This window comes from Micromonospora sp. NPDC047465, assembly GCF_040643125.1.
Taxonomy (GTDB): Bacteria; Actinomycetota; Actinomycetes; order Mycobacteriales; family Micromonosporaceae; genus Micromonospora.
On record NZ_JBEYTP010000012.1, the window covers coordinates 55,680 to 113,350 of the forward strand.

Below are 57,671 nucleotides of genomic sequence, written 5' to 3' on the forward strand. Positions count from 1 at the left end.
TCTGCCGACTGGACCACCGGGGAGCCCGTGGCGCGGAACCGAACACCGGCGACGGCGCGGGGATCATGATCCAGGTGCCGGACGCGTTCCTGCGCGCGGTGGTCGACTTCCCGCTGCCGCCCGCCGGAGAGTACGCCACCGGCCTGGTGTTCCTCCCCGACGACGACGCCGCGGAGGCCCGCGCCCGCCGCGTGGTGGAGAAGTACGCGCTGGTCGAGGGGGCCGACCTGCTCGGCTGGCGGGACGTGCCGGTCGACCCGAGCGGCCTCGGCGAGACCGCCCTCGCGGCGATGCCCCGGGTCCGGCAGCTGTTCCTCGCCGCGCACCGGCTCACCGACTCGCCCGCCGGGCCGGCCGGGTCGCCGCTGGGCGGCATCGAGCTGGAGCGGGTGGCGTTCTGCGTTCGCAAGCAGGCCGAGCGGGAGAGCGCCGAGCGGGGCGTGCCGGCGTACTTCCCGTCGCTGTCCGCGCGGACCATGGTCTGGAAGGGCATGCTCACCCCCGACCAGCTCCCCGCGTTCTACCCCGAGCTGACCGACGAGCGGGTGGAGAGCGCGATCGCGCTGGTGCACTCCCGGTTCTCCACCAACACGTTCCCGTCCTGGCCGCTGGCGCACCCGTACCGGCTCATCGCGCACAACGGCGAGATCAACACCATCCGGGGCAACCGGAACTGGATGCAGGCCCGCGAGGCGCTGCTGCGGACCCCGGAGCTGTCGGGCAACATCCGCCGGGTCTTCCCGGTCTGCACCCCCGCCGCCTCCGACTCGGCGAACTTCGACGAGGTCCTCGAACTGCTGCACCTGGCCGGGCGGAGCCTGCCGCACGCGGTGCTGATGATGATCCCCGAGGCGTGGGAGAACGACCCGGACATGGCCCCCGACAAGCGGGCCTTCTACCGCTTCCACGCGAGCCTCATGGAGCCGTGGGACGGGCCGGCCTCGGTCGCCTTCACCGACGGCGAGATCGTCGGCGCCGTGCTCGACCGCAACGGGCTGCGCCCGGGCCGCTGGTGGCGGACGGACGACGGCCTGGTGGTGCTCGGCAGCGAGGCCGGCGTGCTCGACCTCGACCCCGCCCGGGTGGTCGCCAAGGGCCGCCTCCAGCCGGGGAAGATGTTCCTGGTCGACACCGTCGCCGGGCGGATCGTGCACGACGACGAGATCAAGGCGGAGCTGGCCGCCGCGCAGCCGTACGCCGAGTGGCTGCACGCCGGCCTGATCGAGCTGACCGACCTGCCCCCGCGCGAGCACATCGTCTACACCCACGACTCGGTGCGCCGCCGGCAGCAGACCTTCGGCTACACCGAGGAGGAGCTGAAGATCCTGCTCGCGCCGATGGCGCGGACGGGCGCCGAGCCGCTCGGCTCGATGGGCACCGACACCCCGATCGCCCCGCTGTCCACCCGGCCGCGGCTGCTCTACGACTACTTCCACCAGCTTTTCGCGCAGGTCACCAACCCGCCGCTGGACGCCATCCGCGAGGAGCTGGTGACCAGCCTGACGTCGACGATCGGGCCGGAGGGCAACCTGCTCGACCCGGGCCCGGCGAGCTGCCGGCAGATCGTGCTGCCGTACCCGGTGATCGACAACGACGAGCTGGCCAAGATCCTCTCCATCGACGAGGACGGCGACCTGCCGGGCTTCAAGGCCGTCCGGGTCTCCGGGCTCTACCGGGTCCGGGAGGGCGGCGCCGGGATCAAGGCACGGCTGACCGAGATCTGCCGGCACGTCTCCGAGGCGATCGAGGACGGCGTACGGATCCTGGTGCTGTCGGACCGGGACTCCAACGCCGACCTCGCCCCGATCCCGTCGCTGCTGCTCACCGCCGCCGTGCACCAGCACCTGGTCCGCGAGCAGACCCGCACCCAGGTGGCGCTGGTCGTCGAGTCCGGCGACTGCCGCGAGGTGCACCACGCGGCCGTGCTGATCGGCTACGGCGCGGCGGCGGTCAACCCGTACCTGGCCTTCGAGTCGGTGGAGGACATGATCTCCACCGGCGCGCTCGTCGGCGTCGAGCCGGTGAAGGCGGTCCGCAACTACGTCAAGGGCCTCGGCAAGGGCGTCCTGAAGATCATGTCCAAGATGGGCATCTCGACGGTGTCGTCGTACTGCGGGGCGCAGGTCTTCGAGGCCGTCGGGCTGGACTCCCGGCTGGTCGAGCGCTACTTCCGCGGCACCCCGAGCAAGATCGGCGGGATCGGGCTGGACGGCATCCACGCCGAGGTGGCCGCCCGGCACGCCGTGGCCTGGCCGGAGCCGGGCGCCGAGTCCTCCGGGCGGCTGGCGGTGGGCGGCGAGTACCAGTGGCGCCGCGAGGGTGAGCTGCACCTGTTCAACCCGGAGACGGTCTTCCTGCTCCAGCACGCCACCCGTAGCCGCCAGTACGACGTCTTCCGCCGGTACACGGCGAAGGTCGACGAGCTGGCCGCGAAGGCCGGCTCGCTGCGCGGGCTGTTCACCCTGCGGACGGGAGTGCGGCCGGCGGTGCCGATCGAGGAGGTCGAGCCGGCCACCGAGATCGTCAAGCGGTTCGCCACCGGCGCCATGTCGTACGGGTCGATCTCGGCGGAGGCGCACGAGACCCTCGCGATCGCCATGAACCGCCTCGGCGGCAAGTCCAACACCGGCGAGGGCGGCGAGGACGTCGAGCGGCTGCACGACCCGGCCCGCCGCTCCGCCGTGAAGCAGATCGCCAGCGGCCGGTTCGGGGTGACCAGCGAATACCTGGTCAACGCCGACGACCTCCAGATCAAGATGGCCCAGGGCGCCAAGCCCGGCGAGGGCGGGCAGCTGCCCGGCAACAAGGTCTGGCCGTGGATCGCCCGCACCCGGCACGCCACGCCGGGCGTCGGCCTGATCTCCCCGCCGCCGCACCACGACATCTACTCCATCGAGGACCTCGCCCAGCTCGTCCACGACCTCAAGTGCGTCAACCCGTCCGCGCGGGTGCACGTCAAGCTCGTCAGCGAGGTCGGCGTCGGCACCGTGGCGGCGGGCGTGGCGAAGCTCAAGGCGGACGTCATCCTGATCTCCGGCCACGACGGCGGCACCGGCGCGTCCCCGCTGAACTCGCTCAAGCACGCCGGCACCCCGTGGGAGCTGGGGCTGGCCGAGGCGCAGCAGACGCTGCTGCTCAACAAGCTGCGCGACCGGGTCACCGTGCAGGTCGACGGCCAGCTCAAGACCGGCCGGGACGTGCTGGTCGCGGCGCTGCTCGGCGCCGAGGAGTTCGGCTTCGCCACCGCCCCGCTGATCGTCGAGGGCTGCGTGATGATGCGGGTGTGCCACCTGGACACCTGCCCGGTCGGCATCGCCACCCAGAACCCGGTGCTGCGGGAACGCTTCACCGGCCGGCCGGAGTTCGTGGAGAACTTCTTCCTCTTCCTCGCCGAGGAGGTCCGCGGCTACCTGGCCGAGCTGGGCTTCCGCTCGATCGAGGAGGCCATCGGGCACGCCGAGCTGCTCGACGTCGCCCCGGCGATCGCGCACTGGAAGGCCGGCGGGCTCGATCTGACGCCCGTGCTGCACCTGCCGGAGCTGCCGGCCGGCGCCGCCCGCCGGGGCGTCCGCGCCCAGGACCACGGCCTGGACCGGGCGCTGGACAACGAGCTGATCGCCCTCGCCGGGCCGGCGCTGCGCGACGGCACGCCCGTACGGGTCGAGGTGGCGGTGCGCAACGAGCACCGCAGCGTCGGCGCGATGCTGGGCGGCGAGGTGACCCGCCGCTTCGGCGGGGCCGGCCTGCCCGCCGACACGGTCGAGTTCACGCTGCGCGGCACCGCCGGGCAGTCGTTCGGCGCGTTCCTGCCGCGCGGGGTCACCCTGCGGCTGCACGGCGACGCCAACGACTACGTGGGCAAGGGCCTCTCCGGTGGGCGGCTCATCGTGCGGCCGGACGCCGCCGCCCCCTTCGTCGACGGCGACGCCGCACCGGGGGAGCGGGCCGAGGACCAGACCATCGCCGGCAACACCATCCTCTACGGCGCCACGGCGGGCGAACTCTTCCTGCGCGGGCGGGTGGGGGAGCGGTTCGCGGTGCGCAACTCCGGCGCCGTGGCCGTCGTCGAGGGCGTCGGCGACCACGGCTGCGAGTACATGACCGGCGGGACCGTGGTGGTGCTGGGGCCGACCGGCCGCAACTTCGCCGCCGGCATGTCCGGCGGGACCGCGTTCGTGTACCGGCTGGACCGCCGTCGGGTCAACGCGGAGCTGGTCGACCTGGCCCCGCTGTCCGACCAGGAGCAGGCCGTGCTGCACGAGCTGGTGCAGCGGCACTTCGCCGAGACCGACTCGGCGGTCGCCGAGGAGCTGCTCAAGCGCTGGCCGGAGGCGGTGGCGGAGTTCACCGCGGTGGTGCCCCGGGACTACCGCCGGGTGCTGGAGATCATGCGGGCCGCCGAAGCCGCCGGCCGCGACGTCGACGACGCGGTGATGAGCGCGCTCTCCGCGCCCGCCGCGAAGTCCATGCCGACCATGCCCGCCCCGCGGGCGGCGGTCCAGGAGGTGGCTCGTGCCTGACCCGAACGGTTTCCTGCGCTACGACCGGCGGCTGCCGGCGCGCCGCCCGGTGCCGGTGCGGATCAGCGACTGGCGGGAGGTCTACCCGCCGGCCGGCGAGGAGCTGATCCGCGAGCAGGCCACCCGCTGCATGGACTGCGGCATCCCGTTCTGCCACGACGGCTGCCCGCTGGGCAACCGCATCCCCGACTGGAACGACCTGGTCCGTACGGGCGGCTGGGACGCGGCGGTGGAGTCGCTGCACGCCACCAACAACTTCCCGGAGTTCACCGGCCGGCTCTGCCCGGCGCCCTGCGAGGCGGCCTGCGTGCTCGGCATCGGCGGCGGCCAGCCGGTCACCATCAAGCAGGTCGAGGTGGAGATCGCCGACGCGGCCGTCGCGCGGGGCGGCCTGCTGCCGCGCCCGGTGCCCGCGCCGACCGGCCGGTCGGTCGCCGTGGTCGGCTCCGGGCCCGCCGGCCTCGCCGCCGCGCAGCAGCTCGCCCGCGCCGGTCACGCCGTGACGGTGTACGAGCGCGACGACGCGATCGGCGGCCTGCTCCGGTACGGCATCCCCGACTTCAAGCTGGAGAAGGCCCACATCGACCGGCGGCTGGCCCAGCTCGCCGCCGAGGGCGTGCGCTTCCGCACCGGGGTGAACGTCGGCGTCGACGTCACCGCCGAGCAGGTGCGCGCCGAGCACGACGCGGTGCTGCTCGCCTGCGGCGCGTTGCAGGGCCGGGACACCCCGGAGACCCCGGGCCGGCACCTGCGCGGCGTGCACCAGGCGATGGAGCACCTCGTCGCGGCCAACCGGGTGGTCGCCGCGGCGGCCGGCGGCCGGCCCGACACCGCCGTGCTGCCCGACGGCACGCCCATCGACGCGGCCGGGAAGCACGTGGTGATCATCGGTGGCGGCGACACGGCGGCGGACTGCCTCGGCGTGGCGCACCGGCAGGGTACGGCCGGCGTACACCAGCTCGACCTCTACCCGCGGCCGCCGCAGGCCCGCGACGAGGCCCGGGACCCGTGGCCGACCTGGCCGTGGCTCCTGCGCAGCTACCCGGCGCACGAGGAGGGCGGCGAGCGGGTCTTCGCCGTCGCGGTGCAGGAGTTCGTCGACGACGGCACCGGGCAGGTGCGGGCGGTGCGGATCGCCGAGGTGAGCGTGGAGAAGCGGGACGGGCGGCGGATCGTCACCCCGCTGCCGGGCTCGGAGCGGGAGCTGCCGGCCGACCTGGTGCTGCTGGCCATCGGTTTCGAGGGCACCGAGGCGCAGCCGCTGCTCGACCAGTTCGGGGTCGTCCGCAACGCGCGCGGGGCGGTCGACGCCCGGCCGGACTGGCAGACCGACGCCGACGGCGTCTTCGTCGCCGGTGACATGCACCGGGGCGCCTCGCTGATCGTCTGGGCGATCGCCGAGGGGCGGGCGGCGGCCGCCGCGATCCACGCGTACCTCGGCGGGGTCGGAACGCTCCCGGCCCCGGTGGACCCGGCCCGGCAGCCGCTCGCGGCGCGCTGACCACCCGCTCGGACCCGACGTGGTCCCGGCCTGCGCCTGGCAGGCCGGGACCACGTCGCGTGAGCCGCCTCACGAAAGACGGCAAATAGGTTTAATTGCCGCCAGACTTGGCGGCTGCCGCGCACCGCCACCCGGGTTCGGCACCGTCATGTCGCCGTCCCACGGGGGAATCAGTCGTGTTCGCCGCGCTGCGTCACCGGAACTACCGGATCTGGGCCGCCGCCGGGTTCGTGTCCGTCGTCGGGACCTGGATGCAGGTCCTGGGCGTGAACTGGTACGTGCTCGCCGAGACCGGCTCGGCGACGTCGATGGGCTTCACCGTTCTGCTCCAGGCCCTGCCCACGCTGCTGCTCAGCGTCTGGGGCGGGGCGCTGGCCGACCGGTTGCGCGCGAAGCCGCTGCTGATCGTCGCCCAGGCGCTCCACGCGGCCCTGGCGGCCGGGCTGGCGCTGGTCGCCGTCACCGGCGTGGGCGGCCTCCCGGCGATCTACGCGATCTCGCTGGTGACCGGAGCGGTCTCGGCCATCGAGGGCCCGGTGATGGGGCGCTGGTGCTCGACCCTGGTGGACCGGGAGAGCCTCGGCAACGCCCTGGCGCTCGGCTCGCTGACCAACTCCGCCGGCCGCATCCTCGGCATGAGCGCCGGCGCCGTCCTGGTCGCCGCCGTCGGCCCCGCGCTGCTCTTCGCGGTCAACGCCGCCAGCTTCGTCGCGGTGGTGGTGGCCCTGTTCGCCGTACGCGAGCGGGAGCTGCACGCGGGGGAGCCGGCGCCGGCCGACGCGGAGCCGGCGGACCGCGGCATCGTCGCCGGGTTCCGCTATCTGCTGCGCCAGCCGGTGGTGCTCGTCGCGCTCGCCCTGTCGTTCGTGCTCGGCAGCCTCGGCCGCAACTACCAGGTGACCATGGCGGCCATGAGCGACGGACCGCTGGGCGGCGGTGCCTCCGGCTACGGGTTCCTCTCCACCGTCTTCGCGGTCGGCACGGTGCTCGGCGCCCTCGTCGCGGCCCGGCGGCGTGAGCTGGGCTACGGGATCCTGCTCGCGGCCGGCCTGCTGGCCAGCGTGCTGCAGATCGTCGCCGGGCTGGCCCCGGGCACCCTGAGCTTCGCCGCGGTGATCCTGCCGGTCGCCGCCGCGGCCGTGGTCATCGACACCACCGTCGGCGCCCGGGCCCAGCTCGACACCGACTACGCGATGCGGGGCCGGGTGCTGGCCGCGCTGGCGGTCACCGGCTCCGTCTCCGCCGCGGTCGGCGCGCCGCTGCTCGGCTGGCTCTCCGAACACGCGGGCCCCCGGGAGACCCTCGTGCTGGCCGGGACGGTGACGGCGATCGCCACCGTGGTGGCGGGGATCGGGCTCGACCGACTGCGTGGGCGCCCGCTGCGCCGGCGGGTCGCCCTGGCACTGGCCGTGCCGGCGGTGCGGCGTCCGGTGCGTCGGGTCGCCTCGACGGCGGCCCGCGTCGTCCGACCGGCGTCGAGCGCGGTGCGCTCCGTTCGGCCCGTCCGCGCCGTCGCACGGATCGTCCGACCGGCGGGAGGCGACGTCCCGGCCGGCCGTCCCGTGCTGCCCCGGCCGGCCACCGGTCGACCCCGGGCGGGCCGGGAGGCGCACGAATGCGCAGCCTGCGCGCCGCGCCGGGCCCGCCGCCGCTCCCGCCTGACCGGCACGGCACGCCCGCTCGACCAGCCGGCCGAATGCCCCCGCTCCGGTTGACCCCGCACGGGCGGGGCCCGGTCGGGTGCCCGCCCGGTGGCGCGGGCACCCCGTCCGGGTCGGTCAGCGCGCGAGCAGCTGGTGCGCCTCACGCAGCTTCGCCCAGGACCTCGGCTCGGCCGGTGGCGCCGCCTTCCGGGTGGCGCCGGCCGGCTCCGGCCGGCCGGGGGTGAGCAGCCAGGTGGTGAAGAAGTCGGCCAGGTCCAGGCCGGAGATCCGTTCGGCGAGGGCCTGGAACTGCGCGGTGGTGGCGTTGCCGTGCCGGTGCGCGGCGGTCCAGGCCGGCAGGATCTCGAAGAACGCGTCGTCGCCGACGGTCAGCCGGAGCTGGTGCAGCGTCATCGCCCCACGGTCGTAGACCGCGTCGTCGAAGATCCGGCCCGGGCCCGGCTCGCCCGGCGGCACCTGCCAGAACTCGTCGTCGGCCGGATAGTTCGCGTACGTGAAGTCGAACAGCTCCTGCGCGGTGCCCTCGCCCTGCTCCTCCGACCAGAGCCACTCCGCGTACGAGGCGAAGCCCTCGTTGAGCCAGATGTCGCTCCAGTCGGCCACCGAGACCGAGTCGCCGAACCACTGGTGGGCGTTCTCGTGGACCACCACGTAGGTGTTGGCGCCCCGCCGCCAGAAGCTCGGCCCGTACACCGGGCGGGTCTGCGTCTCCAGCGCGAAGCCGATGCCGTCGATGGGCCCGGCCACGCCGCCCTGCGCCTCGAAGGGGTACGGACCGAAGATCCCGCTGCCCCACTCGACGATCTCGGCGGTGCGCTCGATGCTGGCCCGCGCGGCCGGCCCGAGCTCGCCCAGCGTGGTGCTGTACGCGTTGACCACCGGCTGGCCGTTCGGCGCGGTGTCGGTCACGAGGTCGTACTGGCCGACGGCGAGGAAGGCCAGGTAGGTGGCGGTCGGTGAGGTGGTCCGCCAACTCCACCGGGTGCGGCCGCCCGCCTCGGGCAGCGGCGCGCGCGGCTGGACGCCGTTGCTGACCACCTCGACGCCGGTCGGGACCGAGACGGAGACGTCGTAGGTGGCCTTGTCCAGCGGGTGGTCGTTGCTGGGGAACCACCACCAGGCCGACTCCGGCTCGTTGACCGCCATCGCGCCGTCGGCGGTGCGGGTCCAGCCGGTGTAGCCGTCGACCAGGGTCTCCGACGGCACGCCCGAGTAGCGCACGACCACGGTGAGCTGCTGGCCGGCGGTGATCGCGCGGCGGGGCGTGACCGCCAGCTCGTGCACGCCCTCCCGGGTGGCCGTGGCCTGCCAGCCGTTGACCCGCACGGAGTCGACGTCGAGCAGGAAGTCGAGGTTGAACCGGGACAGGTCCTGGGTGGCCCGGGCCAGGATGGTGGTGGTGCCGGTGAGCCGGTCGGTGTCCGGGTCGTAGCGCAGCCGGACGTCGTAGTGGGCGACGTCGTAGCCGCCGTTGCCGTAGTCGGGGAAGTAGCTGTCGCCCAGTCCGGGGCCGCCGGGTTGCGGCGCGGCGGCGGGGACGGCGGGGCGCCCCCAGCCCGGTGGGGCGGCGTGGCCGGGGGTACCGGCGACCAGGCCGCCGGCGGTGGTGACGGTCAGGGCGGCGATGGCCGCCGTGAGAGCGCGTCGCACGGGGTGGACTCCCTCCGTCGGGGTGTACGCACCGGCCAACCTAATCGACACTTGTGAACCTGTTTGGTCCCGTCGGCGGGCGTGGACCGATTCCACCGATGCGAATGTTTCGACAGCATTACGTCTGGTCGCCGGGCCGGGCCGGATCGTCCGGCCGACGCGCCCGCCTCGCCACTGTCCGGGTGTCGCCCGTGTCCGTTAGGGTCCTTGAGGACCAGGCGGGCAACGGCGACGGGAGCAGAGGGTGGGCAGGCTCGCGTCGGCGTACGGGCAGGCGGTCGCGGCGCACCGCGCGGCCCGGTCCCACCTCGACACCGCCCGTCGGGCGCTCGCCGGGCACGCCGCCCCGGCCGTCCCGAACGGCGCGGGCGCGCTCGTCGCCCGGCTCGCCGAACTCGGCGGCGCGCTCGCCACCCCGACCCCCGGGGCCACCCCGGTCGCCGTCGCGCCCGTCCCGGTGCGCGTCGGCGAGGCGTCCACTCCCGACGGCGCCTTCCCCGTCCTCGTGCCGCTGGGCGGCGGACACCACCTCGCGGTCGACGCGGACGCCCGCGACCCCCGGGTGGCCGGCCTGCTGCGGGCGCTCGTGCTGCGGCTGCTCGCCACGGCGCCGCCCGGCGGGGTCCGGGTCGCCGGGATCGACACCGCCGCGCTGGGCGCCACCTTCGGGCCGCTGCGCCCGCTGGTCGACGCCGGCGTGCTCGACCCGCCCGCCACCGGCGAGGCCGAGGTGGCCGCCCTGCTCGACGCCGCCGAGCGGCACGCCCGCGCCGCCCGGCACGCCGACCGTCCCGACCAGGAGCTGCTGCTGGTCGTCGCCGCGTCGGCGCCGCCGCCCCGCGAGGCGGCCCGGCTCGCTGCGCTCACCCACGCCGGGCCGGCCGCCGCCGTCTGCGTCCTGGTCGCCGGCCAGCCGTCCGCCGCGTCCGCCGACCCGCCGCCGCAGCTCGGCGCCACCACCACGGTCCGGCTGACCGAGCGGTACGCCCACGTCGGCGACCCGCCCGGCGCCCCGTTCAGCGTCGACGGCACCGGCCTGGCGGCCCCCGTGCTGCTCGACGGCGACCCGCCGGCCGCGTCGGTGGCGGCCCTCGCCGCCCATCTCGGCGCCGCCGCCCGGCGCGGCGACGCGGTGGGCTTCGCCGAGCTGCTGCCCGAGCGGCGGTGGGCCGAGGCGGCGGGCAACGGGCTGCGCACCGTGGTCGGCCGCGCCGGCCGGGACCGGGTCACCATCGCCTTCGACGACGCCACCCCGCACTGGCTCGTCGGCGGGCGCACCGGCGCCGGCAAGACGGTCTTCCTGCTCGACGTCCTCTACGGGCTCGCCGCCCGCTACTCGCCCGCCGAGCTGCAGCTCTACCTGCTCGACTTCAAGGAGGGGGTGAGCTTCACCGAGTTCGTCCCCACCCCCCGCGACCCGTCCTGGCTGCCGCACGCCCGGGCCGTCGGCATCGAGTCCGACCGGGAGTACGGCGTCGCCGTCCTGCGGGAGCTGCGCCGCGAGCTGTCGCGGCGGGCCACCGCGCTCAAGCGGCACGGCGTCACCAAGCTCGCCGACCTGCCCCGCGACACGCCGGTGCCCCGGATCGTGGCGGTGGTCGACGAGTTCCACGTGCTGCTCGCCGGCAACGACGCGCTGGCCCGCGAGTCGGTCGACCTGCTCGAGGAGCTGGCCCGCAAGGGCCGCTCGTACGGCGTGCACCTGGTCCTGGCGAGCCAGAGCATGACCGGCGTCGAGGCGCTCTACGGGCGGGCCGAGGCGATCTTCGGTCAGTTCGCGCTCCGGGTGGCGCTGCCCGGCGGCGGCGGGGTCCTCGACCCGCTGAACGAGGCCGCCCACACCCTGCCCGTCGGTTCGGCCGTGCTCAACACCGCCGCCGGGGCGGTCGGCGCCGACACCGTCGTCCGCTTCCCCGACGCCCACGCCGCCGCGGCCGAGCTGGCCGCGCTGCGGCACGAGCTGTGGCAGGCGCGGCCGGCGGGCGCGCGCCCCCCGTCGGTGTTCAGGGGCTACGAGACCGCGCGCGTCGAGGACGACCCCACCTTCGCCGGGCTGCGCCCGGGCGGGCGTCGCCCGCTCGCCCTGGTCGGGCGGACGGTCGACGTGGACGGCACCTCCGCGCTGTTCATGCTGGACGCCACCCCGGGCCGGCACCTGGCCGTGGTGGGCACCTCGGCCACCGGCGCGGAGGTGCTGCGGGCGGCCACCCTGAGCCTCGCCCGCCAGCACGCCCCGGGCGACGCCCGGTTCCTCCTCGCCCCGCTGGTCGCCGCCGCCGAGCCCGCCGCCGACGACACCACCGCCACGCTGGTCGCCGCCGGTCACGCCGTCGACCGCCTCGACACCGCCGGCCTGCGCCGGCACGTCGCCACCCTCGCCGCCGGGCTGTCGGCCCCCACCACGCCGTCCGGCACGGCGCCCACCACGCAGTCCGGCACGGCCGCCCCGGGCCGGCCGGAGGGCGGTGCCGCGCCGGACACCGGCCGCACCTACCTCGTCGTGTTCGGGATGGACGCCGCCAGCGCGGCGCTCGCCGCCACCGACCCGGAGACGTTCCGCTCCGGCCACGACGACCTGGGGGCGCTGCTGCGCCAGGGCCCCGCGCGGGGCGTGCACCTGCTCGGCTGGTGGCGCGGGCTGCGCCGGCTCGCCGACGACCTCGGCGGCGCGCACAACCGCGACGACGTCGCCTGTCTGGTGGCGCTGAACGTGCCCGGCACCGACCTCGGGCTGCATCTCGGGGTGCACGACCTCGCGTACGCGCCCCGGCCCGACCGGGCGCTGCTGGTCGACCGGCACGACCAGCGCACCCGGCTCATCGTGCCGTTCGCCCGCGACGGGCACGGCCCGGACGGGGAGGACTGAGGCGGTGTCCGACTACTCCGAGTACGCGGCGCTGGCCCGCCAGCTCGCCGAGCGGCGTCGGGCCGGTGAGCGCGGCGCCGCCGCCGAGGCCGAGCGCCGGCGCAACCTGCACGCCGCCGCGGACTACCTCCAGCACCGGCTGACCGCCCAGGGGCAGCGCCTCGACCAGCTCGGCCAGGCCATCGGCGTCCCGGCCCCCGGCGTGCCCACCGGCCCCGCGCCCGCGCCGGCGACCGTACCCGCGGGCCCCGTCACCGGGCCGGCCGCCGTGCCCGGCGCCGGGTCGGTCGGTGACGGCGGTCCGGGCGGCGCGCCGGCCGGCGGGGCCGGACCGGGGGCGGGGGAGTCCGCCGGCGCAGCCGGCGCCCCGGGGCGGCCGGGGGTCGGGGCGTATCCCCAGGTCGGGGTGGGGGAGACGAAGCTCGCGCTGCCGCCGGGGGCGGGCGGGGTGCCGGGCCCGCGCCCGGCGGAGACCGACCCCACCACCGAGCTGGAGCTGGCCCGGCGCTACGCCGACGAGTCAGACCGGCACGGGCAGCAGGCCGAGTTGCTCGCGCAACGCCCCGCGCTGCTGCCGACCTGGTCGCCGGTGGCCCGGGCGCTCGCCGTCTACGCCGGCTGCGCGGCCGTGGCGGCGGTGCTGATGGTGGTCATGGTGCTCGCCTCCGGCGTCGGCCTGGTCGACGGTTTCACCCTCGGCGCCTGGATCTGCGCCGGCCTGCCCGCGCTCTCGTTCTTCGCCGGCTACCTGGTGCTCGGGCGCTGGGGGCGGCCGGCCATGGTCGCCGGCGCCCCGCCCCGCTACGTGCACCTTGGCTTCCTGATCTGCTTCGTCGCCGTGCCGGTCGCCTACGTGGCCTATCTGCTGCTGTTCCGCCTCCTCCGCTGATCGGCCGCCTCCTCCGCCGACCGGCCGTCGCCGGGGCGCCCGGCCTCCGCGACCGGTGGAACACCGTGGACGTCATCGGCGCCCGGAGACGGCCGCGTTGTTCCACCGGTGGTTCCGCTACCGCGCGACGTCGGTCGGCACCGGCTCGACCACGACGACGGGGATCTCCCGGCCGGTCCCCTGCTGGTAGCGGGCGTAGGTCGGGAAGACGCCGGTCATCACCTGCCACAACCGGGGCCGCTCCTCGGCGGTGGCGGTCCGCGCCCGGCCCCGGAACCGGTCGGCCCCGACCTGCACCTGCACCTCCGGGTCGGCGCACAGGTTGAGGTACCAGGCCGGGTGCCGCGCCGCACCGCCGTTCGACGCCACCAGCAGGTAGCTGTCGCCGTCCCGGCCGTAGATGAGCGCCGTCCGCCGCAGCTTGCCCGTCCGGCGCCCCCGGGTGGTGATCAGCAGGGCGTCGTACCCGTGGAACTTCCGGCCGTCGGCGCCGTCGGTGGCCAGGTAACGCTCCACGTGGCTGGCCACCCAGCCGACCGGACTGTCCTCAATGGTCTCCGCCATCGGAGCAGCGTAGCCGCCTCAGCGGTAGTCGTCGGCGCGTCGGACGGCGCCGAAGCGCGGGAAGATCCGCTCGACGGTGAACTCGTGCTCGTCGGCGGCGAAGCCGGACATCGCGTCGGCCACGAACTCCAGCTCGTAGCCGTGGTCGCTGGCCGCGCGGGCGGTCGACTCGACGCCCATCGTGGTCACCAGCCCGGCCAGCACCACGGTGTCGACCCCGCGCCGGCGCAACTGCTCGTGCAGGTCGGTGCCGTGGAACGCGCCGACGGTGCGCTTGACGACCACGACGTCCTCCGGCTCGACCAGCCCCTCGGCGAAGTCGCTGCCCGGCGGCTGCTCGGCCACCCCGGGTCGCTCGACCCGGACCTGGACCACCGGCCGGCCCCGGGCGCGGAACACGGCGGCGAGCCGGCGGCAGCGGTCGAGGACATCCTCGCCACGGTGCGGGGCCAACTCCAGCGCGATGATCCGCGGCATCAGGTCGATGAGCACGAGGGCCGTCGTCACGAAGATGATCATAGCTGGCGGGGCGTGGTTGGTGGCCTCGTCGCCGCCGTGCGGGAGGGCTCGATCGGCACGCCGCGCGAATTGCCGGTTCGTGCGTACGGCGCGACAAGAGGTTACCGCTCCGTAACATTCTATTGACGTCCGTGAATTGTTGCCCGCATCATCGTCCCACGATCGATCGGATCCCCCACCCGCCGTCCCGGCTTCCCGGGTACCGCCCGCCGGAGGTGCAGCCATGCTGCTCCGAAAGATCCTCGTCACCGCCACGGCGGTCGCCGCGCTCCTCGTCCCGGCCACCGCCGCGACGGCCGCCCCGGACCGTCCCGCCACCCCCACGGCCGCCACCGCCACCGCCAACCCGGTCATCGTCGTCGGCGGCCTGATCGGCCTGTCCATCGCGTACGAGCCGATCGCCGCCCGGCTGCGCGCCGACGGCTTCCGGGTCTTCGTCTACCAGTTGCCGGGCCTCGGCTTCGGCGACATCCGCGACTCCGCCCGCGCCTTCGCCGCGTACGTCGAGCAGGTCCGGTCCGTCACCGGGGCGTCCCGGGTGGACGTCGTCGGCCACTCCGAGGGCGGACTGGTCTCCCGCTGGTACGTGAAGTTCCTCGGCGGCGAGTCGGCCGTCGGCCGCTACGTCAGCCTCGGCAGCCCCCAGCAGGGCACGTACGTCGCGAACATCCTGCGGGTCGTCGGCCTCGGCAGCTGCGCCGGCGTCGTCGCCTGTCAGCAGATGTCGATCGGCTCCGACTTCCTCGCCGACCTCAACGGCGGCGACGACGCCCCCGGCGCGGTCCGCTGGACCACGGTCCGGACGTGGCAGGACGAGCTGGTCCGGCCGGTCGACAACGCCTCGCTCGCCGACGGCGCGACCAACGTGCTGATCCAGGCGGCGTGCCCGCTGCGGGTCGTCGGGCACCTCGGGCTCGTGCTCGACGGCACCACGTACACCGTGGTCCGGCAGGCGCTGCGCGACACCCCGCTCCACCCGGACTGCCTCGCCCCGTAGCGGACGTGGCCCTGGCGTGGACGGGGGCCGTGCGGGGGAAAGGGCGCAGCCGGGCGGCAACCGGGCGGGGCGGGGACGGAGTTGACCGGAGCGCCCGTGCGGACCGCCCGCGCGTGCGACGCTGGGCCCGTGCCGGTCGGCGTCGACCACGGGTCGCCGCGCAACGCGACGCGGGAGGGAGCGCCCATGACGGGAGTGCCGCAGGTCGACTTCGCGCTCGACACGTACGAGTGCATCGTGCTGTATCCCGGCGCGGCCGGGCGGGCGCTGCCGGCGGAGACGGTGCAGCGGTTGCAGGCCGAGCACCTCGCGCACATGCAGGCCCTCCAGCGGCGGGGGATCATCCTGGTCGCCGGCTCGGTGGACGGCCAGGCCCGCGAGCCGGACCCGCCGATCGGCTTCGGTCTGGCCCGGACCGGCTCCGTGGACGATGTGCGCGGCGTGATGGAGGCCGACCCGGCGGTGCAGGCCGGGCTCTACCGGGTGGACGTGATGACCTTCCTCTGCCCGGCGGGCTCGCTGGAGTTCCCACTGGTCAAGACGCAGACCTGAGCGGTTCCGCCGGACGCCCGGCGCACGGTGGCACGCGGCGCGGGCCGTTGTCCCGGCGTGCACCGCCGGCCCCGCGGCGGTCCGGCCCTGGCGCGCGAGCGACCCGGTCGGGCACCCGCGACCGGGGAACGGCATCGTCACCATCGCGCCGGCACCCTCCGGCGCCACCAGCGGAACCCGTCGGATCGGCCGGGGGAGCGGGTCGGGCGTGCGGGCCGGGCCGCCGCGGGTCGGGCGGGGCGGGTGTGCGTGGGTCGGGCCGGGCGGGCATCCGCGCGGCGGGTGTGCGGCCAGGGCGCGGCACGGCGTGGAGCAGCCATCGACGGCGGGCGTGCCGGCCGGGAGCACCCGGGTGCCCGGTGGCGCCGGGGGCGTACGATTCCGGCGCGCGGTCGCCGTTGCCCGCCGCCTCAACGTTCCGGCGTGGGTTCCGCCCGCCGGCTGCGCGCGTGACGCGCGTCGTTGGACAATTTTCCGCAGCCCGCGAGGGGTCGGCCCGCAGTCCGACCCGGAGGAGAGACTAGCCTGATGGGCGTGACACGCCGCGCGAAGATCGTCTGCACTCTTGGTCCTGCCACCTCGTCTCCGGAGCGGATCCGGGGGCTCGTCGAGGCCGGCATGAACGTGGCGAGACTCAACTTCAGCCACGGCAGCCACTCCGACCACGAGGCGGTGTACCGGCTGGTCCGCGAGGCCGCGGAGGCGGCCGGGCGCCCGGTGGCCGTGCTCGCCGACCTGCAGGGTCCGAAGATCCGGCTCGGCCGGTTCGCCGACGGCCCGCACGAGTGGCGCACCGGCGACTCGGTCGTGATCACCGGCGACGACGTTCTCGGCACCAAGGACCGGGTCTCCTGCACCTACCGGAAGCTTCCGCAGGAGGTCAAGCCCGGCGACCGGCTGCTGATCGACGACGGCCGGGTCGCCGTCGAGGTCACCGACGTCACCGGCAACGACATCCGCTGCCTCGTCACCGAGGGCGGCCCCGTCTCCAACAACAAGGGCGTCTCGCTGCCCAACGTGGCGGTCAGCGTCCCCGCGTTGTCCGAGAAGGACGCCGAGGACCTGCGCTTCGCCCTCGGCCTCGGCGTCGACCTGATCGCGCTCTCGTTCGTCCGCTCCGCCGACGACATCAAGCTGGTGCACGGCATCATGACCGAGGTCGGGGTGCACCGGCCGGTGCTGGCCAAGGTGGAGAAGCCCGAGGCGGTCGACTGCCTGGAGCAGATCGTGCTGGCCTTCGACGGGGTCATGGTCGCCCGCGGCGACCTCGGCGTGGAGCTGCCGCTCGACCAGGTCCCGCTGGTGCAGAAGCGCGCCGTGCAGCTCTGCCGGGAGAACGCCAAGCCGGTCATCGTGGCCACCCAGATGCTCGACTCGATGATCGAGAATTCGCGCCCGACCCGCGCCGAGGCCTCCGACGTGGCCAACGCCGTGCTCGACGGGGCCGACGCCGTGATGCTCTCCGGCGAGACCAGCGTCGGCAAGTACCCGGTGCTCACCGTCAGCACCATGGCGAAGATCGTCACCACCACCGAGTCCGGCTCGATCGGGGTGCCGCGCCTCCAGCACGACCCGCGTACGCACGGCGGCGCGCTCACCGTCGGCGCGTCCTCGATCGCCCGGGCCATCGGCGCGAAGGCCCTGGTGGCGTTCTCGCAGACCGGCGACACCGTGCGGCGGCTGTCCCGGCTGCACTGCGACCTGCCGCTGCTCGCGTTCACCCCGGTGCCCGAGGTGCGCAACCAGCTCGCCCTCTCCTGGGGCGTGGAGACCTTCCTGATGCCGTTCGTCGAGCACACCGACGACATGTTCCGCCAGGTCGACCAGGCGTTGCTCGGGCTCAACCGGGCCAACCCCGGCGACCACGTGGTGATCGTCGCCGGCAGCCCGCCCGGCACCCCCGGCTCGACCAACACGCTGCGCGTACACCAGCTCGGGTCGTTGGTCGACGCCGCGTCCGCGCGAGCGCTTCAGTGAGTGCCGGGGAGGTCGCGGTCGGCCAGGCCGCGGTCGACCAGCTCCTCGAGGTGCTCGACCTGGAGCACACCGGCGAGATGACCTTCCGGGGGATGAGCCCGCCGGTCGGCCCCCAGCGGGTGTACGGCGGCCAGGTCGCCGGCCAGGCCCTGGTGGCCGCCGGCCGGACGGTCGACCCGGCGCGCTTCGTGCACTCCCTGCACGGCTACTTCGTGCGCGCCGGCGACCCGAGCGAGCCGATCGCGTACGAGGTGGAGAACATCCGCGACGGCCGCTCTTTCTCGGTACGCCGCTCCGTGGCGCTCCAGCACGGCAAGCCGATCTTCTTCATGTCGGCGTCGTTCCACCGTCCCGAGGAGGGCCTGGACCACCACGCGCCCACGCCGCCCGACGTGCCGGGGCCGGACGAGGTCCCGACGATGACCGACCGGCTCTCCCGCTACCCGGAGCGGCTCGGCATCTGGGCGCAGATCCCGCGCCCGATCGACGTGCGCTACGTGGGCGAGCCCGGTTGGGTGCGCCCCGGCGACCGGCCGGCCGACCCGCACCAGCGGGTCTGGATGCGCATCGACGGCAAGCTGCCCGACGATCCGCTGCTGCACGCCTGCGCGCTGACGTACGCCTCCGACCTGACCCTGCTCGACTCGGTGCTGTCGGTGCACGGCGAGGTCTGGGGCCCCGGCGGGGTGGTGGGGGCCAGCCTCGACCACGCGCTGTGGTTCCACCGGCCGTTCCGCGCCGACGAGTGGTTCCTCTACGACTGCTGGAGCCCGTCCGCCTCCGGCGCGCGGGGGCTCGCCACGGGTCGCCTGTTCACCACGGACGGCCGGCACATCGCCAGTGCCGTGCAGGAGGGGCTGCTGCGCCGCGTCGGGGAGTGACGCCGAGCCGGGGCGGCACATCGCCGTCGGCCGATCGGCCGAGGGGTGATCGGCCGGCCGGGGTGACCAGCGCGTTAACCTTGCCGGCATGCGCCTCTCCGCCCGGGTCGACTACGCCCTCCGTGCGGTCGCCGAGCTCGCCTCGGTGACCGGCGGTGCCGGGGCCGGGCGTGGTCGGCCGGTGACCGCCGAGCAGATCGCCCGCGCCCAGGAGATCCCGCCGAAGTTCCTGGAGAGCATCCTGCTGCAACTGCGCCGGGGCGGCATCGTGCACGCCCAGCGCGGCCCCGAGGGCGGCTACTGGCTGGCGCGGCCGGGAGGGGAGATCTCGCTGGCCGAGGTGATCCGGGTGATCGACGGCCCGCTCGCGCACGTACGCGGGCAGCGGCCCGAGGAACTCGGCTACCACGGCGCCGCCCGCTCCCTCCAGGAGGTCTGGATCGCCCTGCGGGCCAGCGAACGCCAGATCCTGGAGCTGGTCACCGTCGCCGACGTGGCCGCCGGCACCCTGCCCGAGCGGGTCACGGAGCTGGCCGCCGACCCCCGCGCCTGGACCTGACCGGGCCGAACCGGCCGGCGTAGGGGCTCGCGGGCCGGCGGTCGACGCGTCGCCCCGCCGCCCGGACCGCCGTTCCCGCCGCCCGGACCGTCGTCACCGTCGTCCCTGTCGCCGGCCCGCGTCACTGTCGTCTCACTGACCGGTCGGAGTCTTGACCCCGGTACCCCGCGTGCCGCATTGTCGACCAAGTCGATAGGAGATGCCGAAAAGTCAGGGGGCGCTCGTGCGCAAGCTGCTGGTCCTCGCACTGGTCGGGCTCGCCGCGCAACTCGTCGACGGCGCGCTCGGCATGGCGTACGGGCTGACCTCCTCCACGCTGCTGCTGCTCGTGGGCGTCGCCCCGGCCGCCGCGTCGGCGTCGGTGCACCTGGCCGAGATCGGCACCACGCTCGCCGCCGGGGTGGCGCACTGGCGGTTCGGCAACGTCGACTGGCGGGTGGTGGCCCGGATCGCCGTCCCCGGCGCGGTCGGCGCGTTCGCCGGCGCGACCTTCCTCAGCGCGATCTCCACCGAGTCGGCGGCCCCGTGGATGGCCGGCATCCTGTTCACGCTCGGCGCGTACCTGTTGGTGCGCTTCTCCCGACCGCTGCGCACCGACCGGCGGGCCGGTCGGCTGCGGGGGCGCTTCCTCGGCCCGCTCGGCCTGGTCGCCGGCTTCGTCGACGCCACGGGCGGCGGCGGGTGGGGGCCGGTCGCCACGCCGGCCCTGCTGGTCAGCGGCCGGCTGGAGCCCCGCAGGGTGATCGGCTCGGTGGACACGGCCGAGTTCGTGGTCGCCGGCGCCGCCAGCATCGGCTTCCTCATCGGCCTCGGCGCGGAGGGCTTCCTGCTGCCCATGGTGGCCGCGCTGCTCGTCGGTGGCCTGATCGCCGCGCCGGTCGCCGCCTGGCTGGTCCGGATCGTCCCCGCCCAACTGCTCGGCGCGGCGATCGGCGGCGTGATCGTGTTGACCAACGCCCGCACGCTGATGCGCGCGGCCGACCTCGGCGGCCCCGCCCGACCGGCGGTCTACGCGCTGCTCGCCGCCGCCTGGGTCGCCGCCCTGGCGCTGGCCGTCCGGGCGCTGCTGCGGACCCGCCGGGCGCGGGCCGTCGCCGCGGCGGCCCTCGCCGCGACCCCGGTCCCGGCCCCGGCGGCCATCTCCGGCACGAGCACCCGGATCCCGGTGCCGACCGCCGGCACGGCCGACCCGCGCTAGCGGGGGAGTGGTGGGTCAGCGGGGCAGGAGGGCGGTCGCGGCGTCGCGGAGCAGCGACCACGCCTCGTCGACGTGGGCCTCGGTGGTCTGCGGCGAGCCGACGGCCAGGCGCAGCGTGTAGCGGCCGTTCACCCGGGTGTGCGTCAGGTGCACCCGACCCGTGGCGTTGACCCGGGCCAGCAGTTCCGCGTTGACCTCGTCGTCGGCGCGCAGCCGGAAGCAGACCAGCGAGTACGGGTGCGACCCCACCAGCGCGAACCGGTCGTCGGCGCGGACCCGCTCGGCGAACCGGGCGGCGAGCGCCACCCCGGACCGGATGTGCGCCCGCAGCCCCTCGGCGCCGTACCAGCGCAGCACGAACCAGAGCTTCAACGCCCGGAACCGGCGGCCCAGCGGCACCTGCCAGTCCCGGTAGTCGATCACCGCTCCGGATTCGGTGGCGGCGTTGCGCAGGTACTCCGGCAGCACGGTCAGCGCCTCGATCAACTCCGCGGTGTCGGCGACCCAGAACGCGTCGCAGTCGAAGCCGGTGAGCAGCCACTTGTGCGGGTCGAAACAGTACGAATCGGCGTACTCCAGGCCGGCGTGCCCGAACCGCAACTCCGGGCAGACCGCCGCCGCCCCCGCGTACGCGGCGTCGACGTGCAGGAAGACGCCGTACTCGGCGCAGATCGCGCCGATCTCCGGCAGCGGGTCGATCGCGGTCGTGGACGTGGTCCCGACGGTGGCCACCACGATGGCGGGTACCACGCCGGCGGCTCGGTCCGCCTCGATCGCCGCGCGCAGCGCCGCCGGGGACATCGCCTGCGTCTCGGGGGCCACCTCGATCGGTCGTACGCCGTCGGCGCCCAGCCCGGCGATCCGCGCGGCCTTCTCGATCGAGGAGTGGCCCTGGGTGGACGTGTAGGCGCGGTACCGGCGGTCGACGCCGGCCTCGCGCCACCGGCCGCCGCCGGCCCGGTGCAGCGCGACGAGGGTCGCCACCAGCGTCGCCGAGGACGCGGAATCCTGGATCACCCCGCCGCCGCCGGAGCCGGCGCGGAACCGCTTCGGCAGCTCCAGCAGGTCGGCGAGCCAGTCCAGCATCACCGTCTCCAGTTCGGTGCACGCGGGCCCGGTGGCCCAGAGCATGCCCTGCACGCCCAGTCCCGAGCTGACCAGGTCACCCAGCACGCTGGGCCCGGAGGTGTTGGCCGGGAAGTAGCCGAAGAACCCGGGGTGCTGCCAGTGGGTCAGGCGCGGGGTGATCAGCCTGTCCAGGTCGGCGAGGACGGCCGCCACGGGCTCGCCGTGCTCGGGCGGGCCGGCCGGCAGCCCGGCGGCCACCGCGCCGGGCGGGTCCTGCGACGTCACCGGGCGCTGCCCCACCGTCGCCCAGTAGTCGGCGATCCAGTCCACCACCGCGTGCCCGGCGCGTCGGAACTCGTCCGGGGTCATGTGCTCAGCCACGCCCTGAGTTGATCAATAATCCGGGCCGGCGGCAAGGAAACGGCGGATCGTATCGAGACGCGGCGCTGCCGGCGCCCGCCCGCCCGGCGTCGGGGCGGGAGCGGGACAGGTCGGGGGCGTGGCGGCGGGACAGGCCGGAGGCGTGGGTGAGTCCGGGGCGTGGGGCGGTCCGGGGCGTGGGGCGGTCCGGGGCGTGGGGTAGGCACCGGGCCGCAGCCGCGGAATCCGCACAGCCGCGGCCCGGTGCCCCACACCGCGGCATCCCCGACCCGTCCCGACCGGGGATGCCGTACCACCACCGGGGACAAACCTAGGCGGCCCGCGCGTCTCCCCGGTGACGGCGACGTGAAGATCGTGTTTCAGCCGTCCCGGCGCAGGCCACCGGCCACCTTCGCCGCGATCAGCTCGTACGAGCGCACCCGGTCGGCCACGTCGTACACCAGCGTGGTCAGCATCAGCTCGTCCGCGCCGGTACGCGCCAGCAGCTCGCCGAGCTGCCGCCGTACGGTCTCCGGCGAGCCCATCGCCTGGCCCTCCCGGCGCTGCCGCACGAACTCCCGCTCGACCTCGGTGTACGGGTACGCCGCCGCCTCGTCCGGCGTGGCCAGGGGCCCCGGTCGACCCGAGCGCAGCCGCAGCAGCGACAGCGCGCTCGGCCCCGCCAGCCACTCCGCCCGCTCATCCGTGTCCGCGCAGACCGCGTTGACCGCCACCATCGCGTACGGCTCGGCCAGCCACTTCGACGGCCGGAAGCTCTGCCGGTACAGCGCCAGGGCGGGCAGCGTGTGCTGCGAGCTGAAGTGGTGCGCGAACGAGAACGGCAGCCCCAGCATCCCCGCCAGCTGGGCGCTGAACCCGCTGGAGCCGAGCAGCCAGATCGCCGGCTGCTGCCCGCGACCCGGGGTGGCCGTGATCGGCCCCGGCCGCTCGCCGGTGAAGTAGTTCATCAGGTCCGCCAGCTCCCGGGGGAAGCCCTCCGCCGACAGCCCCTCCATGGTCCGGCGCAGCGCCAGCGCGGTCACCTGGTCGGTGCCCGGGGCGCGCCCGATGCCCAGGTCGATCCGGCCCGGGTGCAGCGCGTCGAGGGTGCCGAACTGCTCGGCCACCACCAGCGGCGCGTGGTTGGGCAGCATCACCCCGCCCGAGCCCAGCCGGATCGCCGACGTGTGCGCCGCCAGGTGCGCGAGCAGCACGGCCGGGGCGGAACTCGCGATCCCCGGCATGTTGTGGTGCTCGGCCACCCAGAACCGGTGGTATCCGAGCTCCTCGGTGCGGCGGGCCAGTTCGGTGGTGTGCCGCAGGGCCTCGCCGGCCGTGGCGCCGGCCGCGACCGGGGCAAGGTCAAGAACAGACAGCGGTACGTTGATCACACGGCTGGCCAACCCGCCCGGCCCCCGAATTGTTCCCTGGGGCAACCAAGCTCACGCGGTGCGTCGCGCCGGGTGCTCAGCCCAGGCCGCGGGCCTGTTCGAAGATCAGGCTCGTCTGGGTGTGCAGCACCGCCGGGTCCACCGCCAGGTGGTCCAGTACGAAGTCGCGCAGCGCGTCTGCCGAGGCGGCCCGCACGTGCAGCACGTAGTCCTCCGCGCCCGCCACGTGGAACACCGAGACCACGCCCGGCAGCCGCACCGACCGGGCCCGGAACGCGTCCACCGCCGCCCGCTCGTGCGCGGTCAACCGCACCGACACCAGCGCCTGCAGCGGCAGCCCCAGCGCCGCCGGATCCACCTCCGCGTGGAACCCGCGGATCGCACCGCACTCGCGCAGCGCGCGGGTGCGGGTCAGGCACGTCGAGGGGGCCACCCCGACCCGCTCGGCGAGGGCGTTGTTCGGCAGCCGGCCGTCCGCGGCCAGCTCGGACAGGATCGCCCGATCGGTGTCGTCCAGGGCCGCGAACCGCCGCACATCGTTCGTCGCAAGGGGCATGGAGACATCCTCCGTCGAATCACCGCGCCAATCAAAGGAATCTAGCCGAATCATCTTCGGAACTATTGCTCCCTGCTGGCTTGATGTTCGATCCTTCCGGCATGACGACCGTGGACACCCGAGCCGTGCACGCCGGCCGCGACGACCTCGCCGCCCTCGGCGTCCACGTGCCGCCCATCGACCTCTCCACCACCAACCCCCTGCCGTCCGTCGACGCCGGCGGCGACGCGTACGAGACCCTCGCCACCGGGGGCACGCTCCCCGCCGGCGGCAGCGCCGTCTACCAGCGCCTGTGGAACCCCACCGTCGCCCGCTTCGAGGCCGCCCTCGCCAACCTCGAAGGCACCGGCGACGCCGTCGCCTTCGCCAGCGGCATGGCCGCCCTTACCGCCACGCTGCTCGCCGCCACCCGGGACGGGAAGCGCCACCTCGTCGCCGTCCGCCCGCTCTACGGCGGCACCGACCACGTGCTCGCCACCGGCCTGCTCGGCACCACCGTCACCTGGGCCTGCGCGGGCGAGGTCGCCGCCGCCGTCCGCCCCGACACCGCCCTGGTGATCGCCGAGACCCCGGCCAACCCCACCCTCGACCTGGTCGACATCGCCGCCCTCGCGCAGGCCGCCGGCGACGTCCCGCTGCTCGTGGACAACACCGTCGCGACCCCCGTGCTCCAGCAGCCCACCCAGCACGGCGCCGCCCTCGTGCTGCACAGCGCCACCAAGAGCATCGGCGGACACGGCGACGTGCTCGCCGGAGTCGTCGCCTGCGACGCCGACTGGGCCGCCCGCCTGCGCCAGGTCCGCGCGCTCACCGGGGCGATCCTGCACCCCCTCGGCGCGTACCTGCTGCACCGCGGCCTGCAGACCCTGCCGGTGCGGGTCCGCGCCCAGCAGGCCGGCGCGGAGAAACTCGCCGCCTGGCTCGCCGCCCACCCCGCCGTCACCCGGGTTCACCACCCGTCGCTGCACGACCCGGCCGGGCTCGTCGGCCGGCAGATGGCCGGCCCCGGCAGCCTCCTCGCCTTCGAGGTACGCGGCGGCGCGCCCGCCGCGGCCGCCGTCGCCGGCGGCTGCCGGCTGATCACCCACGCCGTCTCGCTCGGTGGGGTCGACACGCTCATCCAGCACCCGGCCTCGCTGACCCACCGGCCCGTCGAGGAGGAGGCCAAGCCGGTCGGTGGGCTGCTGCGCGTCTCCGTCGGCCTGGAGGACCCGGAGGACCTGCGCGAGGACCTGGCGCGGGCGCTCGCCGAACTCGGCTGAGCCGGCACCTCCGCGCGCCGGACGACTGGGTGCCAGCCGCCGGGCCGGTGGGCGGCGGCGGTGTCGTCGGTCGCGGAGGACGATCGCCCGCTCGTGTTCACGCCCGGCCCGTGCTGCGGAACCAGCCTCGCCGTGGTCCGGGCTGTTCGTGGCGGTCCGGGTGGCGCGCTTCAGGCACGGTCGGATAGCCGACATCGGGCGAGCAGCGGGCGACGGTGCCGGTCACGATCGGTTCGGGCCGGTCGACGCACCAGCGCCAGACGGTGGTGCGGGGCCAGCGCGCGGGCAACCGACCGGATGTCTCCGCCTGCTGCACGACCGCGTGCTGGTGCGGATGGAGGGGAGCGTTGTCGCCTCGGGCGCGGAGGGCGCGGGCACGGGCCCGCATCTCGCGGTGCACCGCGCATCAGGGAACAGCGGTGTGACAGGAGTGCCGGGAGCGGGATTCGAACCCGCAAGCCCTTTCGGGCAGAAGTGTTTGAGACTTCCGTGTATGCCGTTCCACCATCCCGGCGAGTGCCGCTTACTGTACCCGACTACGCTCGTGCGGGAGCATGGGTGGTAGCCGTGCCGGGAACAATGGTGGGAGTGGCTCGTGGCCGAGACGCAGACGGACGTCGAGCGCAGGCGCGTTCTGATCGCCGAGGACGAGGCGCTCATTCGGCTGGACCTCGCCGAGATGCTGGTCGAAGAGGGCTACGAGGTGGTCGGGGAGGCCGGTGACGGCGAGACCGCCGTCCGGCTCGCCGAGGAGCTCAAGCCCGATCTGGTCATCCTCGACATCAAGATGCCGATCATGGACGGGCTGGCCGCCGCCGAGCGGATCGCCGGCGCCCGGATCGCCCCGGTGATCATCCTGACCGCGTTCAGCCAGCGCGACCTGGTGGAGCGGGCCCGGGCGGCCGGCGCGATGGCGTACCTCGTGAAGCCCTTCCAGAAGAGCGACCTGGTGCCGGCGGTGGAGATCGCCCTGTCCCGCTACTCGGAGATCGCCGCGCTGGAGTCGGAGGTCGCCGGGCTGACCGACCGGCTGGAGGTCCGCAAGACCGTGGAGCGCGCCAAGGGCGCGCTCATGACGACCTACGGGATGACCGAGCCGCAGGCGTTCAAGTGGATCCAGCGCACGGCGATGGACCACCGGATGACCATGAAGGAGGTCGCCGAGCGGATCCTCGCCGAGACCGCAGGCGGCGAGGTCGCGCAGCCCGCCTCCTGACCCGGGGCGCGACACGCCAGCCGCTCGGATCCCGCGCCGGGCCCTCCGTCGCGGTCGGCTGGGCGGGCACGGGAACGACGCCGCGGGGCGGCGCGACACGCCAGGCCCGTGCGACGGGCTCCCCGCCGGGCCGGCCGATCGATAACATCTGATCCCATGTGGTCCCGGCGGCTGGTGGCGGTGTTCGGTGTCGTCGCCGCGCTGCTGGCCGGCTGCGACCGGGCCCCGGCGGAGCCCGCCGCCGAGTCGCTGCGCCCGGCGTGGCAGCCGCTGACCCTGCCCGCGCCGCCGGGCGCGGCCGGCCGGCCGCTGTTGCGCGATGCCGTGGCCTGCGCCGGCCGCTGGTACGTGGTGGGCGGGCTGGCCGACGCGGCGGGTGAGACGCGGCCGGCGGCCTGGAGCAGCGCCGACGGCGGGGCGTGGTCGGCGCTGCCGGTGGCCGCGTCGAGCTTCTACGGCCGCCAGCACGTGCTGTACGCGGCCGCCTGCCGGGACGGGCGGCTGGCGGCGCTCGGGGCGAAGAACGGCGGCGTGCACGGCAATCCCCGCACGGGCACCTGGGCGCAGGCCCCGGACGGCGCGCTGCGGGAGGTGCCGGCCCCTTTCGAGCTGTACGCGGGGCCGCGGGCGGTGAGCGTGACGCGGTTGGCCGCCGGGCCGGCGGGTTGGCTGATCGCGGGGGCCCGGGTCGACGGCGCGGCGGTCTGGACGTCCCCCGACGGTGAGCGGTTCACCATCCGGGAGGGCGTGCCGGAGCTCGCCGGCGACGGGCGCGGCCGGACGGTGGCGTACGACGCGGTGGCCGTGCCGTCGGGCTGGTGGGTGGTGGGGGCGGTGCTGCCGCCGGGCGCGACCGCGCTGGCGCCCCTGGCGTGGGCCTCGGCTGACGGCCGTGCCTGGCGGCGGGTGGCGTTGCCGGCGGCGGACGGGCGCGGCCAGGCCCAGCGGGTGGCCTTGGTGGGCGTCGGCGGGCTGGTGGCGGTCGGGCCGGTGCGCGAGGGGTTCGCGGCCTGGCGGCTGGCCGGGGACGAGTGGCGGCGGGTCGGCGGGTTCGGCGTGCCGGGGCCGGGGGTGTCGTCGGTCGACGGTCTGGTGCCGGCCGGGCGTGCTCTGGTGGCGGTGACCGGGGACGGCGGCGGTCACGGACTGTGGCTCTCGGTCGATTCGGGGGATTCGTGGCGGACGATGGCGATGCCTGCCGTGGTGCCCGACGGCGGCAACGCGGCGGTGGCGGTGGCGGCGCAGGGAGATCGACTGGTGTTGGTCGCCGATGACGGCCAGGCGTCGCGTGCCTGGTGGGCGGGGCTGTCGGTCGTCGATCGGTAGGGAGTGGGCCCTGACCTGCCCGTTACCGATGAAACGAAGGCGAGGGGCATTCATGGCCGACGGTTCTTACAGCGATCGTTTCCAATCCGCCACGGCGTGTAACGGTTCGGTCAACCCGCTCCGCTGGGGCTTTCGTCACAGCTGAAAGGTGGGATAGCGTCCGGCCCCAGACCGGCGACGACGGTCTGGTTCGTCCGCCCCCGCAAGGGCCAATAGGCAGCGGGTGGTTCGGACCATGGGACGGAGGAGGGTTCGGGCCTTGAGGCAGAAGCTCGCGCGCGTTATCGGTGGGGTGGCCATGCTGGCGCTCGTCGCCGGCGGCACCGCATGCTCCAGTGGTGGCGACGACACGGCGTCCGGTGGGGAAGCCTGTGGCAACAAGATCGCGTTCTTCGGTGCGCTGACCGGCAGCTCGGCGGCGCTCGGCATCAACGAGAACAACGGCGTCAAGCTGGCCGTCGACAAGTACAACAAGGAAAACGCCGACTGCAAGGTCGAGCTGGTCTCTCTGGACTCGCAGGGCAGCCCGGACCAGGCCCCGGGTCTGGCCCAGAAGGCCATCGACGACGCGAAGATCCTCGGCATCGTCGGCCCGGCCTACTCGGGTGAGTCCGAGGCCGCCGGTCCGCTGTTCAACGAGGCCGGTCTGGTGACCATCACCCCCTCCGCGACCCGCCCGAGCCTCGCGGAGCAGGGTTGGAAGACCTTCTTCCGCGCGGTCGGCAACGACTTCAGCCAGGGCCCGGCGGCCGGCAACTACATCAAGAACGTCCTGAAGGCCGACAAGGTCTATGTCATCGACGACCAGTCCGCGTACGGCGCCGGCCTGGCCGACGAGGTCAAGAAGCTGCTCGGCCCGGCGGTCGTCGGCTCGGACAAGGTCCAGGGCGAGGGCAAGCAGACCGAGTTCTCCGCCGTCGTCACCAAGGCCAAGGCCGCGAACGTGAAGGCCATCTTCTACGGCGGCTACTACCAGGAGGCGGGCCTGATCCGCAAGCAGCTCAGCGCTGCCGGGGTCACCGCTCCGCTGATCGCCGGTGACGGCGTGAACGACGCCGCGTACATCACCTCCGCGGGTGCGGCGGCGGCCGAGGGCACCATCCTCACCTGCCCGTGCGCGCCGGCCGCCGAGGCTCGGGGCACCTTCGTCCAGGAGTACAAGGCCCTCAACGGCACCGACCCGGGCACCTACAGCGACACGGCCTACGACGCGGCGAACATCCTGCTCGCCGGCATCAAGGCGGGCAAGACCACCCGTGCGGGCCTGCTGGAGTTCGTGAAGGGCTACAGCGGCGAGGGCGTCGCGGCGAGCTACAAGTTCGTCGAGGGCGGCGAGCTCGACCCGGCGCAGGTCAAGGTCTGGGCCTTCAAGGTCGTCGGTGGCAAGGTCGTCCCGGATCAGGAGATCCCGAAGTCCTGACGCCGGTCGCTGCTACAGCGATTGAGTTGTGATCGCGGGTGCGGCCGGGAGCTCGCTCCCGGCCGCACCCCCTTTTTCTCTCCAGACCCTGATGGAGCGTCCCTCCCTTGAACTTCGACGGACTGTTCTCCAACTTCGGAGAACTCACCACGACCGGCCTGACGCAGGGTGCGATCTACGCCCTGGTCGCGCTGGGTTACACGCTGGTCTACGGCGTGCTGAGACTCATCAACTTCGCCCACTCCGAGGTCTTCATCGCCGGCGCGTTCGCGGCGATCTGGACCTGGAACGGATTCGGCCTCAACCAGGACTCGCAGGTCAGCGGGCTCGGCTCGATCATGTTCTACCTGCTCGTGGCGATGATCGTCGCGGCGATCGCCTCGGCGGGCACCGCGACGGTGATCGAGCGGGTGGCGTACCGGCCGCTGCGTAAGCGCAACGCGCCGCCGCTGGCCTTCCTGATCACCGCGATCGGCGCGTCCATCGCCATCTCCGAGGCGTTCGGCGTGTGGACCCGCCGCCGCCCGGAGGGCGCCCCGGCCCTGGTCAGCCCCAAGCCGCTGTTCGAGATCGCCGGCGTGCCGATCGACGCCGTTCAGCTGCTGACCCTCGGGTCCGCGCTGGTGATGATGATCGCGCTGGATCTGTTCATCAACCGCAGCCGGGTCGGTCGAGGCATCCGGGCGGTGGCGCAGGACGCCAACACCGCCGCGCTGATGGGCGTGAACAAGGACCGGATCATCCTGATGGTCTTCATCGCTGGCGGCAGCATGGCCGGCGTCGCCGGTCTGCTCTACGACGTGCGGATCCAGACCCTCACCTACAGCGTCGGCTTCCTGCTCGGTCTCAAGGCGTTCACCGCCGCGGTGCTGGGCGGCATCGGCAACCTGCGCGGGGCGCTCGTCGGCGGCCTGCTGCTGGGCGTGATCGAGAACTACGCCTCCGGCCTGTTCGGCACCCAGTGGAAGGACTTCGCCGCGTTCGCGGTGCTGGTGGTGCTGCTGATGTTCCGGCCGACCGGTCTGCTGGGTGAGTCGCTGGGGAGGGCGCGGGCATGACGACCGTCCTGGAGAAGGTGCGCTCCGGCCGCGAGGCGGCCGGGGAACGGTGGCGCGGCGCGCCGCGTTGGGTGCGCTGGGCGCTGCTCGCCGCGGTGATCGTGTTCTTCTACGCGCTGCCGAACAAGGAGTTCTACCAGTACCTGGGGCCGATCCCGACCCCCGGTGCGAACTTCACCCAGGTGATGTTCACCGTCTCGATCTACGTGCTGCTGGCCGTCGGCCTGAACATCGTGGTCGGCTTCGCCGGCCTGCTCGACCTCGGCTACTTCGGCTTCTTCGCTGTCGGCGCGTACACCGTGGCGGTGCTGACCTCGCCGAGCAGCGACATCAAGACGCTGTGGCCGTGGCTGCTGGCGGTGCCGGTGGCGATCGCCCTGACGATGGTGTCCGGCGTGATGCTCGGTACGCCGACCCTGCGGCTGCGCGGCGACTACCTGGCGCTGGTGACGCTCGGCTTCGCCGAGATGATCCGGATCGGCGCGGTCAGCTCGGAGTTCCTCAAGGGTCAGCGGGGCTTCAACCAGATCCCGCACCCGCCCGGCCAGTACGCCGACGGGAGGCCGGTCTTCGGCGTGCTCGACGCCCGGCCGTACTACTGGCTGGTGCTCACGGTGATCATCCTGGTGGTGATCGGGGTGCGGAACCTGACCCACAGCCGGGTCGGGCGGGCCTGGATCTCGATCCGCGAGGACGAGGACGCGGCGCAGCTGATGGGCGTGCCGACGTTCAAGTTCAAGCTGTGGGCGTTCGCGGCGGGTGCGGCGATCGCCGGGCTGGCCGGTGCGCTCTTCGCGGGCAAGCAGAACTTCGTCAACTCGCAGAACTTCGAGCTGCTGAACTCGATCATCATCCTGGCCGCGGTCATCTTCGGTGGCTCGGGCAACATCGTCGGCGCGATCGTCGGCGGCGGCCTGGTGGCGTACATGATCGAGCGGTTCCGCGGCATCGAGCTGTTCGGCGTCGAGCTGTACGAGTTCCGGTTCCTGTTCTTCGGCCTGGTGCTGGTGATCATGATGATCTTCCGGCCCGAGGGCCTGATCCCGAACCGACGACGTGCGGCGGAGTTCAAGGACCGCCGCAAGGAGGTGACCGTCGGTGAGTGACACCGAGCAGACGCCGGCCGTCCCGGCGCAGGCCGGCGCGCCGGCCGTGGAGGCGGTGCCCACCCGGGAGCCGCTGCTGGAGGTCGACAACGTCACGCTGCGCTTCGGCGGCGTGGTCGCGTTGAACGAGGTGGACTTCACCCTCTACAAGGGGGAGATCCTCGGTCTGATCGGGCCGAACGGCGCCGGCAAGACCACCTGCTTCAACGCGATGACCGGCATCTACCAGCCCACCGAGGGGCAGATCCGGTTCCGTGGCCAGAAGATCAGCGGCAAGAAGCGGCACCAGATCACCAAGATGGGCATGGCGCGGACGTTCCAGAACATCCGCCTCTTCCCCGAGATGACCGCGCTCGAGAACGTCCTGGTCGGCGCGGACGCGCACCACAAGACCAGCGTCATCTCCGCGCTGTTCCGCCTGCCGCGGTACTGGAAGGAGGAGCGCGAGGGCCGGGAGAAGGCCGAGCGCCTGCTGGAGTTCGTCGGCATCCGCAAGCGGATGCACGAGTTCGCCCGCAACCTCTCCTACGGCGAGCAGCGGCGGCTGGAGATCGCCCGCGCGCTGGCCACCGATCCGGTGCTGCTCTGCCTGGACGAGCCGGCCGCCGGTTTCAACCCGGCGGAGAAGGAGGAGCTGCTCCAGCTCATCCGGCAGATCCGGGACACCGGCGTGACCGTGCTGCTCATCGAGCACGACATGCGCCTGGTCATGGGGGTCACCGACCGGATCGTGGTGCTGGAGTTCGGAAAGAAGATCGCCGAGGGGCTGCCCGCCGAGGTGCGGGAGAACCCGAAGGTGATCGCGGCGTACCTGGGGGTGCCGGACGATGCTGCTTGAGATCGACGACGTGAGCCTGCTGTACGGGCGGATCCAGGCGCTGCACGGCATCAGCCTGACGGTGGACGAGGGCGAGATCGTGGCCCTGATCGGCGCCAACGGCGCCGGCAAGTCGACCACCATGCGGGCGATCTCCGGGATCCGGCCGGTCGCCAGCGGGAGCATCCGGTTCAACGGTGAGGACATCACCAAGCTCCGGGCCGACCTGCGGGTCAGGCGGGGGCTGTGCCAGGCGCCGGAGGGCCGGGGCATCTTCCCGGGCATGACGGTGCTGGAGAACCTGGACATGGGCGCCTACACCCGGCGGGACCGGGCGGGCATCGCCCAGGACCTCGACCGGGTGCTGAACCTGTTCCCGCGCCTGGCGGAGCGACGCAAGCAGGCCGGGGGTACCCTTTCCGGCGGCGAGCAGCAGATGCTGGCCGTCGGCCGGGCGCTGATGAGCCGACCGAAGCTGCTGCTGCTCGACGAGCCCTCGATGGGTCTGGCACCGATGCTGATCCAGCAGATCTTCGACATCATCACCGAGATCAACGAACAGGGCACCACCATCCTGCTGGTCGAGCAGAACGCCCAGCAGGCCCTGGCCCGGGCGCATCGGGCGTACGTGCTGGAGACCGGCCGGATCGTCAAGAGCGGGACCGGTGCGGACCTGCTGCACGACCCGGCGGTCAAAGAGGCCTACCTCGGCGTGGCCTGACCGGCCGCCACCCCTCATCGCAAGGAGAACGACATGTTCCACATCTCTGGTGGCCGCCGGGCCGTGCTCGGCGCCGCGGGTGCCGCGCTGCTCGCCCTCTCGCTCGCCGGTTGCGGCGAGAAGGAGAGCACCGAGCAGCCCGGCGCCGGACCCAGCGTCACCGCCGCCGCCGACTCGGCGCTGGCGGCGAAGGTGCCCGACGCCATCAAGGCCGACGGCGTGATCAAGGTCGGCACCGACTCGACGTACGCCCCGGCGGAGTTCCTCGACGCCGACGGCAAGACCGTCGTCGGCTTCGACGTCGAGCTGTTCAACGCCGTCGCGCAGAAGCTCGGCCTGAAGGCCGAGTACGAGTCGGCGCCGTTCGACTCGATCCTGCCCGGCGTGGACTCCGGCAAGTACGAGGTCGGCGTCTCCTCGTTCACCATCAACGCCGAGCGGATGAAGACCGTCAACATGGTCAGCTACTTCTCCGCCGGCACCCAGTGGGCGACGAAGGCCGGCAACCCGGCCAAGATCGACCCGAACGACGCCTGCGGCAAGAAGATCGCCGTGCAGGTCGGCACCGTGCAGCTCGACGACATCACCGCCCGGTCGAAGAAGTGCACCGACGCCGGCAAGCCGGCGATCACCATCGACCAGTACCAGGCGCAGAGCGACGCCACCGCCGCCGTGGTCAGCGGCAAGGACGACGCCATGCTGGCCGACTCGCCGGTCGGCGCGTACGCGGTGAAGCAGAGCAACGGCCAGCTGGAGCTGCTCGGCGACATCTACGAGTCCGCCCCGTACGGCTACGCGGTGAAGAAGGACCAGGCCGCGTTCGCCGAGGTGCTGAAGGAGGCCGTGCAGGCGGTCATCGCCGACGGCAGCTACGAGACCGCGCTGAAGAAGTGGGGCGTCGAGGGCGGCGCCATCACGACCCCGGCGCTGAACCCGACCAGCTGACCCATGTCGGTCCAAACAGACACACCCGAGCGGGCACGGCCGGAACCCATCCAGGCCGTGCCCGTGCGGCATCCCGGGCGGTGGGTCGCCGTCGCCGTGATCGGGGTGCTGGTGGCCATGTTCGTCCACCTGCTGGTGACGAACAAGGCATTCAACTGGTCGTTCATGGTCGACGAGATGTTCCGCCCGCCGATCATGGAGGGGGTGCGCGGCAGCATCGCGCTGCTCCTGACCGCCATGCTGATCGGCATCGTGCTGGGCATCGTCCTCGCCATCATGCGGCTGTCGGAGAACCCGATCCTGCGCGGCGTCGCCTGGGCGTACACCTGGTTCTTCCGGGCGGTGCCCCGGCTGGTGCTGGCGATCCTCTTCGGCAACCTGGGCATCCTCTGGGCGCGGATCGAGTTCGGGCTGCCCTTCGACCGGCAGATCGGCGCCCTGTTCGGGGTCGACGACTTCGAGGCGCGGCTGTTCGGCTTCTCCTCCGTGGACCTCCTCACCGGGTTCGTCGCCGGCATGCTGGCGCTCGGCCTGTCGGAGGCCGCCTACATGGCGGAGATCGTCCGGGCCGGCATCCAGTCGGTCGACGAGGGGCAGACGGAGGCCGCGCAGGCCCTCGGCATGCGGCGCGGGCAGATCCTGCGCCGCATCGTGCTGCCCCAGGCCATGCGGGTGATCGTCCCGCCGACCGGCAACGAGACCATCGCCATGCTCAAGGACACCTCCCTGGTGGCCTTCGTGCCCGTCTCGGCCGAGCTGTTCTTCCAGCTCAGGGCCGTCGGTAGCCGGACCTTCCAGGTCTTTCCGATGCTGGTCGCGGCGACCCTGTGGTACCTGCTGCTGACCAGCGTGCTGCTGGTCGGGCAGTACTACCTGGAGCGGCACTTCTCCAGGGGCGTCGGGCGCAGCGGGCGGGCGAAGACGAAGCTGCGCGGGATCGCCGCGGAGGCGGGCGGCGCGACCGGGAAGGTGGACGGCGTATGACCAAGGTGACGGCGCCGGCCCAGGCCGGCGCGCCCACGGCGGAGTCCGGGCCGATGGTCCGGGCCGAGCAGGTGCACAAGTCGTTCGGGTCGGTCGAGGTGCTCAAGGGCATCGACCTGGAGGTCCGCAGCGGCGAGGTCTGCTGCCTGCTGGGCCCCTCCGGCTCCGGCAAGTCGACGTTCCTGCGCTGCATCAACCACCTGGAGAAGATCAACGCCGGTCGGATCTGGGTGGACGGCGAGCTGATCGGCTACCGCGAGCGCGGCGGGAAGCTGCACGAGATGCGGGAGAAGGAGGTGGCCGCCCAGCGCCGCTCGATCGGCATGGTGTTCCAGCGGTTCAACCTCTTCCCGCACATGACCGCCCTGCAGAACGTCGCCGAGGCGCCGGTGCTGCTGGGCCGGGCGAAGAAGGCCGCCGCCCGCGACCGGGCCGCCGCCCTGCTGGAGCGGGTGGGGCTGGGCGACAAGCTCGGCAACTATCCCGGTCAGCTCTCCGGTGGCCAGCAGCAGCGGGTGGCGATCGCCCGGGCGCTGGCCATGCAGCCGAAGCTGATGCTCTTCGACGAGCCCACCAGCGCGCTCGACCCGGAGCTGGTCGGCGAGGTGCTCGACGTGATGAAGGACCTGGCCCGCGACGGCATGACGATGATCGTGGTGACCCACGAGATCGGCTTCGCCCGCGAGGTCGGCGACTCGCTGGTCTTCATGGACGGCGGCGTCGTGGTCGAGTCGGGCAACCCGCGCGAGGTGATCGCCAACCCCCGGCACGACCGGACGAAATCGTTCCTGGCCAAGGTGCTGTGACGGGGACGCCGGCGCGGCCGTACGGGCCGCGCCGGCGTCCGCGCCGGGCCGATGGCGGCCGTGCCGGTGTCCCGAACTGTCGGGGCGGGCGGCTAGAGTCGCTCGCGTGACAGCTACGACGCCGCGCCTGCTCCTCGTCGACGGACATTCCCTGGCATACCGGGCGTTCTTCGCCCTGCCGGTGGAAAACTTCTCCACCACCACGGGTCAGCCGACCAACGCGGTCTACGGCTTCACGTCCATGCTGATCAACGTGCTGCGCGACGAGCAGCCGACGCACATCGTCGTCGCCTTCGACGTCTCCCGCCGTTCCTTCCGCACCGAGAAGTACGCGGAGTACAAGGCCGGCCGCAGCGAGACCCCGACCGACTTCAAGGGCCAGGTGAGCCTGGTCAAGGAGGTCCTCGCGGCGCTGCGCATCCCGGTGGTGGAGAAGGAGGGCTACGAGGCCGACGACATCATCGCCACCCTCGCCTGCCAGGCCCGCGACCAGGGCATGTCGGTGCTGATCAGCACGGGCGACCGGGACGCCTTCCAGCTCGTCGGCGACCGGATCACCGTGCTCTACCCGCGCAAGGGCGTCTCCGACCTGGCCCGGATGGACCCGGCGGCGATCGAGGCGAAGTACGGCGTCGCCCCCGAGCGCTACCGCGACCTGGCCGCCCTGGTCGGCGAGACCAGCGACAACCTGCCCGGCATCCCCGGCGTCGGCCCGAAGACCGCCGCGAAGTGGATCAACACGTACGGCGGGGTCGACGGGGTCATCGCGCGGGCCGACGAGATCAAGGGCAAGGCCGGCGACAGCCTGCGCGAGCGGCTCGCCGACGTGATCCGCAACTACGAGATCAACTGCCTCGTCTCCGACCTGGAGCTGCCGCTGCGCCCCGAGGACGCCCGCTGGGAGGGATGGGACCGCGAGGCGGTCCACCAGGTCTTCGACACCCTGGAGTTCCGCATCCTGCGCGACCGGCTCTACCAGTACCTGGAGGCCGTGGAGCCGGAGGCCGAGTCCGGCTTCGACCTCACCGGCGAGGTGCTCACCGCGCCCGGGGCCGTGGCCGGGTGGCTGGAGACGCACGCGCCGACCGGCACCCCGGTGGGCGTGGCGGTGAAGCTCGACACCGGGCCCAACCGCCGGCACACCGCCTCCGTGACCGGCATGGCCCTGGCGACCGCCGGCGGCGCGGCGGCCTGGCTCGACCCCGCCACCCTGGACCCGGCCGACGAGGCGGCCGTGGCGGCCTGGCTGGCCGACGAGGCACGGCCCAAGGTGCTGCACGACAGCAAGCCGGCCGTGCTCGCGTCCGCCGCGCACGGCTGGCGCCTGGAGGGCATCCTCCGCGACACCCAGATCGCCGCCTACCTGGCCCGCCCCGACCAGCGCTCCTACGACCTGACCGACCTGGCCCTGCGCTACCTGCACCGCGAGCTGCGGGTCGACGCGCCGGAGACCGGCCAGCTCACCCTCGACGGCCTCGGCAACGACGGCGAGGCGGAGCAGAACCTCATGCTCCAGGCCCGGGCCACCCTCGACCTCGCCGACGCCATCGACGCCGAGCTCTCCCGCGACGGCGAGCAGTCCGCCCGGCTGATGGCCGGCGTGGAGCTGCCGCTGATGCGGGTGCTCGCCGGCATGGAGCGCACCGGCATCGCCGCCGACACGCACTACCTCTCCGAGCTGGAGGCGCACTTCGCCGCCGAGGTGAAGGCCGCCGCCCAGGGGGCGTACGCGGCGGTGGGGCGCGAGTTCAACCTCGGCTCGCCGAAGCAGTTGCAGGAGATCCTCTTCGGCGAGCTGGGCCTGCCCAAGACCAAGAAGATCAAGACCGGCTACACCACCGACGCCGACGCCCTGCAGTGGCTCCACGCGCAGAACCCGCACCCGGTGCTGGCCCACCTGCTGCGCCACCGGGACGTGGCCAAGCTCAAGACCACCGTCGACGGGCTGCTCAAGTCGGTCTCCGACGACGGGCGCATCCACACGACGTTCAACCAGACGGTGGCGGCCACCGGCCGGCTCTCCTCGACCGAGCCCAACCTGCAGAACATCCCGATCCGCACGGAGGAGGGCCGGCGGATCCGCCGCGCCTTCGTCGTCGGGGAGGGCTACGAGTGCCTGCTCACCGCCGACTACAGCCAGATCGAGATGCGCATCATGGCGCACCTGTCGTCGGACGACGCGCTCATCGAGGCGTTCAACTCCGGCGCCGACTTCCACGCCGCCACCGCCTCGTCGGTCTTCGGGGTGCCCCTCGACGAGGTCACCGCGGACCAGCGGCGCAAGATCAAGGCGATGAACTACGGCCTGGCGTACGGGCTGAGCGCGTTCGGCCTCTCCCAGCAGCTCGGCATCACCGCCGAGGAGGCGCGCGGGCTGATGGAGGACTACTTCGCCGGCTTCGGCGGGGTGCGCGACTACCTCCAGGAGATCGTCTCCCGGGCCCGGCACGACGGCTACACCTCGACGATCCTGGGTCGCCGGCGCTACCTGCCCGACCTGGTGAGCGACAACCGGCAGCGCCGGGAGATGGCCGAGCGGATGGCGCTCAACGCGCCGATCCAGGGTTCGGCCGCCGACATCATCAAGGTGGCCATGCTGCACGTCGACACCGCGCTGCGCGAGGCCGGCCTGCGCTCGCGGATGCTGCTCCAGGTGCACGACGAGCTGGTGTTCGAGGTCGCGCCGGGCGAGCGGGAGGCCCTCGAGGCGCTGGTGCGGCGGGAGATGGGCGGGGCGTACCCGCTGTCGGTGCCGCTGGAGGTGTCGGTCGGCGAGGGGCGGGACTGGAACAGCGCCGACCACTGAGCGTCTTCGTGGTGGGGTTCCGGGGCAGCCCGAGCCGCTGCCGGCGGTCAGGCTTGATCCCTGCGCGGGTCGGGCTGCCATGGAACCGTCGCGGTCGGCGTCGTCCCGAGACCCACATCGGCTCGTGGTCCTACGCGCTGGCCCGGTCCGGCGTACCACCCCTGCCGGGCGTCGTGGCCGGGTCCGGTTCAGCGTCCCGGCCCCCGGCGGGCCTTCGGAGGGGCGCCGTGCCGCTCCAGGGCCTTCCGGGACGGTCCGCCGGGCGGCGGAAGCGGGGCCTTGACGGGATCGTGACCCCAGTTCATCAGGGAGTACCGCCACCGGGTCTGGCGCACGTCGCCGCTGGGTCGCTGCGCCATGTGCCGCCGGACGTACCCGACGACCTTGCGCATGTGCCGGTAGTCGGCCTCCGAGAGCTGGTCACGCCTGCGCCGCAGCAGGTCGATGATCTTCCGGCCGGACTCGTGCCCGACGGACTCGCCGCCCTTGGTGCCCTTGCGCCACCCGACGTGCTTGGACTCCTCGGTCTCCAGCCACGTCGACAGCTCGCCCGGCTTCATGTTCACCGCCTCGGTGAACTCCCGGTAGACGTCCCGGCCCTCGTCACCCCCGCTCACGGCGCAGCACCTCCGGTCGGTGGGCGACGTCCCGGCCCGAGTCGTCGTTGCGGATCCGGTACTGCGGGTGCTCCGGGGACGCGTTCACGGCGTGCCCGCGCACGTGCGTCCGGTCGATCAGCTTCTCCTTGACCACGCCGTACGCCCGGCCGCTGTGACTGGCCCAGGAGACGTGGTCACCCTTGCGGAACTCGTTCTGCTCGGCCATGCCGGGTGGGTACCCGGCGTCGATGCCAGGAAACGGGGGGACCGGCTACGGGGTGATCTCGGCGATCGGCAGCTTGATCTCGAACGGCTCGCTGAGTTCGACCAGCTCGGCGCTGTCGGTGATCAGTTCGTACTGCCGCTCTCCGCCCGGCCCGAGCCGCTCGCCCCGGCGGTAGGCGTGCAGGTGCACGGGATCCTGTTCGATGCGCCAGTAGAACGGGATGCCCGCGGCGGCGTACTCACCCGGCTTGGCGAACCTGTCGGTACGCCGCGTACCCGGGGACACCACCTCCACGGCGAGGATGACGTCGTCAGGCACGAGCAGTGACCGGTCGGGGGTCACCTCGGCCCGGCGCAGGAGCACGTCCGGCTGTCGACTGGTGTTCGCGTTGAGGGCCACGCCGACGGCCTGAGCGGCGCGGAGGTGGGCGGGGGCGTGGGTCCGCAGCCACAGCCAGAGCAGGCTGGAGATGTCCTGGTGGCCCAGGGTGGGGGAGGGTGTCACCTGGATGACTCCGTCGACGAGTTCGACGCGCGGGGCGTCGTCCGGCAGGTTGAGCAGGTCCTCCAGCGTGTAGTCCGCACGCTGCTGCCGGATCGGGTCAGGACACCAGGGGCCAGGTGGTGTCGCGATCGGCTCGGCGCTCACCGGCTCAGCGTAACCCTGCCGGCGGCCCCGGACGTCGCACCGACTGTCCGGCTCATCAGGCGGGCTTCTCGGCGACGAAGATGGCAGTGCCGGGGAAGAGGCGGCCGCGCAGCGGGCTCCACTGCCCCCAGATCCCCTCGTGCCCCTCGGGCCACTCCGGCTCGACCAGGTCGACCAGGTCGAACCCGGCGCCCACGATCTCCCGGACCCGGTCGCCGAGCGTGCGGTGCTGCTCGACGTAGGTGGCCGCGCCGGTCTCGTCCTGCTCCACATAGGGGGAGCGGTCGAAGTACGAGTGCGTGGCGGTCAGCCCGCCCTCACCCGGGTCGTCGAGAAAGATCCACCGCATCGGGTGGGTCACCGAGAACACCCAGCGACCGCCGGGGCGCAGCACCCGGAACACCTCGCGCATCACCGCCGCCGAGTCGGCCACGAACGGGATCGCCCCGAACGCCGTGCAGGCGGTGTCGAACGCCGCGTCGGCGAAGGGCAGCGCCAGCGCGTCGGCCTGCACCAGCGGCACGCGTACGCCGGTGCGCGCGGCGGCCAGGGCGGCGTGCCGCAACATGCCGGCGGACAGGTCCATGGCGACCGGCCGGGCGCCCCGGGTGGCGAGCCACCGCGCGGCGGCCGCGGCGCCGCAGCCGACCTCCAGCACCCGCCGCCCGGTCAGGTCGCCCAGCAGCCGTACGTCCGCCTCGCGCACCCCCTCCGGGCACCAGACGAAGTCGAGGTCGCCGAGGAAGCCGCCGTGTTCGGCCTGGTAGTCGTCCGCGTCGGTGTCCCACCAGTGGCGGCTGGCGCGCCGGGCCTCGGCGTCGCCCACCCGGCGCCGGGTCACCCGGCTGCTGTCGTCGTCCACCCGCTCACGCTAGTGCCTCTCCTGTCGGGCGCGACGGGGCGGCGGGCCCCCGGGCGCGGCGGAACGGGAGTGGCGCTACGGTTTCCGGTGGTGCCCTTGTGACGGACGCGACAGGTGGGGCAGCTTCCTACCGAAATCTCCGCTTTCGCAGGTGGCGAGGCGGCGAGAGGGCGGGAGGCCTTGCACGCTGTGGTAATGCAGCGGGTAGGCTAGACGATGCGCTCGCGGATCGTGTGCCTCGGCAGGGAGCAGGTGCGCGGTCTCCGGGACCACTGGCGGAGTTACCTCCATGATCTCACTCGATCTTCGGTGTGCCCGGCGACGGATCCGCTGGCGCGAACAGGTCACCGCGACACCAGCCTGCTGTGACACACCATCCGACCGGAGCAACCGCCCACATGACGAGCAGCATCGAGGCCCCCTCGAGCGCCACCCGGGTCACCCACGACGATCTCGGTTCCGAGGAGGCTTTCCTCGCCGCGATCGACGAGACCATCAAGTACTTCAACGACGGCGACATTGTCGAAGGCACCGTCGTCAAGGTCGATCGGGACGAGGTCCTGCTCGACATCGGCTACAAGACCGAGGGCGTCATCCCCTCTCGGGAGTTGTCGATCAAGCACGACGTGGACCCGGCCGAGGTCGTTTCGGTTGGTGATCACATCGAGGCCCTGGTCCTCCAGAAGGAGGACAAGGAGGGGCGTCTGATCCTCTCCAAGAAGCGGGCGCAGTACGAGCGGGCCTGGGGCACCATCGAGAAGATCAAGGACGAGGACGGCGTCGTCCGCGGCTCGGTCATCGAGGTGGTCAAGGGCGGCCTCATCCTCGACATCGGGCTGCGCGGCTTCCTGCCCGCCTCCCTGGTCGAGATGCGTCGGGTGCGGGACCTGCAGCCGTACGTCGGCCGCGAGCTCGAGGCCAAGATCATCGAGCTGGACAAGAACCGCAACAACGTGGTCCTGTCCCGCCGGGCCTGGCTGGAGCAGACGCAGTCCGAGGTGCGCACCGAGTTCCTCAACAAGCTGCAGAAGGGCCAGGTCCGCAAGGGCGTCGTGTCCTCGATCGTCAACTTCGGCGCGTTCGTCGACCTGGGCGGCGTGGACGGCCTGGTGCACGTCTCCGAGCTGTCCTGGAAGCACATCGACCACCCGTCCGAGGTCGTCGAGGTGGGCCAGGAGGTCGAGGTCGAGGTCCTGGACGTCGACCTGGACCGCGAGCGGGTCTCGCTGTCGCTGAAGGCGACCCAGGAGGACCCGTGGCGGCAGTTCGCCCGCACCCACGCGATCCAGCAGATCGTGCCGGGTAAGGTCACCAAGCTGGTGCCGTTCGGCGCCTTCGTCCGGGTGGACGACGGCATCGAGGGCCTGGTCCACATCTCCGAGCTGGCCGAGCGCCACGTGGAGATCCCGGAGCAGGTCGTCCAGGTCGGCTCCGAGGTCATGGTCAAGGTCATCGACATCGACCTGGAGCGCCGCCGGATCTCGCTGTCGCTCAAGCAGGCCAACGAGGGCTTCGTCGAGGGCGAGGAGCACTTCGACCCGACCCTCTACGGCATGGCCGCGACCTACGACGCCGAGGGCAACTACATCTACCCGGAGGGCTTCGACCCGGAGACGGGCGAGTGGCTCGAGGGGTACGACAAGCAGCGCGAGACCTGGGAGAACCAGTACGCCGAGGCCCGTCAGCGCTGGGAGGCCCACACCAAGCAGGTGCAGACCTCCCGCGCCGCCGACGCCGAGGCCGCTGCCAACCCGGTTCCGGCCGTCACCGGTGGCACCACCACCTCGACCAGCGCGGCCCCGAGCCGGCAGGCCGAAGAGCCGGCCGGCACCCTGGCCACCGACGAGGCGCTCGCCGCTCTGCGGGAGAAGCTCGCCGGCGGCAAGTGACCCGCTGAACGACGGACGAGGGCCCCGTCCCCGCGATCGCGAGATCGCCGGGGGCGGGGCCCTCGCCGTTGCCCGCCCCTCCCGGCCCCCGCTCCGGCGGGCCGGCCGCTCGGCGCCGTTCCGGCGGCCCCAGGCACCGGCCGGTTCGTTCCGGTGGGGCCGGGCCCGTCCGTGTCGGTGGGGCCCGGAGGCCGGGCCCATCCACTCGGCGGCCAGCCAGACCGTGGCCCAGCCGGCCACCGTCCGGCGTGGTGGGCGTGCCGGGCGCGGGCACCGGCCCGGTTTGGCGGGGCGGGGAAGATCGGGTTGACTGGTCCGGTGCTGATGGTGGGGTTGACCGGGGGGATCGGATCCGGCAAGAGCGCGGTGGCGTCCCGGCTGGCCGAGCGGGGCGCGGTGGTCATCGACGCCGACCAGGTGGCCCGGGAGGTGGTGGCGCCGGGCACCGACGGACTGGCCGAGATCGTCGCGGCCTTCTCCGACCGGGTCCTCGACGCCGGCGGGGCCCTCGACCGGGCGGCGCTGGGCGCGGTGGTCTTCGCCGACGAGGCGGCCCGGCGCCGGCTGGAGGGGATCATCCATCCCCGCGTACGGGCCCGCACGGCCGAACTGGCCGCCGCGGCGGTGCCCGACGCGATCGTGGTCAACGACGTGCCGCTGCTGGTGGAGGTGGGGCTTGCGCCCACGTACCACCTGGTGGTCGTGGTGCAGACGGCGGTGGCCACCCGGTTGGCGCGGCTGGCCCGCGACCGCGGGATGGACCGGGCGGAGGCCGAGCGGCGGATCGCCGCGCAGGCCGACGACGCCCGACGCCGGGCCGCGGCGGACGTGGTGCTGACCAACGACGGCAGCCTCGCCGACCTGCACGCGGCGGTCGACGCGCTGTGGCAGGAGCGGCTGCTGCCCTACGAGGCGAACCTGCGCGAGCGGCGACCGGTGCGACCGCACCGCGTCGTGCTGACCGAGGCCGATCCGACCTGGCCGCAGCAGTACGCGCGGCTCGCCGCCCGGATCCGGCACGCGATCGCCCCCGCCGACCTGCGGATCGACCACATCGGTTCCACCGCGGTGCCCGGCCTCGCCGCCAAGGACGTGATCGACATCCAGCTCACCGTGCCGACCCTCGCCGACGCGGACGGCCCGCTGGCCGAGCGGCTCGCCGCCGCGGGCTTCCCGCGCCTGCCCGGCGACTGGTGGGACAACCCCCGACTGCCCGGCAGCGGCCGGTGGGAGAAGCGGCTGCACGGCAGCGCCGACCCGGGCCGCCCCGTGTACCTGCACGTCCGCGCCGTGGACTCGCCCGGCTGGCGGTACGCGCTGCTGATGCGCGACCACCTGCGTGCCGACCCGGACCAGCGGGCGGCCTACCTGCTGCTGAAGCGGGAACTGGCCGCCTCGGCCCCGGACAGCGCCACCTACACCACGGCGAAGGACCCATGGTTCGACGAGGAGCACCTGCGCGCCGAGGAATGGGCGGCGCAGACCGGCTGGCGCCCCTGACCGGTCCCCGGCCGCCGTCGTCGGCGCGTCGGGTCCTGATGTCGCCCCGGCGGCGACCCTGACCCCGGTCGGTCACCGCCCGGCGGCCGGCGCTTCCGGGCGCTGCGGCGCCGGCCGGGCGGCGGGCCACCGGGGCACCGCGCCGGGGGTCAGGTCGAGCTGGGCCCAGGCGCCCGACCGGGTACGCAGCTCCACCCGGCGCAGCACGCCGGACCGGTCGATCCAGTAGCGCAGCAGCGCCCCGGACGGGCGCAGCTCGACCACGTCCACGGTCCTGCCGGAGAGGCTGTCCCCGCGCACCCGGAGGGTGGCGCCCCGCGACGCGGTCGACCGGGCGGCCCGCAGCGCCGCGTCGAGCAGCAGGCCCAGGTCGTCGGCGCGCGTCGGGTCGGCCCGCCAGCCCCGGGCGGGCGGCGGCAGCGGGGGCGGGCCGGGTGCCTCCACCGTGCCGGGAACCGTCGTGGCGGGGACCTCCGCCCGGGTCACGTCCGTCCCGTCGACGCGCAGCAGCGCCCGTCGCTCCGGTGCGCCGAGGTCGGTGACGGCCACGTACGCGGCCCGGCCGGCCCAGCTCACCCAGCCGGCGCCGCGCAGGTTGGTGTCGGCGGCCAGGGGCGCGGTGAGGGTGACGGCGGCGCCGCCGGCGGCGCGGAGCCGGGCGGGCAACCGGTCCAGCCGGTTCCGCTCCCCGGCGGTCAGGGCGCGGGGCTGCCCGGGCCGGCCGCCGAGCGCGTCGACCGGCCGCAGCGTCGGCCGGTCGGTGCGGATGAGCTGCACGGTGACCGGACCGACGCCGGGCAGTCCGGTCTCCAGCCGGTGCAGGCGGGCGTCGCGGTCCAGCCAGTAGCGCGGGTGGTCGCCCGTCGCCGCGGACGCAGGTGGCGATGGCGTGCCCGGGGCCGACGGCGCCTGGAGGATGTCGACCGGCTCCGCCCCGACGGTGGCGCGGCCCACCCAGCGGGCGGCCTCCGAGGGCTGCTCGGGGCGGTCCGCGCCGAGCCGGAAGAGCAGGTCGAGCACGGCGGCGACCCCTCGCCCGCCGGACGGGTCGTGCAGCCGCCAGCGGTCCGCCGGCGGCACCAGCGGAGGCGGTGCGGCGGTGGGCACCGCCGACGGGTCGGGCCGCAGCACGGCCACGGTCGGCGTGGCCTGCAGCAGGCCGCGTTCGGCGCCCGCGCCGGGCCCGCCGACGTCCAGGTAGACCAGCGGCCGCGACCAGTCGACCCAGCCGACCAGTTCGGTGCGGTCGGACCCGGTGCCCGTCGTCACCCGCACCCCGGCCCGCAGGTCGCGGTGGTTGGTGACCCGCATCGCGGCCAGCCGCTCGCGCTCGTCACCGGTCAGCGCCCGGGACGGCTCCGACCGGTCGGGCGACCAGCTCAGCAGCCCCGCGACCAGCGCCGCCGCGGAGAGCACGGCCACGACCGCGAGCACCAGCAGGGTGGTGCGCCGGCGGCCGGTCAGCACCCGCGGGACGGCCTCGGTGTGGGCGTCGTCGTGCGGCGGGTGGTCCCGCGGCGGGGAGGTCTGGTCGGGACGGGCGGCCCGGGCGGCGGAGGTGTCCACGGATGGTTGAACGGGATTCACCGTCGCAGGGTGACGAGCAGGGGCGCTCGCGGCGGCCGGTCAGCGCCTCGGGCGCGACCACGTCGGGTGCGCACGCCGGGCGTGCCGGGTGCTGCGACCCCTGTGCCGGGGCGGGCCGGCCGCTGAGGGCCTGGCCGCCTGCCCGGTCGGCCGCCGCGAGCGGCCTACACCGAGAGCGTAGTCCCGTGAGATCGGCCACACAATGGCAATATCGAAGCCGATCAGGGACCGTCCGTAGTCGGCGCGGGGTGTCGGACCCCCGGCGTACCGTTGAGGTCATGGCGCTCGACATTCCCCGGCTCGACGGCCGCTTCCAGGTCGTCAGCGACTTCCAGCCGGCCGGCGACCAGCCGGCGGCCATCGACGACCTGGAGCGTCGGGTCCGACGCGGCGACCGCAACACGGTGCTGCTCGGCGCGACCGGCACCGGCAAGAGCGCCACCACGGCGTGGCTCGTCGAGCGGTTGCAGCGGCCGACGCTGGTGCTCGCGCCCAACAAGACGCTCTGCGCGCAGCTGGCCAAGGAGTTCAGCGAGCTGCTGCCGCACAACGCGGTGGAGTATTTCGTCTCCTACTACGACTACTACCAGCCCGAGGCCTACATCCCGCAGACCGACACCTACATCGAGAAGGACTCCTCGATCAACGAGGAGGTCGAGCGGCTGCGGCACTCGGCGACGATGTCGCTGCTCACCCGGCGCGACGTGGTGGTGGTGGCCACCGTCTCGGCGATCTACGGCCTGGGCACCCCGGAGGAATACCTCGACCGGGCCGTGCGCGTCGCCGTCGGGCAGGAGCTCGACCGCGACCAGCTGCTGCGCCGCCTGGTCGACATCCAGTACTCGCGCAACGACATGGCCTTCAACCGGGGCACCTTCCGGGTCCGGGGCGACACGCTGGAGATCATCCCGGCCTACGAGGAGCTGGCCGTCCGGATCGAGCTCTTCGGTGACGAGGTGGAGAAGCTCTACTACCTCAACCCGCTCACCGGCGACGTGGTCCGCGAGGTCGACCACCTGCTGATCTTCCCGGCCACCCACTACGCGGCCGGCCCGGAGCGGATGGAGCGGGCGATCCGCGACATCGAGGCCGAGCTGGGCGAGCGGTTGGCCGAGCTGGAGCGGCAGGGCAAGCTGCTGGAGGCCCAGCGGCTGCGGATGCGCACGACCTACGACATCGAGATGATGCGGCAGGTCGGTTTCTGCTCCGGCATCGAGAACTACTCGATGCACATCGACGGCCGGCTGCCGGGCAGCCCGCCGCACTGCCTGCTCGACTACTTCCCCGACGACTTCCTGACAGTCGTCGACGAGTCGCACGTGACCATCCCGCAGATCGGCGGCATGTACGAGGGCGACGCGTCACGCAAGCGGATGCTGATCGACCACGGCTTCCGGCTGCCCAGCGCGGCCGACAACCGGCCGCTGCGGTTCGACGAGTTCCTGGAGCGGGTGGGCCAGATGGTCTTCCTGTCCGCCACGCCCGGCCCCTGGGAGCTGGAGCAGGCCCAGGGCGAGTTCGTCGAGCAGGTGATCCGGCCGACCGGCCTGATCGACCCCGAGGTCGTCGTGAAGCCCACCAAGGGCCAGATCGACGACCTGATGCACGAGATCAAGCTGCGCACCGAGCGCGACGAGCGGGTGCTGGTCACCACGCTGACGAAGAAGATGGCCGAGGACCTGTCCGACTACCTCCTGGAGAACGGCATCCGGGTGCGTTACCTGCACTCCGAGGTCGACACCTTGCGCCGGGTGGAGCTGCTGCGCGAGCTGCGTAAGGGCGACTACGACGTGCTGGTCGGCATCAACCTGCTCCGGGAGGGCCTCGACCTGCCCGAGGTGTCGCTGGTCGCCATCCTCGACGCCGACAAGGAGGGCTTCCTGCGCAGTGGCCGGTCGCTGATCCAGACCATCGGCCGGGCGGCCCGCAACGTCTCCGGCCAGGTCCACATGTACGCGGACAAGATCACTCCGTCGATGGCGGACGCGATCGAGGAGACCAACCGGCGGCGGGCCAAGCAGATCGCGCACAACGAGGCGCACGGCATCAGCCCGGAGCCGCTGCGCAAGAAGATCCACGACATCCTCGACGACATCTACCGCGAGGCGGAGGACACGGAGAACAGTCGGGTCGGCGGGGCGGTGCGGCAGATGTCCCGGGGCAAGGCGCCGGTGAAGGAGACCCGCAGTCGCGGCCGGGCCGGCGGCGCCGGGCCCGCGCGGGAGGGGATGGCCCGGGCCGAGCTGGCCCAGCTCATCCAGGAGCTCAACGACCAGATGCTGGCCGCGGCCCGGGAGCTGCAGTTCGAGCTGGCCGCCCGGATCCGCGACGAGGTCGCCGACCTGAAGAAGGAGCTGCGCGGCATGGACGCCGCCGGCGTGAAGTGACCGCCCGGCGACGGGCTGGCGGCTCCGTCGGCTCCTCGCCGTGCGGTTCGGCCACGGGCCGGCCCGTCGCCGAAGACCACCGCGCGCTTCCACCGGGCGTAGGCGGTACCCGGGCGCCGGGCCCGGTCACGCCCGGGTACCGCACCGCCCGGGACCTGGCAGGCGACGTCTGCGCGTTCGGCGCGTACCGGCCCTGACGGGCGGCCGGCGGGGCCCGGCCGGCAACGGGGGCGACTAGCCTCGATTGCGGTACGCGAGCAAACTATTGCGCTGGGTGATCGTCGTGCGTACTCTCCCTCGGTGGGGAGGCGGGGATGCCGTTGCCAACGAGTCCGGTCATTCGACGCGCACGCTTGGGCGCCGAGCTGCGCCAGTTGCGCAGGCGGGAAGGGCTGACACTGGAGCAGGTCTGCGACCGGCTCGGCTGGGCGTCCACCTCCAAGCTGTCCCGCATCGAGCTGGGGCAGAGCCGGCCGGATCTCGCCGACGTCCTCGATCTGCTCGACGTCTACGAGGTGCCGCCGCCGCAGCGGGAAGCGCTCATCGTCATCGCCCGCGACGCCGCGACCAGCCGGGGCTGGTGGAAGGCGCTGGGGGAGATGGGGGAGCGGCAGCGCACCTACGCCGAGCTGGAGGCGGGAGCGGCGGCCATCGTGGACTGGCAGCCCGCCGTCGTGCCGGGGCTGCTCCAGACCCCGGCGTACGCCCGGTTGCGGATCGCCGCCGGCCGGCTGCTCGACCCGACCGTCGACGTGGAGGCCGACGTGCGCGCCCGCGCGATGCGGCACGAGGTGCTGCGGCGCACCGATCCGCCCCGCTACACGGCGGTGATCGCCGAGGCGGCCTGCGAAGCCGACGACATCCCGCCGCAGGTGCGGCAGGAGCAGCTGCGGTTCCTGGTCGACCTGGCCGGCCTGCCGCACGTGACGATCCGGCTGCTGCCCCGGGGTGTCGCCGCGCGGGGCGGGGCGCAGCCGCTCACGCCGTACTCCTGCTACTCGTTCCCCGACCCGGCCGACCCCCGCACCGTGATGCTGGAGGCGTTGACCACCGACGTGCGCCTGGCGACGACGGCCGACGTCGACCGTTACGACCAGCTCACCGGTTGGCTGCTGGACGCGGCGCTCAGCCCTGAGGAGACGAGCGCGGCGCTGAGCCGGCGTGCCGCCGGGTGATCCCTGCCGAGGCGGCGATGCCTGCCGACTGACCCGGCCGCGGGCGAGCAGCGCGGCCGAGGCGCCGCCCGCCGGATATCGCCGCGCGGCCACCGGGCCCGGCGCCCCCGAGCCCGTCGGGACCGGCAGCCGGCGCGTGCACCGCGCAGGGTAGGTCAGGGGTATGACAACCTCAGGCCGGCACGTCCACGAAGTGCTCGACCAGCGGCGGGTTGGCGAAGTACGGGCCGATCAGCGCCCGCCACTGCGTGAAGCGCTCGGTGCCCCGGAAGTTGTCGTTGTGCGCCTCGACCGAGTCCCACTCGACCAGCAGCACGAACCGGGACGGGGACTCCACGCCCCGGGTCATCCGCACCGACCGGCAGCCCGGCGTCCCGGCGAGCACCGGGTGCCCCTTGGCGTACGCGGCGGCGAACTCGTCCTCGTGTCCCGGCAGTACGTCGATGAGCGCGACCTCAAGCACCATGGCCGCAGCCTTTCACGTCGCCCCGGCGGCCCGCCGTCGCGGGGGCCTGTTCCCGGTGGTCGGGCGGATCTAGGGTGGGCGCGCGGAAAGGGGAGAGGCATGATCGACTGGCTCACCGGCACGGCGTTCACCGTGGCGGGCACCGGCACCACCCGCGCGGAGCTACTGGGCTTCGCTACCGGGGTGCTCAACGTCTGGCTGGTGGCCCGGCAGCGGATCGCCAACTGGCCGGTCGGCATCGCCAACGTGCTGCTGTTGATGCTGCTGTTCTGGACCGCCGGCCTGTACGCCGACGCCGGCCTCCAGGTCGTCTACGTCGTCCTGGGCCTGTACGGGTGGTGGGCGTGGCTCTACGGCGGCGAGCGGCGCAGCCGGCTGACGGTCCGCGGGACGAGCCGCCGGGAGTGGTGGGCGCTGGGGCTGGCCGGGGTGGCGCTGACCGGCGCGCTGTGGGCGCTGCTGGACCGGGCCACCGACTCGACGGTGCCGCTGCCGGACGCGCTGACCACCGCCCTGTCGCTGCTGGCCACGTACGGGCAGACCCGCAAGCGGGTGGAGAGCTGGTGGCTGTGGATCGCGGCGGACCTGATCTACATCCCGCTGTACGCCTACAAGGGCCTGTACCTCACGGCGGCGCTCTACCTGATCTTCCTCGGCCTCTGCGTGCTCGGGCTGCGCGAGTGGCGGGCGGACCTGCGGCGCGGCGCCGGCGCGACCCGGGCGCCGTCCGGTCCGGCCCCGGTGGCGGCGTGACGGGCCCGGCGCCGGCCGACGAACGCCCGGCGGCGGGCGGCGGCGCGGCCGGGCCGGCGGCGCCGGAGTTCCGGCACGGGCTGGTGGTGGGGAAGTTCTATCCGCCGCACGCCGGCCACCACGCGCTGATCGAGGCCGCCGCCGCCCGCTGCGCGGCCGTCACCGTGGTGGTGGCGCCGTCGCGCCGGGAGTCGATCCCGCTCGCGCTGCGGCTGGACTGGCTGCGCGAGGTGCACGCGGCCACCCCGTGGGTCCGCTTCGTCGGCCGGTACGACGACCACCCGGTGGACTACGCCGACCCGGCCGTGTGGGACCTGCACTGCGCGGTGTTCCGCGAGGCGCTGGGCGGGCGGCGGGTGGACGCCGTCTTCTCCTCCGAGACGTACGGCGAGGAACTGGCCCGGCGCTTCGACGCTGTCGGCGTGTGCGTGGACCAGGGGCGGCGGCGCGTGCCGGTCTCCGGGACGGCGGTGCGCGCGGACCCGGCAGGCCACTGGGACCGGCTCAGCGCGCCGGTGCGGGCGTGGTTCGTGCGGCGGGTGGTGGTGGTCGGCGCGGAGTCCACCGGCACCACCACGATGGCCGCCGCCCTCGCGGAGCACTACGGCACCCGGTGGGTTCCCGAGTACGGCCGGGAGCTGACCGAACGGAAGCTGGCCCGGCTGCGCGAGCGGGACCCGGCGGCCACGATCTTCGACGTGACCTGGGACCGCGACGACTTCGCCGAGGTGGTTCGGGAGCAGCAGGCGGCGGAGGACGCGGCGGCCCGGTCGTGCGGCCCGCTGCTGTTCTGCGACACCGACGCCCGGGCCACCGCGGTGTGGGAGGAGCGCTACCTCGGGTCGGCGTCGGCGGAGGTGGGCGCGGCGGCCCGGCGGCCCGCGCTGTACCTGCTGACCGACCACGTCGGGGTGCCCTTCGACGACGACGGGCTGCGCGACGGGGAGCACCTGCGGGCGTGGATGACCGGGCGGTTCCGGACGGAGTTGGCCGGGTGCGGGGCGCCGGTGGTCGAGCTGACCGGCCCGCATCCGGAGCGGCTGGCCCGCGCGGTGGCCGCCTGCGACGCGCTGCTCGCGGCCGGCTGGCCGCTGGCCGACCCGCTGGTGCCCGGCGGGTCGCCGGCGGAGCCGCGCGGCCCCGCCATCCAGGAGCACCTAGCCTCCTAGGACGCTCTACGCAGAGTGCGCTCAGCCTCACCGGGACGGTCGGCGGCTGCCGGTGGGCGAAGACACGGGCAGCCCGGGGTGCGGTCGCTGGGCGCGGTGGGCAAGAATGGCGGACGAGGAGGGGAGTATTCCCCCGTGACGGAGTCGTCAGCACGGTCGAGCATCGGTCCCCGGTGCGCGACCCGGCCCCGTCGGTCACCGCCCGCAGGACGGTGACGGAAGAGACCTCCGACAGTCACCAGAGTCAGCGTCGCCGGCACACCGCGCCCACCGAGGGCGTACGGTGTGCCCGTCGTTGCGTGTCTGCCGGAGGAATGAACCTTGGACGTGTCGGGACTGGTCTGGGCGGCGACCCTCGTCGTACTGACCGCGATCCTCCTCGTGGATCTGCTGATCATCGGTCGGCGCCCCCACGAGCCGAGCGTGCGTGAGTCGAGCCTGTGGGTCGGCTTCTACGTGGGCCTGGCCCTGATCTTCGGCGCCGGCGTCTGGCTGACCTCCGGGGCGAGCGCGGCCGGGCAGTTCTACACCGGCTGGCTGACCGAGTACAGCCTCTCGGTCGACAACCTCTTCGTCTTCGTGATCATCATGGCGCGGTTCGGGGTGCCCCGGCAGTACCAGCAGAAGGTGCTGCTCATCGGCATCGTGCTGGCGCTGATCATGCGGGGTGGGTTCATCGCCGCCGGCGCGGCCCTGATCACCCAGTTCTCCTGGGTGTTCTACATCTTCGGGGCGTTCCTGATCTACACCGCGATCAACCTGGCCCGAGAGGGCGAGCCGGACGAGGACGAGTTCAACGAGAACGTGCTGATCCGGTGGAGCCGCAGGGCGCTGCCGATCTCGAAGGACTACGACGGCGCCAAGCTGACCACCCACTCGCCGAAGGGCAAGCGGATGTTCACCCCGATGCTGATCGTCATGATCGCCATCGGCACCACCGACCTGATCTTCGCGCTCGACTCGATCCCGGCGATCTTCGGCATCACGCAGGAGCCGTACCTGGTCTTCACCGCCAACGTCTTCGCGCTGATGGGTCTGCGGCAGCTCTACTTCCTGCTCGGCGGCCTGCTGGACCGGCTCATCTACCTCACCTACGGCCTGGCCGTGGTGCTCGGCTTCATCGGCGTGAAACTGGTGCTGGAGGCGCTCGCCGACAACAACCTGCCGTTCGTCAACGGTGGGGAGCCCGTCTCCTGGGCCCCGCACATCCCGATCTGGCTCTCGCTGACGGTCATCCTCGGCACTCTCGCCGTGGCGACCGTGGCCAGCCTGGTCAAGTCCTCCCACGACCGGCGCCGCCTGCTGTCCGACGCCCGCCGCTGAGGCGTACCCGCGCGACGAGGGGGCGCTCCCGGTCCGGGAGCGCCCCCTCGTGCCGTACGCGGGTCAGACCCGGTGCGCGCCGACCAGGGTGGCGGTGCGTTCGGCCGGCAGCCGCTCCTCCAGCACCCGGCGCTGCAGGTAGCAGGCATGCAGCATCCGCCGGTCGTCGCCGGGACGCGGGTCGGCGGTGACGATGCCGATGTGGTGGATCTTCCGGCCGGGCCGGGCGAAGAAGTAGAGGTCGCCGGGGCGTTCCGTGCCCAACGGCACCGGCGTGGTCGCCGCGGCCTGGTCGTCGGCGTCGCGCGGCAGCAGCACGCCGAGCCGCCGCCAGGCCAGGTGGACCAGGCCGGAGCAGTCGATGCCGTACGCGGACACGCCGCCCCAGATGTAGACGACGTCGACCAGCCGCTGGGCGACGGCCAGCACCTCCCCGGCCGACGGGGGCGTGGTGGGCACCGGCACGGCGTGGGCGGCGGGCAGCCAGAGCGGGTCGGCGTGACCGGGCGCGTGCACGGGGCGCCAGCCGTCGACCGCCGGGCCGGCCGGGGCCAGCCGGGTGCCGAGGACCACCCCGGGTACGACCTCGGCGCCGCCCGGGGCGGTGCGCAGGGCGGTGACGGTGGCGTCGACCACGAGCGGCTCGGCGTCGGCGGGGCCCGCGCCCGGGGCGAGCTGCTCGGCGGGGAGCCAGCCGGGGTAGCCGCGCGGGTGCAGCCCGGGGGCCGGCTGCTCGACGGCCACCACCTGCGCCCAGCCGTCCGGGCGCACGTCGGTGACGAGCACCCGCTCGCCGAGCAGCAGTTGGCTCAGCACGCAGTCGCCGACCTGCTGGTCGGTGTCCATCCCGGAGATCCAGGCCGCGATGTCGGTGCGCGCGGCCAGGGCGGGACCGTCGACGGGTCGTACCGCCTCGGGGGCGGTCCAGAGGGTCGCGACGGCGACCCGGACCACGGCCTCCCGGCCCGGTTGCAGCTCCACGTCCACCCCCAGCTCGATCGTTCCCGCGACCCTATGAAAGTTTCCGCCAGTCATCAATCACGAGTCTGCATCTTTGCTTCAGTCACGGAGGTCACGCCGAGGCCCGGCGCGTCCGGCAGCACGACGGTCGCGCCGTCGTACCGGAGGCCGTCCCGCACCGGCGACCGGGCCAGCCACCACGCGGCGTCCAGGTCGGCGACGGCCGTGGTGCCGTAGGCGGCGACCAGGCTGGCGGCGGCGCCGATGCCCACCTGGCTCTCCATCATCGACCCGACGACGGTGCCGAGGCCGTGCGCGGCGGCCAGGTCGAGCAGGGTCCGGGCGGGGTGCAGGCCGCCGCACTTGGCGAGCTTGACGTTGACCATGTCGGCGGCCCGGCGGCGGATGACCTCGACCAGGTCGCGGACGCCGAAGACGGACTCGTCGGCGAGGACCGGCACGTCCACCCGGTCGCTGACCCAGGCCAGCCCGTCGAGGTCCCAGCGCGGGACCGGCTGCTCGACCAGCTCCACGTCCAGCCCCGCGTCCTCGACGCCGCGGATCACCCGGACCGCCTCGCGCGGGGTCCAGCCCTGGTTGGCGTCGAGCCGGATCCGCACGTCCGGGCCGACGGCCGCCCGCACGGCGCGGACCCGCTCCAGGTCGCCGGCCGCGTCGGTGCCCACCTTCATCTTGAGCACGCCGAAGCCCTCCGCCTGCCGCTGCCGGGCCGCCGCCGCGAGGTCTACCGCGTCGCCCGCGGCGAGCGTGACGTCCGTGGGGACCCGCAGGGCCGTGCCGCCGAGCAGCCGCACCAGCGGTACGCCGAGCCGCCGCGCCGCCAGGTCGTGCAGGGCGACGTCGACGGCCGCCTTCGCCGCCTCGTTGCCGGCGACCGCCCGTTGCACCTCGGTGCAGCGGGCCACCAGGTCGTCGGCGTCCCGCCCGGTGAGCGCCGGGCCGAGCAGGTCGCGGACGCACGCCTCGGAGCCGGCCACCGACGCCCCGGTCACCTGCCACACCTGTGGCGCCTCGCCGTAGCCGGAGCGGCCGTCGGTGTCGACGACCTCCACCACCAGGGTCTCCACGGTGGTGGTGCGGCGCAGCGCGGTGACGAACGGGGTGTGCAGGGGGGCGGAGAGCCGGTGGGTGCGCACCGCGGCGATCGTCATGTCCGGCACCCTATACGGACACGCACGGGCGAAGGGGAGGCCGGCATGAGCGAGCGTAGCGAGCGAATCATCGGGTGCGGTGCGGTGGTGCCTCATGGTGGCACGGAGCGGAGCGGAGTGCCGGCATGAGTGAGCGTAGCGAGCGGAACTGGGACCTGGTGGGCGCGCCGAACGCCCGGGACCTCGGCGGGCTGGTCGGCGTGGACGGCCGGCGGGTGCGGCCGGGCGTGCTGATCCGCACCCCGGCGCTGGGGCGGCTGGCCGACGAGGACTTGCCGGTGCTGGCGAAGCTCGGCCCGGCCTGCGTGGTCGACCTGCGGGACCGCTCGGAGATCGTGGTCGCCCCGCCGGACCGGCTGCCGGGTGAGCCGACCGTGGTGCACCTGCCGGTGCACGACGCCGAGCACCCCGTCTTCACGTACGTCTCGGCGGTGCTGCTCGGGCACGACCTGGGCGCGTACGCGGCCCTGGCCGAGCAGGGCACCCCGGCGGCGATGGCGGCGATCTACCGCTGGTTCGTCACGGGGGAGTCGGCGCGGGAGAGCTTCGGCGCGGCGGTCCGGCTGGCCGCGGAGGCGCGGAACCTGCCGCTGGTCTACCACTGTTCGGCCGGCAAGGACCGCACCGGCTGGTTGACGGTGCTGCTGCTCAGCGCGCTCGGCGTGGACGAGACCGCGATCCGAACGGACTACCTGGCGAACAACGCGCTGACCGAGAGCCTGCGGGAGGTCCTCCTGGAGGCGATGCGCCGCCGGCAGCCGGGGCTGGACGTCGCGGCGGTGCGCCCGGTGCTGGAGGTGCGCGAGGAATACCTCGACGCCGCGTACGGCGAGGTGCGCCGGGTGCACGGCTCGTTCGGGGCGTACCTGCGCGACGGGCTCGGGATCACCGACGACGTCGTGGCGGCGCTGCGGGCACACCTGCTGGAGTGACGGCTCACGGCAGCCCGTACGCGTCGGCGAGCGCGTCGATCTCGGCGCGGAGCAGGGTCGCCGGCGCGAAGCCCATCCCGGCGAAGTGGCCGACCGCCTCCAGTCCGATGACGCCGTGCAGGCGGGTCCAGACGGTGACGGCTGCGGCCAGTGCCGCCCCGGCGTCGGCCTCGGGCGCGTACGCCCGGACCCAGGCGGCCACCTCGGGCGTGTCGGCGGACCACCGGGTGAGCTGGTCGCGCAGGGCGGTGGCCCGGGGAGCGGGCCGGCCCTGGGCGAGGACGCCGAGGAACGGGCCGAGCACCGCCCGGGCCCGGTCGACGGTGTCGGGCGGGGCCTGGTAGGTGGGGCTCGGCGGGCCGGTGAGCAGCAGGTAGGTCTGCGGGTGGGCGACCGCCCAGGCGTGGAATGCCGCCGCGAGGGCGTGCAGCCGGTCGCGGGCGGGCTGCCCGGCCGATGCCTCGGCGGCCTCGGCGACGGCGGCGGCGACGTCGGCGTACCCGTCGAGGATCAGTTCGGTGAGCAGTTCGTCGCGGCTGCCGAAGTACTTGTAGAGGGCCGGACCGGAGACGCCGAGCCGTTTGGCGATGGCGTTGAGCGCGACGGCGGCCGCCCCGCCGGCGGCGACCTGGTCGAGGGCGGCGCGCTTGATCTCGGAGCGCACCTGGGCGCGGTACCTCCCGCGCGGGCCGTCGTCGGTCTTCGGCACGTCGTCTCTCCGTCCGGTCGGCCGCGTGACACGCGGCACTGTTGACAGATCATAACTCCGGTTAGAGGATCTAACCAACGCGATGACCTATAACAATTAGGAGTCGAGATGTCCGGAGAACTGCACGTCGTCCTGGGTGCCGGGCCGGCCGGCACCACCCTCGCCGCGCACCTGGCCGGCCAGGGCCGTCGGGTCCGCATCGTCAGCCGGCGCGGCGAGGCCGCCGTGCCGGGCGCCGAGCGCCTCGCCGCCGACCTCACCGACCCGGGGCAGGCCATCGCCGCGCTGGCCGGCGCCACGGTCGTCCACCACTGTGCGAACGTGCCCTACGCGCAGCAGGTCGAGGTGATGCCCCGCATGCAGCGCGCCGTGCTGGCCGCGACTGCGGCGGCGGGCGCGCGGTTGGTCGTGCTCGACACGCTCTACCCGTACGGGCCGACCGGCGGGTCGGTGATGACCGAGGAGACGCCGTGGCGGGCGGTGAGCCGCAAGGGCAGGATGCGGGCCGACCTGGACGCGGCGTACCTCGACGCGCACCGGCGGGGTCAGGTGTCCGTCGTGATGGGCCGCTCGGCGGACTTCTTCGGGCCCGGCGTGTTCAACTCCAGCCTCGGCGGCACCGTCTTCCCGGCCGCGCTGACCGGCGGCACCGCGCTGGCGCTGGGCGACATCGACCTGCCGCACAGCTATAGCTACCTGCCCGACGTGGCGGACGGCCTGGCGCTGCTCGGCGACCACCCGGAGGCCGCCGGGCGGGTCTGGCACCTGCCCGCCGCGCCGGCGCCCACCACCCGCGAGGTGCACCGGATCGTCGAGCGTCTGGTGGGCCGCCCGTTCGCCGTCGACGTGCTGGACTCGCCCCGGCCGTGGGGGCCGTTCGACGAGGCGTTCATGCGCGAGTACGCCGAGTTGTTCTACCAGTACCGGGAGCCGCAGGTGATGGACTCCACGGCGTTCGAGACCCGGTTCGGGGTCCGGCCCACGCCGCTCGCGGAGGCGTTGGCGGCCACCGTCGACTGGTTCCGCGCGGCGCTGGCCCCGGCCGGCTGAGCGGCCGTCACAGGTCGTGTCGGGCGGCCCAGGCTGCGGCGGAGATCCCGGCGATCAGCCGGCACGCGTCGTCCTCCGCCTCGTC

Annotated in this window: 48 protein-coding genes and 1 tRNA gene (2 of these 49 cut by a window edge); 32 read left to right on the plus strand and 17 right to left on the minus strand. The window is 73.8% G+C overall.

The features are described 5' to 3' along the window. From gltB to ABZ793_RS13890, 3 genes are all read left to right on the plus strand, one after another. Nucleotides 1–4,520 carry the 3' portion of a glutamate synthase large subunit gene (gene gltB / locus ABZ793_RS13880; protein ID WP_357456693.1) on the plus strand. The gene continues 175 nt to the left of window position 1, outside the view, so the window shows 4,520 of its 4,695 coding nt (coding positions 176–4,695); the start codon falls outside the window, past its left edge; the stop codon is at nt 4,518–4,520. Next, a complete protein-coding gene (locus ABZ793_RS13885; RefSeq protein WP_357456695.1) occupies nt 4,513–6,021 on the plus strand; it encodes a glutamate synthase subunit beta in 1,509 nt (502 codons plus the stop codon). Before gltB ends, ABZ793_RS13885 begins: the two co-directional genes overlap by 8 nt. A gap of 176 nt (nt 6,022–6,197) precedes the next feature. After that, nucleotides 6,198–7,736, plus strand: a complete 1,539-nt coding sequence (locus ABZ793_RS13890; RefSeq protein ID WP_357456697.1) for an MFS transporter — start codon at nt 6,198–6,200, stop codon at nt 7,734–7,736. A 63-nt stretch (nt 7,737–7,799) separates the two neighbouring features. Here ABZ793_RS13890 and ABZ793_RS13895 read toward each other — a convergent pair whose 3' ends face one another. Beyond that, nucleotides 7,800–9,335: a M1 family metallopeptidase gene (locus tag ABZ793_RS13895; protein WP_357456699.1), complete on the minus strand. Its 1,536-nt coding sequence runs from the start codon at nt 9,333–9,335 to the stop codon at nt 7,800–7,802. A 244-nt stretch (nt 9,336–9,579) separates the two neighbouring features. Here ABZ793_RS13895 and ABZ793_RS13900 point away from each other — a divergent pair, with 244 nt between their 5' ends. Both ABZ793_RS13900 and ABZ793_RS13905 read left to right on the plus strand, forming a co-directional pair. After that, nucleotides 9,580–12,201, plus strand: a complete 2,622-nt coding sequence (locus ABZ793_RS13900) for an FtsK/SpoIIIE domain-containing protein (RefSeq protein WP_357456701.1) — start codon at nt 9,580–9,582, stop codon at nt 12,199–12,201. 4 nt (nt 12,202–12,205) lie between these two features. Further along, nucleotides 12,206–13,090: a hypothetical protein gene (locus tag ABZ793_RS13905; protein WP_357456703.1), complete on the plus strand. Its 885-nt coding sequence runs from the start codon at nt 12,206–12,208 to the stop codon at nt 13,088–13,090. Nucleotides 13,091–13,207: 117 nt separating this feature from the next. On the opposite strand, the gene ABZ793_RS13910 is transcribed toward ABZ793_RS13905, so the two are convergent. Both ABZ793_RS13910 and ABZ793_RS13915 read right to left on the minus strand, forming a co-directional pair. Beyond that, nucleotides 13,208–13,654 carry a nitroreductase family deazaflavin-dependent oxidoreductase gene (locus tag ABZ793_RS13910; RefSeq protein WP_357456705.1) on the minus strand — a complete coding sequence of 149 codons (447 nt, stop codon included), beginning with the start codon at nt 13,652–13,654 and terminating at the stop codon, nt 13,208–13,210. 18 nt (nt 13,655–13,672) lie between these two features. Continuing rightward, nucleotides 13,673–14,161 carry an isochorismatase family protein gene (locus ABZ793_RS13915; protein ID WP_357456707.1) on the minus strand — a complete coding sequence of 163 codons (489 nt, stop codon included), beginning with the start codon at nt 14,159–14,161 and terminating at the stop codon, nt 13,673–13,675. 235 nt (nt 14,162–14,396) lie between these two features. On the opposite strand from ABZ793_RS13915, the gene ABZ793_RS13920 reads away from it, so the two are divergent. The 6 genes from ABZ793_RS13920 to ABZ793_RS13945 all read left to right on the plus strand — a co-directional run bounded on the left by ABZ793_RS13920 (nt 14,397) and on the right by ABZ793_RS13945 (nt 20,337). Then, nucleotides 14,397–15,170: an alpha/beta fold hydrolase gene (locus ABZ793_RS13920; protein ID WP_357456709.1), complete on the plus strand. Its 774-nt coding sequence runs from the start codon at nt 14,397–14,399 to the stop codon at nt 15,168–15,170. Nucleotides 15,171–15,356: 186 nt separating this feature from the next. Continuing rightward, complete coding sequence (locus tag ABZ793_RS13925) at nt 15,357–15,722, plus strand: YciI family protein (protein WP_357456711.1); 366 nt, start codon at nt 15,357–15,359, stop codon at nt 15,720–15,722. A gap of 528 nt (nt 15,723–16,250) precedes the next feature. Beyond that, nucleotides 16,251–17,699, plus strand: a complete 1,449-nt coding sequence (pyk, locus tag ABZ793_RS13930; protein ID WP_357456713.1) for a pyruvate kinase — start codon at nt 16,251–16,253, stop codon at nt 17,697–17,699. Then, on the plus strand, nt 17,696–18,580 hold the full coding sequence (locus tag ABZ793_RS13935; protein ID WP_357456715.1) for an acyl-CoA thioesterase II: 885 nt from the start codon (nt 17,696–17,698) through the stop codon (nt 18,578–18,580). The genes pyk and ABZ793_RS13935 overlap by 4 nt, the downstream gene beginning before the upstream one ends. Nucleotides 18,581–18,668: 88 nt before the next feature. Further along, nucleotides 18,669–19,139 (plus strand): Rrf2 family transcriptional regulator, encoded by a 471-nt coding sequence (locus ABZ793_RS13940; RefSeq protein ID WP_350709253.1) that lies wholly within the window; start codon nt 18,669–18,671, stop codon nt 19,137–19,139. A gap of 223 nt (nt 19,140–19,362) precedes the next feature. After that, nucleotides 19,363–20,337: a sulfite exporter TauE/SafE family protein gene (locus ABZ793_RS13945; RefSeq protein ID WP_357456718.1), complete on the plus strand. Its 975-nt coding sequence runs from the start codon at nt 19,363–19,365 to the stop codon at nt 20,335–20,337. A gap of 15 nt (nt 20,338–20,352) precedes the next feature. On the opposite strand, the gene ABZ793_RS13950 is transcribed toward ABZ793_RS13945, so the two are convergent. The 3 genes from ABZ793_RS13950 to ABZ793_RS13960 form a co-directional block, all read right to left on the minus strand. Then, a complete protein-coding gene (locus ABZ793_RS13950) occupies nt 20,353–21,786 on the minus strand; it encodes a pyridoxal-dependent decarboxylase (protein WP_357456720.1) in 1,434 nt (477 codons plus the stop codon). 359 nt (nt 21,787–22,145) lie between these two features. Further along, nucleotides 22,146–23,156: an LLM class flavin-dependent oxidoreductase gene (locus ABZ793_RS13955; RefSeq protein ID WP_357456723.1), complete on the minus strand. Its 1,011-nt coding sequence runs from the start codon at nt 23,154–23,156 to the stop codon at nt 22,146–22,148. A gap of 76 nt (nt 23,157–23,232) precedes the next feature. Next, nucleotides 23,233–23,712, minus strand: a complete 480-nt coding sequence (locus ABZ793_RS13960; RefSeq protein WP_357456725.1) for an Lrp/AsnC family transcriptional regulator — start codon at nt 23,710–23,712, stop codon at nt 23,233–23,235. 83 nt (nt 23,713–23,795) lie between these two features. On the opposite strand from ABZ793_RS13960, the gene ABZ793_RS13965 reads away from it, so the two are divergent. Further along, nucleotides 23,796–24,974: a PLP-dependent transferase gene (locus tag ABZ793_RS13965; protein ID WP_357456727.1), complete on the plus strand. Its 1,179-nt coding sequence runs from the start codon at nt 23,796–23,798 to the stop codon at nt 24,972–24,974. A gap of 431 nt (nt 24,975–25,405) precedes the next feature. On the opposite strand, the gene ABZ793_RS13970 is transcribed toward ABZ793_RS13965, so the two are convergent. After that, nucleotides 25,406–25,488: transfer RNA gene (locus tag ABZ793_RS13970), tRNA-Leu, on the minus strand. Nucleotides 25,489–25,569: 81 nt separating this feature from the next. Here ABZ793_RS13970 and ABZ793_RS13975 point away from each other — a divergent pair. The 11 genes from ABZ793_RS13975 (at nt 25,570) to polA (ending at nt 38,179) form a co-directional block, all read left to right on the plus strand. Then, complete coding sequence (locus ABZ793_RS13975; protein ID WP_357456729.1) at nt 25,570–26,190, plus strand: response regulator; 621 nt, start codon at nt 25,570–25,572, stop codon at nt 26,188–26,190. 156 nt (nt 26,191–26,346) lie between these two features. Continuing rightward, nucleotides 26,347–27,516 carry a hypothetical protein gene (locus ABZ793_RS13980; protein ID WP_357456731.1) on the plus strand — a complete coding sequence of 390 codons (1,170 nt, stop codon included), beginning with the start codon at nt 26,347–26,349 and terminating at the stop codon, nt 27,514–27,516. A 259-nt stretch (nt 27,517–27,775) separates the two neighbouring features. Beyond that, nucleotides 27,776–28,936: a branched-chain amino acid ABC transporter substrate-binding protein gene (locus tag ABZ793_RS13985; protein WP_357456733.1), complete on the plus strand. Its 1,161-nt coding sequence runs from the start codon at nt 27,776–27,778 to the stop codon at nt 28,934–28,936. 107 nt (nt 28,937–29,043) lie between these two features. Then, a complete protein-coding gene (locus ABZ793_RS13990) occupies nt 29,044–29,994 on the plus strand; it encodes a branched-chain amino acid ABC transporter permease (RefSeq protein WP_357456735.1) in 951 nt (316 codons plus the stop codon). After that, a complete protein-coding gene (locus tag ABZ793_RS13995) occupies nt 29,991–31,100 on the plus strand; it encodes a branched-chain amino acid ABC transporter permease (RefSeq protein WP_357456737.1) in 1,110 nt (369 codons plus the stop codon). Before ABZ793_RS13990 ends, ABZ793_RS13995 begins: the two co-directional genes overlap by 4 nt. Before the next feature lie 46 nt (nt 31,101–31,146). After that, entirely contained in the window at nt 31,147–31,938 is a 792-nt protein-coding gene (locus tag ABZ793_RS14000) for an ABC transporter ATP-binding protein (protein WP_350682488.1), read from the plus strand. After that, nucleotides 31,928–32,638: an ABC transporter ATP-binding protein gene (locus tag ABZ793_RS14005; RefSeq protein ID WP_350709235.1), complete on the plus strand. Its 711-nt coding sequence runs from the start codon at nt 31,928–31,930 to the stop codon at nt 32,636–32,638. The genes ABZ793_RS14000 and ABZ793_RS14005 overlap by 11 nt, the downstream gene beginning before the upstream one ends. Nucleotides 32,639–32,671: 33 nt before the next feature. Next, complete coding sequence (locus ABZ793_RS14010) at nt 32,672–33,583, plus strand: ABC transporter substrate-binding protein (protein ID WP_350709233.1); 912 nt, start codon at nt 32,672–32,674, stop codon at nt 33,581–33,583. 3 nt (nt 33,584–33,586) lie between these two features. Further along, the gene (locus tag ABZ793_RS14015) at nt 33,587–34,567 is read left to right on the plus strand and encodes an amino acid ABC transporter permease (RefSeq protein WP_357456740.1); all 981 of its coding nucleotides are present in this window, start codon (nt 33,587–33,589) and stop codon (nt 34,565–34,567) included. Then, a complete protein-coding gene (locus ABZ793_RS14020) occupies nt 34,564–35,373 on the plus strand; it encodes an amino acid ABC transporter ATP-binding protein (protein WP_357456742.1) in 810 nt (269 codons plus the stop codon). Before ABZ793_RS14015 ends, ABZ793_RS14020 begins: the two co-directional genes overlap by 4 nt. Before the next feature lie 106 nt (nt 35,374–35,479). Continuing rightward, on the plus strand, nt 35,480–38,179 hold the full coding sequence (gene polA / locus ABZ793_RS14025) for a DNA polymerase I (RefSeq protein WP_357456744.1): 2,700 nt from the start codon (nt 35,480–35,482) through the stop codon (nt 38,177–38,179). A 188-nt stretch (nt 38,180–38,367) separates the two neighbouring features. On the opposite strand, the gene ABZ793_RS14030 is transcribed toward polA, so the two are convergent. The 4 genes from ABZ793_RS14030 to ABZ793_RS14045 are packed head-to-tail and all read right to left on the minus strand — an operon-like array spanning nt 38,368 to nt 40,514. Then, nucleotides 38,368–38,796 (minus strand): DUF3140 domain-containing protein, encoded by a 429-nt coding sequence (locus ABZ793_RS14030; RefSeq protein ID WP_357456746.1) that lies wholly within the window; start codon nt 38,794–38,796, stop codon nt 38,368–38,370. Beyond that, nucleotides 38,783–39,004, minus strand: a complete 222-nt coding sequence (locus ABZ793_RS14035) for a DUF2945 domain-containing protein (protein WP_357456748.1) — start codon at nt 39,002–39,004, stop codon at nt 38,783–38,785. The genes ABZ793_RS14030 and ABZ793_RS14035 overlap by 14 nt, the downstream gene beginning before the upstream one ends. Nucleotides 39,005–39,049: 45 nt before the next feature. After that, nucleotides 39,050–39,652, minus strand: coding sequence for a Uma2 family endonuclease (locus ABZ793_RS14040; RefSeq protein ID WP_357456750.1), 603 nt, complete (start codon nt 39,650–39,652; stop codon nt 39,050–39,052). A 55-nt stretch (nt 39,653–39,707) separates the two neighbouring features. After that, entirely contained in the window at nt 39,708–40,514 is an 807-nt protein-coding gene (locus ABZ793_RS14045) for a class I SAM-dependent methyltransferase (protein ID WP_357456752.1), read from the minus strand. A 398-nt stretch (nt 40,515–40,912) separates the two neighbouring features. Here ABZ793_RS14045 and rpsA point away from each other — a divergent pair, with 398 nt between their 5' ends. Both rpsA and coaE read left to right on the plus strand, forming a co-directional pair. Next, nucleotides 40,913–42,403 carry a 30S ribosomal protein S1 gene (rpsA, locus tag ABZ793_RS14050; protein ID WP_350709219.1) on the plus strand — a complete coding sequence of 497 codons (1,491 nt, stop codon included), beginning with the start codon at nt 40,913–40,915 and terminating at the stop codon, nt 42,401–42,403. Nucleotides 42,404–42,721: 318 nt separating this feature from the next. Further along, entirely contained in the window at nt 42,722–43,903 is a 1,182-nt protein-coding gene (gene coaE, locus ABZ793_RS14055) for a dephospho-CoA kinase (RefSeq protein WP_357456843.1), read from the plus strand. A gap of 72 nt (nt 43,904–43,975) precedes the next feature. Here the strand turns inward: coaE and ABZ793_RS14060 are convergent, their stop codons facing one another. Further along, entirely contained in the window at nt 43,976–45,490 is a 1,515-nt protein-coding gene (locus ABZ793_RS14060; RefSeq protein ID WP_357456755.1) for a hypothetical protein, read from the minus strand. Between the two features lie 278 nt (nt 45,491–45,768). Between ABZ793_RS14060 and uvrB the strand changes: the two genes are divergently transcribed. Further along, the gene (uvrB, locus tag ABZ793_RS14065; protein ID WP_357456757.1) at nt 45,769–47,877 is read left to right on the plus strand and encodes an excinuclease ABC subunit UvrB; all 2,109 of its coding nucleotides are present in this window, start codon (nt 45,769–45,771) and stop codon (nt 47,875–47,877) included. A gap of 314 nt (nt 47,878–48,191) precedes the next feature. Beyond that, nucleotides 48,192–49,052: a helix-turn-helix transcriptional regulator gene (locus tag ABZ793_RS14070; protein WP_350709213.1), complete on the plus strand. Its 861-nt coding sequence runs from the start codon at nt 48,192–48,194 to the stop codon at nt 49,050–49,052. A gap of 172 nt (nt 49,053–49,224) precedes the next feature. On the opposite strand, the gene ABZ793_RS14075 is transcribed toward ABZ793_RS14070, so the two are convergent. Further along, on the minus strand, nt 49,225–49,518 hold the full coding sequence (locus tag ABZ793_RS14075; RefSeq protein ID WP_350709211.1) for an antibiotic biosynthesis monooxygenase: 294 nt from the start codon (nt 49,516–49,518) through the stop codon (nt 49,225–49,227). Between the two features lie 99 nt (nt 49,519–49,617). Between ABZ793_RS14075 and pnuC the strand changes: the two genes are divergently transcribed. The 3 genes from pnuC (at nt 49,618) to ABZ793_RS14090 (ending at nt 52,763) form a co-directional block, all read left to right on the plus strand. Beyond that, nucleotides 49,618–50,271, plus strand: a complete 654-nt coding sequence (gene pnuC, locus ABZ793_RS14080; RefSeq protein ID WP_357456760.1) for a nicotinamide riboside transporter PnuC — start codon at nt 49,618–49,620, stop codon at nt 50,269–50,271. Beyond that, nucleotides 50,268–51,440 carry an AAA family ATPase gene (locus tag ABZ793_RS14085; RefSeq protein ID WP_357456762.1) on the plus strand — a complete coding sequence of 391 codons (1,173 nt, stop codon included), beginning with the start codon at nt 50,268–50,270 and terminating at the stop codon, nt 51,438–51,440. Before pnuC ends, ABZ793_RS14085 begins: the two co-directional genes overlap by 4 nt. Nucleotides 51,441–51,761: 321 nt before the next feature. Continuing rightward, the gene (locus tag ABZ793_RS14090) at nt 51,762–52,763 is read left to right on the plus strand and encodes a TerC family protein (protein WP_357456764.1); all 1,002 of its coding nucleotides are present in this window, start codon (nt 51,762–51,764) and stop codon (nt 52,761–52,763) included. A 63-nt stretch (nt 52,764–52,826) separates the two neighbouring features. Here the strand turns inward: ABZ793_RS14090 and ABZ793_RS14095 are convergent, their stop codons facing one another. Continuing rightward, nucleotides 52,827–53,798 carry an NlpC/P60 family protein gene (locus ABZ793_RS14095; protein WP_357456766.1) on the minus strand — a complete coding sequence of 324 codons (972 nt, stop codon included), beginning with the start codon at nt 53,796–53,798 and terminating at the stop codon, nt 52,827–52,829. Continuing rightward, complete coding sequence (locus ABZ793_RS14100; protein WP_357456768.1) at nt 53,798–54,895, minus strand: dipeptide epimerase; 1,098 nt, start codon at nt 54,893–54,895, stop codon at nt 53,798–53,800. Before ABZ793_RS14100 ends, ABZ793_RS14095 begins: the two co-directional genes overlap by 1 nt. A 125-nt stretch (nt 54,896–55,020) precedes the next feature. On the opposite strand from ABZ793_RS14100, the gene ABZ793_RS14105 reads away from it, so the two are divergent. Further along, on the plus strand, nt 55,021–55,827 hold the full coding sequence (locus ABZ793_RS14105) for a tyrosine-protein phosphatase (protein WP_357456770.1): 807 nt from the start codon (nt 55,021–55,023) through the stop codon (nt 55,825–55,827). Nucleotides 55,828–55,831: 4 nt separating this feature from the next. On the opposite strand, the gene ABZ793_RS14110 is transcribed toward ABZ793_RS14105, so the two are convergent. Next, nucleotides 55,832–56,536 (minus strand): WHG domain-containing protein, encoded by a 705-nt coding sequence (locus ABZ793_RS14110; protein WP_357456772.1) that lies wholly within the window; start codon nt 56,534–56,536, stop codon nt 55,832–55,834. A gap of 108 nt (nt 56,537–56,644) precedes the next feature. Between ABZ793_RS14110 and ABZ793_RS14115 the strand changes: the two genes are divergently transcribed. After that, a complete protein-coding gene (locus ABZ793_RS14115) occupies nt 56,645–57,586 on the plus strand; it encodes an NAD-dependent epimerase/dehydratase family protein (protein WP_357456774.1) in 942 nt (313 codons plus the stop codon). A 7-nt stretch (nt 57,587–57,593) separates the two neighbouring features. Here ABZ793_RS14115 and ABZ793_RS14120 read toward each other — a convergent pair whose 3' ends face one another. Next, nucleotides 57,594–57,671, minus strand: partial view of a serine hydrolase gene (locus ABZ793_RS14120; protein ID WP_357456776.1) — the end only. The gene runs 783 nt beyond the window's last position; 78 of the gene's 861 nt are visible here — the last part of the coding sequence; its start codon lies beyond the right edge, outside the window; it ends in the stop codon at nt 57,594–57,596.

Excerpts from the sequence above, each read along its gene's own strand:
- ABZ793_RS14095 (WP_357456766.1), bottom strand. The coding sequence starts at position 53,798 with ATGACTGGCGGAAACTTTCATAGGGTCGCGGGAACGATCGAGCTGGGG.
- pyk (WP_357456713.1), top strand. The coding sequence starts at position 16,251 with ATGGGCGTGACACGCCGCGCGAAGATCGTCTGCACTCTTGGTCCTGCC.
- ABZ793_RS14105 (WP_357456770.1), top strand. The coding sequence starts at position 55,021 with ATGAGTGAGCGTAGCGAGCGGAACTGGGACCTGGTGGGCGCGCCGAAC.
- ABZ793_RS13925 (WP_357456711.1), top strand. The coding sequence starts at position 15,357 with ATGACGGGAGTGCCGCAGGTCGACTTCGCGCTCGACACGTACGAGTGC.
- ABZ793_RS14015 (WP_357456740.1), top strand. The coding sequence starts at position 33,587 with ATGTCGGTCCAAACAGACACACCCGAGCGGGCACGGCCGGAACCCATC.
- uvrB (WP_357456757.1), top strand. The coding sequence starts at position 45,769 with ATGGCGCTCGACATTCCCCGGCTCGACGGCCGCTTCCAGGTCGTCAGC.
- ABZ793_RS13910 (WP_357456705.1), bottom strand. The coding sequence starts at position 13,654 with ATGGCGGAGACCATTGAGGACAGTCCGGTCGGCTGGGTGGCCAGCCAC.
- ABZ793_RS14115 (WP_357456774.1), top strand. The coding sequence starts at position 56,645 with ATGTCCGGAGAACTGCACGTCGTCCTGGGTGCCGGGCCGGCCGGCACC.
- ABZ793_RS14070 (WP_350709213.1), top strand. The coding sequence starts at position 48,192 with ATGCCGTTGCCAACGAGTCCGGTCATTCGACGCGCACGCTTGGGCGCC.
- ABZ793_RS13995 (WP_357456737.1), top strand. The coding sequence starts at position 29,991 with ATGACGACCGTCCTGGAGAAGGTGCGCTCCGGCCGCGAGGCGGCCGGG.
- ABZ793_RS14100 (WP_357456768.1), bottom strand. The coding sequence starts at position 54,895 with ATGACGATCGCCGCGGTGCGCACCCACCGGCTCTCCGCCCCCCTGCAC.
- ABZ793_RS14010 (WP_350709233.1), top strand. The coding sequence starts at position 32,672 with ATGTTCCACATCTCTGGTGGCCGCCGGGCCGTGCTCGGCGCCGCGGGT.
- ABZ793_RS14035 (WP_357456748.1), bottom strand. The coding sequence starts at position 39,004 with ATGGCCGAGCAGAACGAGTTCCGCAAGGGTGACCACGTCTCCTGGGCC.
- ABZ793_RS14020 (WP_357456742.1), top strand. The coding sequence starts at position 34,564 with ATGACCAAGGTGACGGCGCCGGCCCAGGCCGGCGCGCCCACGGCGGAG.
- ABZ793_RS14005 (WP_350709235.1), top strand. The coding sequence starts at position 31,928 with ATGCTGCTTGAGATCGACGACGTGAGCCTGCTGTACGGGCGGATCCAG.
- ABZ793_RS13940 (WP_350709253.1), top strand. The coding sequence starts at position 18,669 with ATGCGCCTCTCCGCCCGGGTCGACTACGCCCTCCGTGCGGTCGCCGAG.
- pnuC (WP_357456760.1), top strand. The coding sequence starts at position 49,618 with ATGATCGACTGGCTCACCGGCACGGCGTTCACCGTGGCGGGCACCGGC.
- ABZ793_RS13965 (WP_357456727.1), top strand. The coding sequence starts at position 23,796 with ATGTTCGATCCTTCCGGCATGACGACCGTGGACACCCGAGCCGTGCAC.
- ABZ793_RS13980 (WP_357456731.1), top strand. The coding sequence starts at position 26,347 with ATGTGGTCCCGGCGGCTGGTGGCGGTGTTCGGTGTCGTCGCCGCGCTG.
- ABZ793_RS13960 (WP_357456725.1), bottom strand. The coding sequence starts at position 23,712 with ATGCCCCTTGCGACGAACGATGTGCGGCGGTTCGCGGCCCTGGACGAC.
- rpsA (WP_350709219.1), top strand. The coding sequence starts at position 40,913 with ATGACGAGCAGCATCGAGGCCCCCTCGAGCGCCACCCGGGTCACCCAC.
- ABZ793_RS13920 (WP_357456709.1), top strand. The coding sequence starts at position 14,397 with ATGCTGCTCCGAAAGATCCTCGTCACCGCCACGGCGGTCGCCGCGCTC.
- ABZ793_RS14075 (WP_350709211.1), bottom strand. The coding sequence starts at position 49,518 with ATGGTGCTTGAGGTCGCGCTCATCGACGTACTGCCGGGACACGAGGAC.